Raw genomic sequence first — 57671 nt, 5'->3', positions numbered from 1 at the left:
GTCAACTGTTGTGCGAAAACTCCTCTCGGGAGAGGATGTTCCAAGGACGTCATCGAAGCGATCTGCAAGATTCCCGGCGTCAATTGCAGAGACAAGCCGGCCACGGAGATCACATGCCCGCCCGGCTTCAAACCTGGCGCGACCAAGGAACACAAAGGGCAGTGCTGCAAGACAGGAACACCCGATGAGAACGCGCGGGTGTGTTGCGCGCCGGAGCGGATAGTCATCAACGCGCTCAACCCGAGATGCTGCCCGGAAGACACCACTCCCGACGCGGCGCAAGAGAATTGCACGGCGCTCCCGCCGCCACCGCCACCAGATCTGTGCCTTCCAGGACAACAAACATCCAAGGGAGAATGTTGTGTACTCCCCCTGATTCCTAAGGGGGACTCCTGCGTCCTCCCACCTCCGCCTCCACCGCCCCCAAGACCTTTGCCCTCCCCTCTGCAGATCTTCTTTCAAAGAGATAAGCCGTCGCCGCAAGCGGCAGGAAAAAGGGCTCTCAGCGACAGTCTCACCGCTGAGGGGAGCGCAAACTTCAAAGAGCTGGTCACGCAGTTGCGGGACAATCCGGCCCTGAAGGTGCAACTCGTCGGCAGGGCGTCCCCCGAAGGCTCCGACGAGTACAACATAGCTTTAGGCCAACGACGCGCCGAGATGATTGCAGACGCGCTCGAGGGAGAAGGCATCGATCCAACCCGAATTGCCAATCCTCCAGAGGCCGAACTGCGATCTGAGTGTCAGGAAGTTCGGCCTGGTGTATTTACGTGCGGCGAGGCGGGAGCCACTGGCCCGAAGGATCGTCAGGTGCTGACGCGGGTCTTTCTCCCGAATCCTTAGTCATAGCTCCGCTAACATTGGGCCGGCGTGGGCCCGGCCGCTGCGGCGCGGCCCCTCTCCTTCCGCCGCGCCCTGGCCCACGACCATCGAGTGAATGGCTGCAAATGATCTAGAATTAGGGAGCGGAGAGAGGGGCTGCTTCCGCCCCGACCTGTCTGCAGGCCCCCCACACGCAACACTGGCGATAGCGACACTACTACAACGGATGAGCCGCAAGACCGGATCTCGGAGCTCCGGACGCACGTCTGCCGTCCGGTCTCCGCAGTTACGTCGAACCGAACCGGGCGCTCAGGTCCAGCACCTTCAGCGAACGGTCGGCAACAGGGCTACTGCGCGATGGCTTCACTCGCAGCTCATCCAGCCCACGCTCACCGTTGGCCGCGCCGGTGACAAGTACGAGCGCGAGGCCGACCGTGTGGCCGATGAGGTCATGCGCATGCCGGACCTGCAAGAGCCGACATCCATCCAGCGCGCGCCGTTGACAATCCAGCGAGTCTGCCAAGAGTGCGAAGAGGAACGCCAACGGCGGTCGGCGCCTGATGAAGAGGAGGAAGGAGTGCTCCAGGCCAAGTCAGCGGGTGCATCGGAGCCGCCCGGCCCCACGCCCGGCCTCGAGTCTTATTTTATCTCACGACGTCGCGCGGCGCTGGTGAACCGCTGCCCATGTCGGCCCGTAATATGTTCCTTGTTCCAGGTCAGTAACCATCTTCCGATGGTCAAAATATACTGCTTGCAATCTAATAAGAAGAAGCTGAGAAACTCGTCATAGGAGGCATGACAATGAAAGTTGAGTTGCAGATCAACAACAGCGTAGACCCCAGAGCGCGATTCGTCTCGTGGGTTCCGTCTCCATGCCGGATCCGCGTGACCGATCCGTCCGGCGCTACCTCGCCCGTAGTCAATTTGCAAATTGCGGGGAGATCGACGGCTAGTGGTGGCGCGGTCGTGTTCCGGAGGACAACGGGAGCGTTCTCCAACAGTCTGACAGTCCCGGTCCCAATCAGTGGTGCCTCCGTTCCGTTTTTCGTCGCCGGCAGGTTCGGGCGACCCAGCGTCAACAATGGAGATGTGACAATCGAAGCCCGCACCGCAGCCACACTGGTTGGCTCGATGCAGGTGATGGTGCGCATCCGAAAGAACGCTAACACGCTGACGCCGGGAGAACGCGACCGCCTCGTGTCGGCATTCGCGCAGCTCAATAACCAGGGCGCGGGGCGTTTCACGGACTTTCGCGACATGCACACCAACGTGAGCTCGCCGCAGGCCCATGGCGCACCGGGTTTTCTTCCCTGGCACCGCGCTTACCTCCTCGATCTCGAACGCGAGCTTCAAGCTATCGACCCGAGCGTCTCATTGCCCTACTGGCGCTTCGACCAGCCCGCGCCAAACATCTTTACACGCGAGTTCCTCGGTGTCTCCAATGCAATTGGCACCGTCCAGTTCAGCCCAACCAACCCGCTACAATTCTGGAGAACCGACGGCGTTCAGGGAATTAATCGCCGACCCTTCTTCAACACCGCCGCGGCGCCGCCTGGCCTCCGCACCGAGGCGCAGACGCTGGCCCTTGGTAATCAGTACCCACGGTTCCGGACACTGGAGGGCAACCCGCACGGATCAGCGCATACCAGCTTCGGCGGTTCCGTCTCCAGCATCCATACCGCCGCGCGAGATCCGCTGTTCTTCCTGCTTCACTGCAACGTCGATCGACTGTGGGCAAAATGGCAGCAACAGCTTGGCCGCTTCGATCCGGCGCAGGCGGCCTCGTATGACAGCAATCCCGGGAATCCGATCGGCCATAACCTGCCTGACACAATGTGGCCGTGGAACGGGATCACCGGGGGCGCGCGTCCTCCGACGGCTCCCGGTGGCGCGATGGCCGCGTCGCTGTGTGTCAGTGCGCCGGGGCCACAACCGCGAGTGCGGAGCAGCCTGGATTACCAGGGCTCCGTCAACGCCCTTTCACGCATGGGATTCGATTACGACGATGTGCGATTTGCCTAACGTGCCTTGCACGAGGAGATAGGAACCATGACCACGAAACGTAAAGCTGCAAAAAGCTCAAAGGCGGCGAAGAAGCCGAAGAGTGCGGCGACCAGGTCGGCCCGAACTGCGTTGTCAATCGGGACAAGTGCGCGAAGGACCGTCAAGGAGCGAGTTGCGGCCCTGGCGGAAGCGCCTCTGGCCGTATGTGGCAGCGACGAGAGCCTGCAGGCGCTGTTGAACGTCCTTCGCGATCAGAACGAGCCCGTGGCGGTGCGGCTTGCGGCGTTGCAGTCGCTCGCGGCGGCGAGCTTCAGCGTCGTCGCATTCGAATCGTGTCGCGGGGACTACATTGCCACCTTACGCGAGGTCGCGGTAGACCCGGACCCGGAGCTACGTCAGCGTGTGCTCGGCCTGCTCGCACGCGAGAAAGACGGCTTCGCGCAGAAGAAACTCCTCGAAGGGTTGCAGAACCCTGAAAAAGCATTGGTCCCACCTGAGAAGGCGCTGCAACTCCTCAGTTATGACGTGCACGCGGAAGCCTATTCGGTAGCGCGTGACATCGTCAGGAAGCCGCCAAACGACGACGCAAAGCGAGAGGCCCTGCGACTGCTCGCGGCGGACGCCACCGCCGCACCGGTGTTCGAGAAGATCCTGCGCGACAAAGACGAATCGGCTGAGACTCGGCAAATCTCGGCCTCCGCGCTGCATGCGCTCAAGCCAGAGAAACTGCGGGCGCACGCGCGCGAGATGCTGCTCGACACCTCGGAATATGACGAGATCCAAGCCACAAGCCTGACCGCGCTCACACAATTTGGCGACGACGCAGCCGTTGCTAATGACGAGGCGCTGCTGAAGAGCGTCGATCGCCTGAGTGCCAAGGCGTCAACGAAGGTCAAACAGAGTGCTCGCCGGTTCCTCAGCAAGTACCGTCGGTAAAGGTGGCGATCGATGCAGAACATCGCAACGGCGAGCGCGCAGTCAGAGCCGCAGTTTGCGGCGCTGGTCGACGCGCTCGCCGCTGATCCGGATCGACGCGAGCAGTTGACGGATCTGCTGCGCGAAGATCACCCGCTCTACGACCAGCGCGGCACCGCGGCGACCGTCCGGATGCGCGGCTGGGTCCTGCTCGCCCTCGCGCACGCCGAGGTGTCGGACGCCGCGCTCCTCTTCGTCCTCGAAGAGCTCGACACTGGAGTTGATGCCTATCTCGTCGCGGCAGCCGCGCGCGCACTACGGTCTTACCCACGCCCTACGGCGGCCCTCGCTCCATTCGTGATGCGCGCGCTCACCAACATCCGCTATCGCGACGAGCCTGTGTCCTTCGAGAACTATGGTGAATACGCGATCTCGTCCACAGGCACGACTCCTGTTGGTGAATTGCTCACGACGTTGGCATGGCTCGGTCCCCATGCGCGAGGAGCTCTGCGTGAGCTCGAGTCGCTGCGCGCGCAACCTGGAGGGCTCTCCAAGAAGCGGCTGATCGATGTAGACCGAGCCGTGGAGGCAATCCGCGGCGTCGATCAAGTCGATGAGCTCGGCACCGACACGTGCTGTACGCTGTCGAGCGGTCTGCGTAACACTTTTTCATGGGCGCTCAGTTCCCGTCGCGGCTGTGAGCCGATCGAGTCAACCGTTTTCGAGGATCACGAGGGCGCATCGATCACCTTCAAGGAATTCTTCCGAGGGCACCCTTGCATCGTCGTCTTTTTCTACACGCGCTGCGACAACCCGCTGAAATGCTCGCTCACGGTCACGAAGCTCGCCCGAATTCAGATGTTGTTAGAGGCACGGGGACTCGCCGATCAAATACACACCGCGGCGATTACGTACGATCCCGCGTTCGATCTCCCCGAACGTCTTCGCGGCTATGGGCAGAACCGTGGCCTGCGCTTGGACGCCCGCCATCGAATGCTGAGAGCGACTGACGGTGGCAACGCACTTCGCAGGCACTTCAAGCTCGGGGTCAACTTCATCGAGTCGCTGGTGAATCGGCACCGCATCGAGGCTTACATCCTCGATGCCGAGGGGCGGATTGCCGCATCCTTCGAGCGCATCCACTGGGATGAGCAGCAGGTTGTGAATCGCACAATCGAGGTGCTGAAAGAGAAAAGTCACGAGACGACATCTCAGGTCTCTCCGGAGCCAGCAGACCGTCCGGCACGCCATAAGATAGTATCACCGATGTTTGGCACACTGGCGTCCCTCGGGGTGGCGTTTTTCCCGAAGTGTCCGATCTGTTGGGCCGGGTATCTGAGTGTGTTCAGCGTTGCGGGTTTGAATCAAATTCCGTATTCTCCGTGGCTGCAACCAGTGTTCGTCGCAGTGATGCTGATTAACCTTGCCAGCGTGTGGCTCCGCGGACGCTTAACGGGTCGAATGAGTGGGTTTTATCTGGTCAGCGCCGGTGCTCTTGCGATCGTCGTCTCGAATATGACGCTCGGTTGGGAGAACGCCGCCGACTGGGGCGTCGCGTTGACGTTGGCGGGTTCGCTCTTGAGTGCGCTGAGCGCCACGAACGGCCGCAGCCCTTTAACGAGCTGCTAAGTCAAATATCCCGCACGCAATTTTCCGACGCGCCGCCGGGGCGGATCTTCCCGCAGTCATTACGCGGTAAAGCCAGAAGACCACCCGGCGCTTCTTAATTCTTGATCCCCAACAGCAGGAACAAGAACATACGCACCGGAGCACACGCCTGCTATACACACGGGGTCCTGTGTAACTATTACCGCACACAAACCTCCAAATACATCCCGCAGCCTATAGGAATAAGGATTGTTGGACTCTGCCAAACATACACATCCCCTATGTTTCATCACTCGCTTTAACTTCTACGCCATCTCGTGCTTGCAATAGCTTTTCCAGTTCGGGGCTGACGATTCTCGCTTCAAAGTCGGCCCAAATCCGCTGGTCCGCGCGGCAGTCATAACCACGACAGGGGACGGGCCGATGCGAATGGATCCCACAGCCCAAGCTATCGCGTTTCAGGTGGATGCAGTAGCCGTCCTCACCCCGTGCAATGAGGTAGGGACGGGCAAAGTTCCACTTGACGATCCCCTCCTCTACATCCTGCTTCGAGAGTGCAAAGCGTAGTTTGCAACAGGCCGCCTTGCACAGTGGCAGCCGCGCTTCACAGTCGATGTGCACCGCTTCGAACGTATATTTGTCCTGCTCCCGCTCTTGATAACTGAGGCCCATGCCTTCATTGATGAATTTCTGGACCAGGCGGCCTGCAATGGCCTTCTTTCGCTCATCCAATTCGGTGGTTTCCAGTAAACCCTTTTCTGCCAGGAGCTCAATGGCCGCATAGGCAAACGAGGCTATCTCCAGCAGCTTTCTGGTGTTGGCGTTAGCACGAGTGTGTGCGTACCGTAGTCCACCCGCCACTTCGCCGCGCAGCTTGTCTAGGCTAGGATCGTCGTCGTTGGGAAGATTGTCTTGATCTGGCATGGGATTTTCCACAAACAGTAAAGGCCTTATTTCACTGGTTCATCTTGAAGATTTCTGTGATCAAGCGTTTTTGAGTTACCAACTCATGGGTTATCAGCATGTATAGTTGGCCTGAATCAATGGTTCACCACTGCCCTGTTCAGGTCGGTCTGTCCCCTGTGGCCCTATTGGCCTTATTTCCTATTATTTCAGCCGGAGAGCTCATTGAGCCGCCGCGCTGATGCGGGCAGCGAGCTCCGTCGTCAGGCTAACGATGTCCTCCGCCGAGATCGGGAAGCGCGCGGCATCGATGCCGTAGCCGAGCTGCGCCAGGCTCTCCTGGATGAACTGGGTGTCGACGTCCTCCGGGACCGCCGCGATAAACCGGGTGCTCTGTGGGCCGGCCGTCACCGCGACCGTCTTCTCCGCGCCGTCGACGCGGATCCCGCCCTGGAAGGAGCGCTCGATGTCCCGCGTCACCTGTCCGCCTTGCCCCGAGGTCAGGATACGCCCCGCCTCGCCGCGCCGGAAGCGCGGGTGCGTGGCCACGTCGATGATGAGGTCTTCCGGCAGGGCGCTGAACGGCAGCTCCTCGAACTTGTCCGCCCTGGAGGTGAGGTTCGGGGGCGCTAGGGAGGTGCGGGCCTTGTAGGCGGCGATTGCTTCCGGATAGTTCGTGCGGATGTAGTCCTCCAAAGCGTTGCGATATTCCTCCCTGATTTCGCGGAAGAGCTCCAGGCGCTGCGCCCGGGCCATCTTCCGAACCGTCTCGACATCGCGCGCGAGGCCCTCAGCCGTGCGGGCGCCGGATTTCGCCTCGAGCACCAGCTTGACCTCGAGTCGCCCGCCGCGTTCTATGGCGATGATGCCGTCGGTGAACGGCTGACCGGCGGCGTCGGTGATCCGCCAGCCTTCGATGAAGACGAGCTTGCCTTCCCCCTCGCCGAGGCCGAGGGCGGCGCGGCCGGCCCGCGACCGTAGCGACTTGCGGATCCATACAGCCAGGAGCTCCTCCAGCAGCTGGCCCTTCATGTGATCCACCAGCGGACCCTTGGCCAGGACGCGCTGGATCGCGGCGAGGTTCAGTGGGAACTCGCGCAGGATCGGGAAATCGGCCTGCAGCGCGGCGAGGACCTTGCGGGCCTGGGCGGCGGACACGCGCCCGCCCTCCACGACGAGGGCGCGCATCCTCGGCGGGACGTAGGCCGGGATGAGGCAGAGATCGCCGTTGGAGAAGCGGCACCAGACGCCGTCGCGGCGCAAGCGCCACTTGTGCGTGGAGCTGGGCACCGCGACCTCCATCAGGTACTCGCCTCCGGGGGCAAGCTGCTCGGGCTCGGAGCGGGCCACGACCCGCAGCTCGGCGTCCAGTTCGTCGGGGCTGAGATCGCGCCCGACCTTGCCGGCCGCTCCAGCCACGAGATCGGCATCGCTCGCCACTTCGCGGCCCGTGCGCTCGAGGAGCTGACCGCGGGCACTCTTGACCAGCCGGTCGGCGACCTCGGGCGCCAGCCGCTCCACATCGCTGGCGAAGGTGGCGATGTCGCCGGTGGCCATAACCGCCCGGGCGGCCGGCCGGAGGAGCTTGATGACGTCGCCCACATCCAGCCCCAGGCCGACGACATCGAGGACGACCCAGAGGAGCTCGGGCTCGTTGACCGAGATGTCCGCGATGACCGGGTCCAGCGACACGTTTTCCGCCGCGGACTCCGCCCCGTAGCGGCTCGCCGACCGGTAGAGGCTGGCGCCACCGGCCCCGACCGCGATGATCCCCGCAGCCAGCGCGAGGCCGCCAGTGGCGAAGACGGCGATGAGGCCCGCCACCAGCCCGACCGCGGCTAACGCGATGTCGATCCAGGACTCGTCGGACTTCTTGTCCTCGATGTAGCTCCGGACCGCATCACCCAGGACGGAGTCCTCGGCCACCCCGAGCTCGTGGAAGGCCAGTGCCGGGACGTCGTGCAGGTCCCACACCCGGATCGTGTCATCCTCGATGTTGTCCCGGGTGTCCTCGATGTTCTCGAGGATCTCGTCGATGGGTTCCCCTACGAGCTTGGCGAGGTCCTCCTCGGGCACGTCGGAGAAAGCCCCCGGGACGTACCCCTTGGCGCCAAGGATCGGGAATTCGGGAATCAGGTTGGCCCGCTCGGCCTCATACTTCGCCTTCCGCCGCTCCAGGGACTCTTGGTACTCGTCGAAGTTGTAGATATACACGATGAGCGATGATTCACTTTCCGGAATCCCGAGTTCTTCGGGAGTACGCGGTTCCGGCCCGGCCACGATCATGGACCGGTACGCGGCCGCGCGGTTGAGGGCCTCCTCGTCGGCCGCGATGCTTGCGGAGAGCTCGACCAAGCGACGGTCTGCCTCCAGCAGCCCCACGGTATCGGGGGAGCAAACCTGCTGGGAGTAGCGCTCGCATTCGTACTTGGCGACCTCCTCGTTCTCGTCGAGCATGGTATAGGTGATCTCCTTCGCCCGCCGCTCCCAAATTTTCGGGAAGCGCTCGTTCACGAGCTCGACCAGGCCGGCCTCATCCGTCCCGAACCTGGCGAGCTCCAACTCGATCTGGTTGTCAAGCCGCTCGACCTTCTGTGTCAGCTGCGCCGCCGTGGCGTCCAGGCCCTCCATGACGTGCTGGTACTCCATGGGAATATCGGGGTCGTAGGGGTGATCGGTCTCTAAGGACGTGATGGTCTCCAGGGTAGTGTTCAGCTGCTCGCGCAACGCGTCACGCTGCTTGATGCGCTTGTAGATCTCCGTCCCCGGGATGATCTCATCGAGGCTCACGCGGTCCTCCTCCGGAAGCGGCGTGATCCGCCGCAGGACGGTCGCAGCGTAGATGATGCGCCGCGCTACGTCCGGCGGAAGGCCTGCCTCACGGGCGGCTTCGGGCTCGCCGCCGGCGGGCAGCGGCTCCGGACGCTCGGTAGGAGGTTCGGTGAGCGTCCCCGCGCCCGGCTCCGGCTGGCGCTGAACGTGGGATCCGGAGGTGGACTGTTGGCGCACGTGGGTCAGCTCGTGCCCGTGGGGACCAATGGGGTCTGACCCCGTTTTACTCTGGATTGCTCGTGCCGACTTTGCCGCCTTGCTATCGGTATGCACACGCACACGACTTAAATCCTGACCAAAATCCTTCTGCACTGCTCCCACAGGCGTAGACGAGACAATTTGCTCCGCTACGGGATCTGCGTTCTGCTCCAGCGAATCGTCGGGATCAATGATCCGATTGCTGATGGACGCGCTCTTGCGGGCGAACGACATCGTCGTGCGGCCCACAGCGTTACCCTGTTGAAGCACATGCGTCAGCTCGTGGCCCAGTAGGCGGTCGCCCTGCGGAGTGCCAGGCTGGAACCGACCGGAGCCGAAATGAATGTCGGAACCCGTCGCGAACGCGTAGGAGTTGATCTCTGCCGCGGCGTCCGCGGAGCGGCTTTCGGTGTGGACGCGGACGCCGCTGAAGTCGTGACCGAATCGCGCCTCGAAGTGTTCGCGAGTCGAACGCGGCAGCGGCTGCCCGCCACCTCGGCTCGAGGCGACGTAGGATTCCAGCTCGCAGGAAGGCTCGGGAGGATCACCCGCCTTGCTTTTCGCCTGAACGATGCCCTCCTCTTCCTCGTCCTTTTCGTCGGTGGGGTCGGGCTTGCGCTGGACCGCGTCACCTTCTTGCGTCTGACGACGAGCCTTCTCATCGCACTTGGGGCACTTGCGGCTGATCTGCTCGGGTCCGCTGAGCGTTGTTGCCGAAGACTTCGGTTGCAGTTCCTCGCATTCCTGACAGGCACGCTGGATGGGAAGCGGCGATCGTTGAGCCTCCTCGTCACATTCCGGACAGACACGCTGGATCGCAAGCGGCGCTCGTTGGGGCTCTTCTTCGCACTCGGGACACACCCGCTGGACTCGCAGCGTCGAGCGCTGGGCCGTGACCGTGGATGTCGGATCCGGCATGCGCATGACGTCGTCGGCCACACGGTCCGCTTCGCGCTCGTACTCATCGTCGGCGGGGCCGACCGCGAGCTTCGCCTGTATCGCGCCCGAGCGCAGGAGACGAGCCATCCCGCGGTTGCCGAGCGCCCGCTGCAGGCGGTCGATGCCCGCGCGCGCGGGCATGGCGCCCTGCCGTTCAGGATGGCCGGCGGAACGCTGGGGATCGGCGCGCTGCGCCTGCGCGGGTTGACGGGCGGCTACAACCTCAGCCATCGACGCACCCTTGGACAATCGGCCGACCAGGGTTCTTCACGGGCATGCGCCACCTGCCGCACAACTGGAGCTCGGGGTCAGCGTGATGCCACCAGGCTGCATGACGATCGTGTTGTGCAGGAGCGGGTCGCGCGAGCGGGTATGACCTTCGCAGACGCGGAGAAAGCTCACCATGCGCCCCGAGTGCCGTGGCAGGGGCCAGCATACCGGATCGTCGTTCCTACCGCCGGGCAATCCATCCGGGTCGTCGTGACACCAATCCACGCCGGGAAGGGATGTGCTGGAACAATTGCTGTACGCGTCCACGTGGTCATGGAAGATGGTATGTATCAACCCCCGATCGAGCAACTCCTGGTCGTACTCGGCTTTGCTCATGTATTCCAATTGGTTATAGCGTGACCAGAAATTCGTCGATTGCGCGTGGCCCTGAGTCGATCCTGCAAGAACTTTCGTACGCAATTGGCGGTCGTGGACTTGGGAGTCTCTTGACAAGCGCAAGTCGCATTCTGGACGTAGGCACCCGGCAGCCAGAATTCATTGGCCGCGTAAAGAGAGCAATCGGTTGGCGGAATCCCGCTCGCCGGTCTGCAATCTGCCGGCGCACCGACAGGGACATGGCGCGCCGGCGGCGCTGACCGCGATGTAGATAAACCTGCCCCCAGATACACGGCCACCGCTCGGTTCGCCGCGCGTCCCGTCGCCGTCTCGTTCGTATCGAGATACTCCGCATCGGCAGCGAACTCGAGCAACACCCGCCCGCGATCGATGCCTGCTACGGTGACGAAGTAGTCCTCCACGACAGAGGCCCGATTGGCCTGGCCAATCAATAGCCCACGCATCAGTGCACCTCTGAGCCTCAGAGGTGGTACGCGTCATATGCAAACCAGGCATAGGAGTCCGCATTGTCGATCGCATCCCAGCGATCCAGCGATTTCGGGCAACCGGACGACGGGCAGTATTCTTCGTCGTCGGTGAAATCGAACATGTGGCTGCACTCGTGCACGATCGTCTTTGCCATCTCCGGAGCAGGGCGGCCGAACATGTGCTCGCAGAGGTGAACGCGGAATCCCACATAGCCCCTCACGTATGCGTAGGCTGAATCACAGAAGTGGTCGTAAAACCACTCGCCCTTATGCTCGCACTCGAATTTGAAACTGGTGGTGATGCCTCGCCTGAGCCGCTGGAAGCCCGCCCTGACCCGCCAAACCGTAGACACGCTGGAATCATTGCACCATTTCTCGAGCAGGTCTTTTCGCTCCGTTGTGTCGCTCGCCATCACCTCGAGCGCCTTGTCCACCATATCTATAGCAATTGGGTACGCTACGGCGATCTCGTTCTGTTCGGATTGGTGGCAGTCGACCGTACGCGCCGTCGGCCGCGGCTTCGGCTTCGGCCGCTTGCCTGTCACGGTGTCGCCCTCGATCGACAGCGCCGTGATCCGGATGAATGCGGAGCGATTCATCGCGCGTCCGATCTCGGCGGTGTTCGACACGATGCAGTCGTGAAGCGGCGCCGCCTCCACGGTGTCGATTCGCAGCTGCACTGATGCGGGCAGTTCATCGAACACCGACTGCGCGCGCGCCTTCCTGAGACTCTTGTTCGTCGTTTCCGAACCTCGGCAGTCACTGAACCCCAGGATCTCCCAGTGCGTGTCTGCCGCATTCGTCATGTATTGCAGGAACGCTGACCAGCGTTGATTGCTCGGGAGATTGGGCTTAATGTCGCTGTGCCCGATCGCAAAGCTCTCGATCAGCCACCCGCTGGGATTGGTCATATCCCACACAAACATGGGGGTGCTGCGCGAGCGTCCAATCTCGCCGGCCGCTCTTTTCGGGCATCGCTCCTCATCGGGGCCGAGCTGCATCGTCACCGGCAGACATTCGACGAAACGACGGACGCGCCGGGGATCGGGCGACTGCTGAAACGTGTGAGCCAGTTCGTGAGCGATGAGGGCTCTGCCGGACTTCGTGTCCGGCGAATACTGGCCCGCGGCGAAGACGATGTCGTTGCCAAGGGTAAACGCGCGTGCCTGGACACTCCGCGCGGTCAGCACCGCGGAGGCGCCGGTGTGAATCCGCACGTGGCCGAGATCGCTGTCGAATCGCGGCTCGAAGAAGGATCGGGCCGAATTCGACAGTGGTTGTCCCCCACCGCGAAGAGCGTTGATCCCGGACTCTGTCTCACCATCAACGTCTCCGGCGTGCACAACGCCGCCCGAAACGGCACGGCGGAGATCTTCTTCGCACGGCCCGCACTTGCGACTAATCGCGTTTACACCCTGGCCTGATATGAACGCCGGCTGACGGCGCAGCTCGGCCTCGGATTCGGGACAGATCCGCTGAATCTTCATCGCGGCGGACTGTCTGATACTAGCCGTGGGATCCGACATTCGCATGACTGTGTCAGCTACGCGATCCGCTTCGCGCTCGTACTCGTCGTCGGCTGGGCCGACCGCGAGCTTCGCCTGAATCGCGCCCGAACGCAGGAGCTGATACATCCCGCGGTTGCCGAGCGCCCGCTGCAGATGGTCGATGCCCGCGCGCGCGGGCATGGCTCCCGGCCGTGCCGGACGGGCAGCGCGACGCTGCGGATCGGCGCGTTGCCACTGTGCAGTCTGTCGGGCGGCCACTGCCTCCGCCATCGACGTCTACCTCATTGGTCCTTCGACTTGCCCTTCGGCGCCTGCGCCTTCTCGACGGCGGCCACTCGCGCGTTGAGGTTGTGGAGCTCCTGCTGCAGATGCATGATTCTGCGGGCGCTCAGCGCTACGGTACCGATATCCCAGGCCGCCTGCATTGGGTTGGCGTAGATGGCGTCCGCCGGCGGGAAGCTCTCGTAGAGCCCCGTCGTATCGGTCGTCAGCTTGTCGATGTCGCCGAAGAGACCACAGATCAGCCAGCGCAGCAGGCGCGGGCTCCAGATGTATTGGCGGCACTCGCACTTCACCTCGACGGTGTTATTTTCGCAATCGATCTCCAGCTTGGCAAGACCCACAGCGCCGTCGTCGCAATGGCAGTCCGGGCACGGGGGAGACTCCATGCAATCAGGTTTCAGTGCGTGCATCTGGTCGGTGACGTACTTGTCGCCTTGGTTCTTGGATAGCCTCCACATGGTAGCCACCAGGCCCTCGGCGCGTTCCTTCTCCTCATCCGGGCAAGGGGGGCAGGGGGGGCAGTCGGGGCATTTGTCCCGGAGCTCCAGACAGAAGCCTTCGCGGTATTTCGAAGCCTCGCACTTTGTTCCCTCGCCGGGAGGGGTGCAATCGTCGCTCGCGGTCAGCACGGGTTCAGGGTCGGCTGGGATCTCCACGTAGCGAAGAACAAGGTACTTACAGATCGGCTTGGCGTACGCGGGAACACAGGCTCCCGGATACGCCTTTTTGCACTCTTCCGAGAGATCAAGCGTGATGCATTTGCATACCTCGATCACATTGCCGTAGCAGTCCAGCGCCAGTCCGGGATGCACTTTGATGCAGAGCCCGCTCGTGCACTTGACCTCAAGGCCGCAGACAATGCCCGAACCCCAAAGGTAGCGATTGACTCGCTTGAGCGCTTCACGATGATACGTCTGCTCGGCACGCAGATGGTCATCCGTCAAGAGCATGCCATGGAAGAACCTCGTCCTGGTCAAAGATTCGTAATAGCACAGGCCCTTGGTCGTGCAATCGTTCGTCGTCTTCGTCATCATAACCTGCCCCTTAATCCTCAGTTGCTGCGCCGGCGATCGGATGATCCAGAGGTCACGGCCCCACACTGAAATAGGCGATGAATTCACCTCCCTCGACGCCGTTGCCCGTCGGGAAGTCTGCGATCAGCTCTGCATCCAGAGCGTGGCCGCTCTTGTTGTGGATCATGCTGCCGTGTAGGACGAGTTCGACATCGGCCGCCTTCTTGAGCTTCTTGCACGAGGTTCGCAACTCGCGCTCGATGCAGTCGTCGTCGAAGCAATAGATGGCAGTGCAGTCATCATACTCGATCCGCTCGACCGGTATGAGGACCGGCACCGGACAGCTCTCTCCATCCGGCGAGATGAAGATGGACAAGCGGCAGCTTCGGACGTTTGTCACGGTGCGTTGATTCATCGGCTGGTCAAACGTGACCTTCAAATGTTCCTTGCCGAGCAGATCGAAAAAGTCATCGATGTCGTAGTGACAGCCCGGCTCCCAGTTGATTTCTTTGATATGCGCCAGTCCTCCGTGGAAACAGCGGAGGAGACTTGCCAGAGCGGAGTTGGTGTAGACGATTTTGCGGTACTTCCAGTCGTCCGCATCCAGGCTGATTTGCGGATACTGCCCTGTCGTCAGCGTCCCCGTGGCCAGGAGGACGCACTCGCAGTCCTTGCATTTGGGACACTTCTGCGATCTCGCAACGAGGGCTTTGTGAATCGGCGTCTCACGGCCGAGGCTTTCGTAAGGACAGCACTCCTCGCTATGGTCCTCAGGACAAGCGTCTTTCCAACGGCGAATGCTGAGCCGGTAGTCATCTCGAATGCGGTTGTACTCGCGCCCGCGCTCCTTTTGATCGCAGGAAGGGGGCAGCTTGACGGGCTCGGTTCGGCACTCGCGGTATTCCAGACACAGCGCCCACGGGATCGGCTCGTATTTGCCGCAGGGATCGACCCCCAGCTCTTCGGCGATCTTGCCCGCGTGCACCATCGCCGGCTCGCAGACGAGCAGCTCGCGGCCGCAACAGTCCAGCGCCAGTCCGGGCCGCACGACAAGGCAGCCGTTCTCCAGGCACACGTCGAGGCCGCATACGACGCCCCAGCCGAGAATCATCCGATTGATCAGCCAGCGTTTCTCGTTCAAGTATTCCTGCTCGGCAGCGAGGTCGCGCGCGCTCAGCATCTTGCCGTGGAAATAGTTGTTCCGTTCGAAGCGAGGAACCTTGCAGACGTCACACTGAGTTGATTCGTTTTCGTACATCATCGTTCTCCGTAGGGACCAACGGACGCGCTTTTCAATCCCTGAGCCGGCCCCGCCAGGATGCTATCAGTGCCTAACTCGGGCCCGTACCGGACTCGCCTCACACAGATCGAGTGCCCGAGGGCCGAGTATCCGAGGTGGAAAGGCTGCGGATCTTCCACTCTGACGTTGACTCCGAGAACGGCGTCGGGTCCCAGGCCGGCGCCGGACAAAAGTCGGATGTCGTAGCCGACATGGGCCGGCGAACTTTCTCGAATGATTCGGTGCAGGCCGCGCTGGTATCGCTGAAACTGCTTCCGCGAGAGATCGAGCAGCAACGTGAAGCGGTGTGCCGCGCTTCGAAATGGATCCACGGCGACCTGTGTGTTCGCCCAGATCTGCGACGTCCCCAGGATCGACGAGCATCCCAGAACGGTGCGCTGATCGCGCCGCAGGTCTGCCGCCGGGCGGCGAAAGACACGCGAATCAAGTCCGAGATACGCGCCATCGCCCAGGATGAACGGACGCTCGGTCTCGAACGACTCCCGAATGATAGGACGCGTTTCCGTCACGACCTCGATGAATTCCGCCAGGCCGCCCGGCGTACCTTTCCGTTGATAGAGGCGGGCGGCGCTCTGGATGAGCCGCCGCTTCACGCGCGGTGGCCAGTCTTCCTCGATTCCCAGGTCGAGCCACTGCGCGAGCCACTCCAGGAACTCGTCGGGCGTGAGGTCCGGATCGAACACTTCGGGGATCCGCTCGATGGTCGCTTCGAGCCCGCTGAAGATGGTCTCGAACATCGAGAGAAATCGCTCCAGGAGCTCATGGCTGACGGGATCCTGCTGGTAGACCGCGGGAAGGTAGCGGAGGTACGACAGCCGCGGGTAGTACACGCGCATCTCGCGCACGGACGCCTTGGCCCTGGGAGCGAGCCCGGACAGCTCCAGCTTGAGCCACAGATACCGCTTGGTGCCCGTGCGGAAGAGCACGCTGTGCGACATGTTCCGCGCGAAGCCGCTTTGTGCGGCCGTCGCGGCACCGGCCGGCACGACCGCACGCAGCTCCTCTCCTTTCCGCAGTCCAACCATTTGAGCGAGATCGGCTGCCTGCGGGCCCTTCCACAGATCGCCGAGGACCGTTTCGAGCGCCGTGACCTTGTCGGCCGTCGACACATTTCGCTCGAAGATGCCATTCACCGCACCGGCCAGGCCGGCGTCGCTGGCGGAAGCGTAGTAGACGTCGAGGGCGCCTGCAGCGTCGAGCTCCGCTGAGAGATCGACGCGGTGCCACCCTTCGTCGTGCTCGGTGCCGTTGTCCAGCGTGCGCGTGTAGAACTGTCCTTTGTTCCCGGCAACGCCGGACTCGCGGCTGAAGCGTGCGATGCCCTCAGGAGATCCCACATGCAGGTCGCCGTGCGCATCCACCGCCAGACCCAGAATCTCGGACAACGGGCTGACGTCTCCGGTATCTCCGATGTACCCTCCATCCGGTGCGAACTCGTGCGCCACTGGTGACCCATCCGACACGAAGAGATTCCCATCGGGATGGACGAGGAGCAGCCGCGGTATGAAGCCGCGCGCGGCGTCATCGAACGTGCCGAGCTCCGAATCGAATGTGCCGTCAGCGGCCGAGTAGCGAAGAAAACCGCGCGCTCCCGCGTCGACCACGTAGATCCACTGGTTGCCCCGTGGATCCGCTCCCGCACCCAATGCGACCGGACTCGGCAGGCGCTCGCGGTAAGGCCCGCCGAGCACCCGGCCGTCGATGTCATACGCGCGGATGCCCTCCGCGTCGAGCGTGAAGAGGCGCCCGGCGCCGAGCGCCACGTCAACCGGTCTTTTCAGGGGGATCTCTCGGATGATCTGAAATGTGTCGGGCCGGATCGCGAGCAGCCTCGAGCCCGTGTGATCCAGAATCCACAACCGGCCCACGGAGGTAAGCATTCGGCCGAACACGTGGCGATGGTCATCGTCGCACTCGGCGAGCGCAATCATCGGCTCGACCAGCTCGTTGACGGGGTCGCGGCGATAGAGCTGACAATTCCGCTCGTGTATCCAGAACAGCCGGCCACAGTCGTCCACCGCAAGGCTGCCGGCGCCGAGCGCCGCATCGTCGCGGGTCGCCCAGCCGGTGAACGCGGGGCGCGAGAACAGTGCGACCCCGCCGCCATCGAGCTGCCGGAGCTTGTAGCTCAGGCCGTGCTCCCAGTGGGAGGAGTCGCGGAAGATCTGCCGATGGAGCTCGACCGGCTTCATCCGTTCCTCCTGACGTCGGATCCCACGCTCAGATCGTGCGGGCCGGGGAAGACGAGGCCGATGCGCGGGACTGGAATCGCGCCCGTGCCGTCGGGAGCGATTGACGTACTGCCCGTATTGGCGCTCAACGCCAAGCTGGAGATCGCGTCGACGCCGGCCACGCCATCCAGTACCGCGTAGATTTCGGAAGGAAACACCGAGCGGCCGAACGGCCAGCGCGTGGGACACGGCGACTGCAACGCGCCGGCCCCGAGCGCTTGTTCTGAAAGAGCGTCCAGATCCTCACCGGCGAGGAATCGATCGAGCGCCTGGCGCGCGCGCTCGATGACGGCCGCAGGTCCCGCACCCTTCGCGAGCCGGAGCCGTGCGGAGACACGGACCTCGAGGTATATCGGTCCGACGACGCGCAGGTTGTCGCACAGGAGGCGGCGCTGCTGCAGGTGCTGGCGGACCGTGCTCAGGAATGCCTCCGATGGCGGCGCCGGGGGTCCCTTGCGGCCCGGACGGATCTTTGGCACCGCCACCACCGTGATCCGCTCAGGGGTGGGACAATTGGGGATGGCAGCCGCGCGGGCGACATAAACGTTCGGCGTGCCCAGTGCGAGGCGCTCGATGTCGCTGAGCGTGACGGCCCGGTGCGGACGATTCAAGAGCGCGCGTGCGCGCAGCTCCAGATCGTTGAGCGACTCGGGATCCGACCCGCCGGTCGCGGGCTCGGGATTCGTCAGCGTCACGCCGGGAGCGATAGCGGTTCGGAACCTCCAGGGCAGGTCTTTCGCAACGTTGCCCGATCTTCCGACGGATGTCTGATACCAGCGGGCCCGGATGTCCTGCCCGGGCATCGGGACCTGCCCGTTCAGCCCATTGCCGAAGAGCACGCGCCGGCTGTCGACGTCGAAGACGTACTGCTTGCTCACCGGGCCGGCATCGTCGAACGACGTTACAGGGTCCCACAGCTCGTTCTCGACCTCGATTTGAGCGGGCGATCCCGATTCGGGAACGAGGATCGGACCCTTTGCCAGCTCGAAGGATTGATCCGGCCGGCCGTTGCCGCGGCCGAGCAGCTCGTTCCGCACCGTTTCCCTTTGTGCGCAGGGGAGCCCGTTGACGCCGATGTGTCGAAGGCGCGGCTCGATGTCGTAGTAGCCGCGAAGGATCCGAGAGCGGATCCAGACGCGCTCGCGCTGCGTCTCCGCATCGGCAGGAAGCGACAGCGTCGCCGCGCCACTGCGCGACAATGCGTAAGTCTCGTCCCCGACGAGTGTGAGAGGAAGCCATTGCGCGCCAGGGCCGAGGTACTCCCAGGCCAGATCCACCGGCTGCACGCCCGCGCCATTCTCCCCGCCGTTTGCCGGGACCGGAAGATCGGACCCGCAGCGCGCGCCGAGATCGCCGGTGAACACGTCGACAGCGAGGCGGATCGTCTGCTCTTCATCGGGATAGAAACTGTCGAACCCGAGCCAGAGCTCCGCGCCTGCGCGCGCCTCCTCGCCGAACGCCAGAAACGCGATCCCAAATTTCTCGTTCGCCTCCGTTTGATCGACCGGCTCCGAGCCATCGTCGACGACAACCCGCAGGAGCCGGCTGCGCGTGAGGACCACTGCGTCCGTCGTCTCGAACACGATCTCGTCGCCTTCGAGCAGCGTGAGCTGCGTCTCGGCGGGCAGTGGCACGCGGAGACTCAGATCGCCGATGGCGAGCACGTCCACTCGCGCGGGGGTGCGCAGCCGCCGGCGCGCGCCCGCGAGGCGGCCGAACACTTCGCGGTGCTTCTCGCCGACTCGATTGACCTGGTAGATCTGCATCTCGGCGAGCCAGGCAAATAGCTCGATGAACGGGATTCCCGGGTCGTGGACGTTGTGGTCGGTCCACCGCGGCGCCAGGCGCGGGATCAGCGCTTGGGCTTCTTCGACGAGATCCGCCCATCGCCGGTCGTCGAGATTCGGGACTTCGAGAGGCATAGCCTACGCCGTCTTGATCTTCAGGAGATGCCCGCCGCTGGCCAAGAGCTCGTTCGGTCCGATGACGACGCGCTCGGGATCCGTTCCCCCGCGGAAGTGAAACCGGAGGTTTTCGACCCGGTCGATCTCGTCGATGCGCTCCAGCGCGGAGAACACATCGGACTTCCAGATCGGGCGCCCGAACTCCCATCCCGTTCCGTCGGCTCCGCCACGGAGCGGATGGAGGAGTGTCTCGAGCGTGGTTCTGGCCTGGGTTTCCGCCGCGGCCGCCTGCTCCAGGGACGTGACGAAGATTTCGGCTTCGACACCGACCTCCACGTAGTCTGGCGGTCGGATGACGATTCGTTCCCCCGCGGCCAATACGCTCGGGGCGCGCAGGCGGAGAAAGTCCTTCACCGTGCGGCGGAGCTCGAGCGATGGACACGGACGGGGATCCGGCGAGTCGGGCACCAGGATGAGGCTGACCCATCCCGATGCCGGAAGCGCTTCGTGACGCTGGGCCTGATCGCAGGGATCCGGCTTGCCGGCACCCCGGCGTGCGAGGTTCGTGGTGGTGAGGCAGCGGACCTTCGCGACCTGTCGCGAGGCTTCCTGCGCCAGCTCCTCGAAGTCCTCGGCGGATACCGCGCGATCGCGATGGCTGATGCGGCGAGGTCCGATCGTGAGCATCGTTTCGGTCGTGGCCTTGTCGGAGCCCCCGCCTGCCGTTGTCGGGTTGAACACCGATTCGATCCCTTCGACGGCCGTCGCGAGGGTCTCGATCTTGCCCGCCTCGACGTTGCCGATCGCACCGCCGCCGGTCTGATAGATGAAGGCGCGGATGTTGTCGACGCCGGCAGGTGGAATCCTTCCGTGGACGCCGTCGCCGAACTGCACGAGACCCGTCGCGCGGTCGATCAGGTAGCAACGGTCCTCTGGGCCCGCATCGAAGAGGGCGAGGGTTTCTCGCCAGCGGACCCAGGTGCCGCCGAGATCCTCGCGATCCACGACGCTGTCCTTGCCGCTCTCACGTTCGATCAGCTCTCGTTCCTCGGCCGAGAGGGCCTCGCGCACGCGGATGTCCTCTCCCTCCAGCACGTCGGCGTGCTGGAATTTGAGGGTCTGATTCGGTTCGCCGTCGCTCGAGCCGATGATCTCGCCGGTGATCGTTTCTCCCTGGAGGGCCCACACGGTGTTGAGAAAGATCCCGCGCAACAAGGGAAGCGGGTAGTCGGCTCCCGACACGCCTCGATCGGTTCGCAAAGAGCCGGCGATCCAGAACAGGGACTTGCCGAAACGGGTCTCCCGCGTAAGCTCCTCCGACGCCGAGAGCGTGAGGATGCCGTGCCGTGTCAGCGCCACGCTGCCGTCCTCGGCATCGAGCTCCTTCCACCGGCGATCCTTCCGAAAACGCCAGTCGAGCTCGGGCGGCCGGCTCTCGTCGAACTCGCGCTCCGCCGCGTCGATCAGCAGCCGCACCGGTCCCGCCTTGAACGACTTGTCGAACCCGAAGAAGACGGTGAGTGAGCGGTTCTCGAACCGTTCGAGCCGCTCGAACGGCCGGAAATGCGCGCCGCCAATCTGGCTTGCGGCCGTCTGGTCGAGATAGTCCAGATTATTGAAGGTGAGACACACGCCGGGAGGCACTGGTTGCCCTACGTAGAAAAGGCGCAGTTTGCTCACCTTCGGCGGACGCAGCGTGCTCTTCTCGGACACCACGGTCTCGTCGACGATCTTGAACGTCTCCCGTCCATAGTCGCCACCGACGAGTCGCACCCGGATCCAGAAGTTCTCCTGGCCGGCGACCTCCGTCGGTTCGATCGACTCCGGGACCCTGAAGACCACCTCGCCGTTGTTCAGGAGGTTGCGTGTGCCGTCGTCCACGGTCAGCGACAGCCACCCGCGGCCATTCCAGTACTCCCACGAGAGCTCCGGAACGGTGCTCGTCTCCTCGAGCGATCGGTACTCTGTCTGGAAGCCCGTGAGCCCGACATAGATGACAAACGGATCCCCTTGCGATGCCTCGGTGGGATCGAGTGAGATCATTCCGGTCCGCCGGCTATAGAAGTCGAAGTCGACCGGGTCGTCGCCGACCCTGAGGTCGAGCAATTGTGCGGTCCGGGTGTCGGCAATGGGCACGGGGTCGTGGAACGCCACCACGTCCTTGGCCCCGTCCCTCGCGTTGCCCAGATTGACGCCGTTCATTTCGCAGCGAGACGAGGAGTTCGGCGGAGTCCGCAGCGGGGCGCTGAGCCGCGCAAGCTTGAGGCGGCCGTCGTACGCTAGAACAGTCTCAGACTCGTCGCCCGGGCTGATCTTAATTAAGTGTTTGACGCTGGTAATCGTTGTCCACACTCGACGCCAGAGCTTCGTTGAGCAGCGCGGCTCGTCTTTCGGGGTCCTCCGGAATATCGCCGCGGGTGATCTCGAACTCCCAGACGACCACCGAATTACGGCCGCTAGCCGACAGTACGCGAAGCGTCGTTATAGGACCGCTTACCGCGATGTCGACGGTAGGAGAATCGCGGAGCTCCGGATCGCCGGGCCGCGTGCGGTCTTCCCATCGTGGGTCGCCTCCCGCCGTGTCGTCCATTCGCTCGTAGAGCCGGTTGTCGGCCCCGCGCAGAAAGATGTGCTTGCCTTCTATGTCGTTCGATCGCCCCGTATTTTCGATGTAGCCGCTTGGTGCGTGAGCATCAGGACGCGCAGCGATGCCGTCGTTGGTGGCTGGCCGGCCCAGGTCGTCCCACTCGAACTCGCCGTTGATCACCGTCGTGGTATCGCACTCGAACAACTTCAAGATATCGGTGCCCTCCTCCAGAGCGAAGACGAACACCTTTGCATCGGTGGTCAAGGCAATCGGCTGGGCAAAAGGTCTTGAAACGGCCTTGAACGACTGGTTGTTTGGCGTGAGCGTGAACCATTCGACGCCCCCCGCGGCGTCGAGCGTCAGCTGGTTCACGAAGCCGTCAACGTCCGTGAGGAAGACGAGGAGGCTGGACCCGGCAACCGTGACAAATGGGGAAGACGCCCACACTTGTCCGCCCGGCGGGTCGTACCGCTGCCAGTCGCCCTGCGTGGCAGACGCAGCGGTGATGTCCCTCGAGTACAGCTTACCGTCCCCGCCGACCACAAACACCCGGCCGAAGGCGGGGAATCCTGGTGGCAGGCGAACCGCGGCGGGATTCAACCGCACCGGGCCGGCGCCCGGGGGACTGTCGAGGTCTTGCCAGTTCCCGGTCTCCTGGCCGCTTTGATGGGAATGGAGCCAGATCTTAGAGGGGGGTTCTCGGCCGTCTGCGAGTCTTCCGTCGTGACGAACACGTAGATCTGGTTTCCCAGGCCATTCGCGATCGCCGAAGGCACGGAGTCTTCTAGCGGGACGTAGCTGGATCCCGTATCCGACGGACTCCCGAGACTCCGCCACGCGCCGCCGGTCTTCACCGACAGCTCGAACAACTTGCGGCGCAGCCCGATGGCGTAGGCGAGGAGACCTGCGTTAGACCCAACGACGGCGGGCGTCGCCAGCGTCTGCAGATCCAGCTCGAACTTCAACTTGACCTGGGCGTCCCGCTTCGAGAATGCTTCCTTGCTGGCGATGTAGAACTGATCGAACTGCCGCGGCTCGGTTCCAAACGGGAAGAACCCGACGGCTGGTTCGACCTGCAGGTCCAGCGGGGTGGCGTTGTGAAAGCCTTGGTCCGCGGGGATCCCGTCCTGCGAGGCCGACTTCACCGCGATCTTGATCGTGTCGATTTCGGGGAGCGCTCTGCCGTCCGCCGGCAGCTTGTCCCGAAGCTCGGCCCGGATCCAGCGGCTCGTGATGCCGTTGACCGGCACTTCCTTGATCTCGAGCTCGTCCGGCTTGAGCAGCACGACACGGCCGCTCGCGCTGAAACCCGCCGTGCCATCGGACCGGACCTCGAGGTCGTACCAATCCGCCTTGGCGTCCGGGGAATCCTCCTCGACCATCGTCCAGAACTGCCACACGACGTTGAAAGGCGTGAGCCCGCCAGCCGCATCCTCGACGAGCTCCACGTCGAGGGTGATCTCTGCCTCCTCTTTGACAGTGAAGAGATCGGCGTGGCCCAGGTACAGCACGTGCTCCTGCAGATCGATGCCGTCGAAGACCTCGAAGTCTCGGATTGGCGTGATAGTCGTATCCGCGGCGATGTCGCGGCCAATCGGATCTTCGAGCGTGATGATGTTTCCCTCTGGGACGACCGTCTCGAGGACAGCCTTCTCCATGCCGCCGATCCGTATAAACGAGCCTAGCGTCACCTCGGAGCCTTGCGTCAGCTCGGTGACGTGGTCGAGTTGCAGACGCTTGGCCCCCGCAGCTACGAAGGCTTGGACCTCGTAGACGAGCTCGGTCGGCGTTCGAATCTCCTGCGTCAAGAACCCCGGTGGGGGAGCATAGATGACGTCTTTGAATGGATCGACACCGTACGCGGCGCTCAGCACGCCGGGTATGGCCATCAACTCACTGGTGGTTTCGAAGGGGATTTCGTCGTCTTTACCCGCCGCCGTCACGCGTGTGCCGACCGGTACGCGAACGATCTCGTTCAAGCCTGACGCGAGTCGAAACGTGACCCCTGCCCTCGCCGGCCGCGCGGGCAGGAGGCCGATGCCGAGCCGATCGAGAAATGCGACGAAGTGCTTGTGCGGGGTCCGACCCAGGCGCACCAGGACCGTCTCGGCGAGATGCGCGAAGATCCGCATCAGCGCCGGGGCGACACTCTGTTCGTCCGTCAGATTCAGGTCGGGCGTGTAGTGCGGCGCATAGCGGCGAAGCTCCCGCACCAGGCTCTCCACGCGCCGGCCATCGAGCACGGGTTCCGGGATCATCCTAGCCACGCTCCTTGATGTAGAACGGGTACACGAAGTTCAACTGGTTGTTCGTCCCCCGTACCTCGTAGTCGATCGAGATGCGCAACTGACCGTCCAGACCGCCGTTGGACAGCGCCTTCACCTGCTTGACCTCGATACGCGACTCGAAGAGGGCCAGCGCCTCCCGGACGCCTTCTTCGATCTCCGTGAGCGTCGTCGTGTTGATCACCTCGAAGACCAGATCGTGGATCCCACAGCCGAACTCCGGGCGCATCAGGCGCTCTCCCTTGGAGGTCGACAGGATGATCCAGATCGACTGCTGGATGTCCTGTTCGTACTCGGAGAGGCGAATCGTCCCGTCCTTGTCGTGCACGCGCACCGGAAAGCTCCAGCCGCGTCCCAGAAAGGCCCTTGCATCCGGCATCCGATCCTCGCCTCTATCAACCGATCAGCACGGTGAGATCGCCGAGCACAATCGCGTTCGGCGGGGCCTCCGCGACGAGATCCCCCTGGCGAACCGCAGGCAGTCCGCCGATGAGCACCGTGGGGCTGCCCACCGCCACGACGCCGCCGACATGGGGAACAAAGGGTCCGTTGAACAGCGGGCAGGCATGAAAGTCCGTGCCCGCCCGCCACGCCGGCCGTCCGCCGATCAGCACATTCACGCTGCCCGGTCCGGGTCCGAGCGGGGTGCCGTGGCTCGTCTGATCCCCGATGCGCGCTGCTGGTTGGCCCATCGCTCTCTCCTAGTTGATCATCACCACGGCGCCCTTGATCGTCAGCGTCCCGCTGGCCTGAAGCGTCATCGACGCTTTGGCTTTGATGTCGATCGCCGTCGACTCAATCGAGATGCTGACGTTGCTCTTGATGGCGATGTTGCCGGGCGTCGACGTGATCGCGATGCTGTTGCCGCTGTCGTCGCTGATCTCGATGCCGTTCTGGACGAGGCGTACTCTCCGCTTGTCGTCCTTCAGGTGAATGTCGATGCGTCCTTGCGCCCCGTCGTCAAAGACGATCTCGTGCCCGCTGCGCGAGCGAATCATGCGGAGGTCGTTGCGGCCGTCGGCGTTGGTTTGCGGCGGCTTATCTTGCCCGTTCCAGAGACAGCCCACGATATAGGGATGCTCGACACGCTCGGCGTCGCAGGCGACGAGCACTTCGTCGCCCACCTCGGGAAGGAACCATGTGCCCCGTCCGCCGCCCGCCATCGGCACCGCAATGCGCGCCCAGTGGCTCTCGTCGGGGTTCTCGCGCCACGGAAATCGGATCTTCACGCGTCCCAGACCGTCCGGGTCGCGGTTTTGCGAGACCACGGCAACCGAGACGCCGCGCACCATGCCCGGCTCCCGGACGTCGCCGGTCTCGCCGTCAAGAAACAATTCGTTCATATGGTCACGTCCCCGACTTGGAAGGTCGTGCGGTAGCCAGACGAATTCACCGTGTGGGTCGTCTCGCGGACATAGAACGTCGTGTTGAAGAAGTCGCCGAGGCCCTGCAACGTGACGTTCGTATCCGCCCGGAGCTCGGGGATGCCGATGCTCTCGCCGCTGCCGCCGACGAATCCCTCGGCGCGCCGTTTCAGAATCGCCTTGGCGCGCTGGTCGGCCTGCTGCTGGCTGAAGACGGGCTCGCGAACCCGCAGCGTGGTTTCCTTATCGCGGCAGAACTTCTGGAGATACTCGGCGCCGCTCTGCCGTCTCTTGCCGCTCGCGCGCGTTGGATCGCGCCCCGGCTCGTCGCCCTTGCGGGCCTTGCCCACGATCTTCTGCTTCGTCTGGACGTTCCATCCGTACACTTCGACCTGCGAGACCTGCTCGCTCAGCTTGATCTCGGGCGAGAAGCTGACCAGCCCTTCCCCCCACTTCAGCTCGATGACGCCGCGTTCGTCGTTCGCCGGCGTCCGGAAGACTAAATCCTTGTTGACTACGAACCACTCGAAGCCGTTGCGGTCCGCGAGCCTCTTCAGGAACTTCGCCGGGCTCTCCTGGCTCATCACGATATTCGCGTGGTCGACATTCGTTTCCTCGACTTTCGGATTCAGCCCGTAGAGGTTCGCGAGCCGACGCACGGCATCGCTGTCCTTCTTGTTCTCCCCAAAGCTCTCGGACCTGGATCCCTTCGTGAGACAGTACGAGTGGTCGTAGCCGCTCACCGTGAGCTGAGGCGCGCCGGAGGAAAAGCTGGTGCTCAGCTCCGTGACGAGGCCTGCGAGCATCAGGTCGAGCTTCTTGCGATCGCCGTAACCCATGTAGATCTCGACGGGCGAGCCGAACTCGAAGAAGTCCGGCAGCGTCTTGCCGTCGATCACGACGAACTCCTGCGTGCTGAAGTTGTAGGCGTTATTGATGACGAACGAGAACCGATCCGCGGCGTTGAGGATGTTGTTGACCTGCACGCTGGTCACCTCCAGGTGCAGATCCACAACGAGACTCTTCTTGGGCGCGACCACCACGTTGAACGCGGGTGCGTAGAAGTTCTTGCGCGCCTTATCGATCTGCAGGATGTTCAGCGCCATGGCATTCACGCGAGCGGCGGCAGCAGGATCTCCTGGCCAGGCTGCAGCAACCTCGGGTTCTCGATGTCATTCGCATCCGCGATGACACGCCACACCGCGGGGTCTTCGTACTCGATGGCCGCGATCAAGCAGAGCCGATCGTTCTCTGCGACGATGCGGCGCTTGCTCCAGTCCGAAGACTCCTTTGGCCCCGGCGGCGGGGCGAGCTGTTCCGCGATCGTCTTGTATTCCTTGAACGTGACGTTGAGCGTCGCTCGAACCGGCACGCCGTCTTCCCGAAACATCGTGAAGCGCTGCGTGAGGCGCTCGATCACCGCATTGAACCGCAGCTCTCCCCAGACGAACCTCACGGGAGGCGGCGCGTGCAACTCGGGATCGATGTCCAGGAGCACCGAGATCTTGTCCGTTTCCTTGCGGACATCGGACGACCCCATGTCCGTGTAGGTGTCGAAGAACAGGTCCATGGTCAGGACCTCGGCGTCGCCGTTCACGAACGAGACGATGGGATTCGACAATCCCGGCAGCGGCGTACTCGAGAACTGGTTGCCTTGCTGGATCGAGTACTCCGCGGGGTTGAAGATCACCTGCGCGCGTTCGCCTTCGCGCTTGCGCTTGCCGAGCAGAGCCTCGATGTAGGCTATCGCTCGCTGTGCCATGACGTCCTCTACAGGCCCCGGCGCTCACGTTCGATGCGGATCTTGCGCTGGATGTGTTGATAGACATCCTCGCTGAGCCGCCCGAGATCGATCTGCGGCTGAAGCGCCTGCACGTGCGCCGGTGGGGACGGCGCAGATCGCTGCTCCGGTGCCGGCGCTTGTTGCGCGGTGGTGACGGCCGGGTGATTGGCGAAGCTGCGCGCGGCAGGCTGCGCGTAGAGAGGGGAGCGCATACCCTCCACGACACTGGGGCGGCCCTCCCCGCGCCGCTCGACCGGTCGCCGCGACGATCCTGGTGCCGTCATGAGGACGGGATGGAACGGTCCGGAAACCGCCGGATGGGCCCAGGTTCGTCCATTCCGCTCCGCAACGGTGATGGCTTTAGGCCGTCTGATTACCTCGGGGGCGAGGCGCACCGCCTCGTGCGGCGCGTTGAATGTCTTGGCGACGTGCTGCGGGTGCCTTTGCACCAAGGTTTCCGCCGGATGGGCCCACGTTCGTCCATTCCGCTCCCCAACGGTTATGGCTTTAGGCCGTCTGATCACCTCGGGGACGATGACCTCGGGGACGAGACGCACCGCCTCGTGCGACAGGTTGAATGTGTTGGCGACGTGCTGCGGGTGCCTTTGCACCAAGGTCTTCGCCAACACCGGGCGTATCAACGCGTGGCGCGTCACACGATCGGCGATCGCTTTGGAAGCTCCGCCGCCTCCGGCCCTACCCGATCGCGCGTACCAGAGAGACGGCGACCAAATCCGCTGCAGGGATACGTGTCGCGGTTCCGACACCAGCGCCGACGTGCCATTCGATGCCGTGCGCGTCGCGTTCGATGACGGCGTGGTCGATGGCATCGCGCGCGCGGACAGTATGGGCGCCGACTTTGTGCGTGCGGACAATGTGTGCGAGGACGGTATGTGCGAGGACAGCGGGCGGACCGACGGATCGTGCGACGAAGACGTCTTCGACCAGGATCGCATGACGTCGTGACCCCGGGGTGCCGAACCACTCGTGCGCATCGGACGGCCGGCAGCCCGTCCGGCATGTTCCAACAGGGTCCGCAGGACGGTGTGATGTCTCGCCGGCTCTTGCGGGGCGAGGTATCGGGTGGCTCCTGGCGGCCACCAGAGTGATGACAGGTGCAGGTGGAGGTGGAGGGGGAACTGATAGTGCGAGACGGTGGGCCGCACGTTGCCTCCCATCACCCCAGCCCTTGCCGGAACGCCGTGCCGGCGAAGCACCAGAGGGACACGGGGACGGAACAGGCCGCGCCTGCATCGGTACCGCTCCAGGATGCGACTCCAGAGGTAGTTGTTCGGCGTGCGCCGTTGCCGCTCGTGTTTCATTCTCGTTTGATCCCGTTGTGCACCAGCTCGACGCTCTCCACGAGGATCGCGTTCGTCGACGCGTTGAACGACGCGCCGGACCACTTCACCGGATACGCTTTCTCGACGACCCACCGCCACGTGTCTTGGCCCGAGATGTCCATCAGCACGACAGTCACCTGCCGGCGCTCGATCTCGCCGTTCACCACGTCCTGGTGCCATTGCCACAGCTCCGTGGCATCGGCGAGGCCCCGCTTCAACGTCAGGTTCTGATACTTCGTCATCGTCGCGAGCTTGTGGGTGTAGTCATTCACCCCGCCCTCGCGAAAGTCCTCGATCTGAACCTCGCGCTCGAGGCCGGACACCTCCGTGAAGCCGCCCACCTGAAGCCCGAGGATCTCGACGCGAAACCGAAAGCCACCATAGGGATCCGTGTCTCTCATCGATATCTCTGCCGGCTAGACGTCAAAGATGTTCTTCCGATCGCCATTGAGATCACGGTTGATCCTCGAGATCTCCTCGCACCAGCGCCGGCGCTCGGCGTGAGGGAGCTGCATGATCTCGACCCACGGCCAGTGGAAGTAGTACGCGACGAAGGCCATCTCCTCGTACAGCTCTTTCAGGGGATAGCCCTTCATGCTTCCCCCAGGTCGTCGAACCTCACGTCGAAGTGATGCTCGCACTTCGGACACACCGCCGACGCGGTAAACGCGCCATCGCCGTTCAGATTCTGATAGAGCGCCTGGAGGTACGACAGGTCGGAGGCATAGAGCCCCTCGATCACGCCGGGGTGTACGTTAGCGAGGCTGCCAAGCTTCGTCACGACCCGTGACAGCAGGATGACGGTCAGGTACGCGGGGTTCTGCTGGACCCGCGGATCCTTCAAGGGCAGGATCTCGTCCGCGGCCGTTGCCAGCCGCATCATCCCCTCCTTGTGGAGCGCCCCCTCGGCGCCCAGGTACCCCTTGGGCAGCGTGAACTGAATCTCCGTCTGGAATGCCATAGCTTGGGTCCCTTATTCGGTCCGAACCACGCCTTCGTTGGAGAGCTCGAGCGTTTCAATGGAGACATCATTGCCTTTCGCGTTCAAGTCCATAGGGTCGTATTTGGAGGGCCACGCCTCGGCGATGTTGAATCGCGCCTTGTCGGCCCCCAACTCATCGAGGACGACGATGGCCACCGTTTCGCGATGGATGTTTCCCGCGACGATGTCCTTGTGCCATTTGTAGAGATCCATCGAGTCGGTGATGCCGCGCTTGAGCGTCACGTTGCCGTACTTGGTCAAGCCCGGAAACTTGCGCACGTGGGTCGGCTCGTCACCTTCGCGGTAATCGATGACGTCCGACGTGATGTCGAACCCGGTGACCTCGCTGAAGTGGGCTTCGCTGATCCCGCCGATCTCGAGGCGGAACCGAAAGTTCCTCAAGGGATCGTTTCTCATGTCTCTCCTACCTCCGTTCTGTTTCGGCGATCAGGTTAGAGCTGGACCGACGTGGCGCTGCTCGTGAGCTGTGCGATCCGGAAGATCACGAACTCCGCGGGCCGGACCGGCGCGATGCCGATCACCACGATCAGACGGCCGTTGTTGATGTCGTCGTCGGTCATCGTGCTGCGATCGACGCGGACGAAGAACGCCTCCTCTTCCGTCGCGCCGAACAGCGCGCCGAGACGCCACTGCGTGCGCAGGAACTCTGTGATGGTCTGCTTGACGCGCCCCCACAGGCGCTGGTCGTTCGGCTCGAAGACCACCCACTGCGTGCCGCGAAAGATCGACGCCTCGATGAAGATGAAGAGGCGCCGCACGTTGACGTACTTCCACAGCGTGTTGTCCGAGAGCGTCCGGGCACCCCAAACGCGCCGGCCACGACCGGGGAAGGCGCGGATCGCGTTGACGCCACGGGGATTGAGGATGCCCTGGCCGCCGTCCGTTACCTCGAACTCCAGTTCCAGGGCGCCCCGCACGACCTCGTTGGCCGGCGCCTTGAAGACGCCGCGTTCGATGTCGGTACGGGCGTAGATCCCCGCCACGTGACCGCCCGGCGGCACGAACTTGCGCGCCCCGCTGTCGGCGTCGAACACCTTGATCCAGGGGTAGTAGAAGGCGGCGTACTGGCTGGACCGTGCCCCGGGGGGCGTCCCGCTGCGAGGATCGATCGTGCCGATCTGCCCCTGACCTGAAAGCGAGTCCAGGATGAGGAAGCGGTACTTGTTGTTTTCGCAGTGCGTCATCAGCGCTTCGGCGAGGTCGGGCTCTTCGAACGCGCTCGGTGCGTAGATGATGGCGACGTCTTCGAACGGGGGTTCGTCCAGGGCGGCAAGCCCACTCCGCTTCTGGCCAGTGAGGGGATTAGGGTCCACGCGCCCCTTGTAGTCGTCCAGATCGACGTCGTCACCATTGGCGCCGCCGGCCAGAAACGTGAGCGCCCCGGGGCCGGGAACATCGTCGTTGCCCACGACACGCCTCAGCTCGATGAGCATCGACAGCCCGTTTGCCACGCGCTTCTCGACGTACTCCGGCGAGGGCGCGTCGAGTTTGAGGTTTTCGAAGCTCTCGAAGTGTTGTGGCGACGGCTGTTGTCGCAGTTGCGCCCGCGTCGCCTCGATCTCCGCCGGGTCGGTGGGCGCCGGATCGACCGGTGGACCTTGAAGGGCTCCAGCCGGCCAGTAGTAGACGTTCAGCGTGAAGCTCTTTGGCTCCGTCGCCGGCTTGACCCGGAACGCCACCCGATTGCCCCATTCGCCCTCGCCAACCGCCGTGATTATCACAGACCCGAGGTCGAACGTGGCGGCAAAGGCAGCCTCCTTGTCCACGATGCGCGCGATGAACGCACGCTTGCCGCCGTTGCCGAAGAACCCGTCGACGGCGTAAGGGAGATACTTCGTGTCCCCGAAGAACCCACCGAAGAGCCGCTTGTATTCGGGGAAGCTGGTGACCAGCTGTGGATAGGTTGGGCCCCGCTCGGTCTCGCCAAGGAAGCCCGCGGTGCTCGTCGAGACGCCCTCGATCGGCTTGGCGCCGATCTCGAACTCTTCGACGTATACTCCAGGAGTCAAGTACTCAGGCATGGTCGTCTCTCTCCTTACCTACTGCTGGCCGCGGTTGCGCAATTGACCTTCTCTATCTCACCTTTGATACGGTCTTCGAGAGTCTTTAGGTCGTCTTCGGTCTTTTTCTTAATGAATTCCAGGTTGCGCTTCGCCACTTCGACCGCATCGCTCTTTTCCTGGAATTTTTCCTTCTTGTCGCGAACGTAGTCCCAAGCGCAGCAAATCAGCGCATTGAGCTTCTCCACCGTGAGCGCGGAAGGGTGCCAGTCGCCGGGCTTGCACCCGATGTAGACCGCCGCTTGCTCGCTGGAGGTACGGGACTGTTCGGTTTTTTTCTTCACCTCGCAACAGATCGCAAACCTCTTGCAGAGTTTGGGAACGAACTTCCAATAGAAGAGGTAGAACGCCCACTTGTGTTTCTCCGGGTCTTTGTCGTTGAGCGACTGGGCAATTTGATCTTTGAGGGTCTCCAGCTCCGTGAACTGATCTCCCATCCATTTCGGGAAATCCTTGATGGCTTTGAAGGCCTCCTCCGCCTGCTTCAACTGCTTCTCGGCCTCCTTTTGTTCCCAGATGAGTTTGGTGAATTTCTCCAGTTTTCCTTCGAGGTTCTTCTGGCAGCACTGCGCCTTCGCGAGACTGCACAGCTCCTGGTTGATGGCCTTCTCCAAACCCTCCAGGCACGTGTCTGGGAACTTCTGCTTGTCCTGGAAGACCTTTGTGATGTCGCGATGAAAACCCTTCAGGCAATCCTCGCGGCAGATAAGCTTGTGACGCTCAGCTTTGTACTTGTCGCCAATGGCCTCGAAAGTGGCGATGAGTGCCGTTAGTTCCTTCTCGCGCTCCAGCCTTGCCTTGATGTCGGCGTCAAGCTTCGCTTTCTCGCCCTGCTGCGAGGAGATGCATTTCTTGAGTGCATTCAGTTGACGGCTGAGCGCCTCCGAGGTGCAGGCCTCGCTCTCCGGGTCGTCACACTCCCCGGTCCCCGGATCGTCCCCTTCGGGGATCAGACCCTCGCAGGGCTTGCAAGGCACGCATACGCCGTCGGGATAACCACCGCACTCCCATTCGTCACACGTGCATTCCTCATTCGAGGACTCGCACTTGCACTTGAGCTTGGCCCAGGGGAGTTTGCAGTCGGCAGAAGCGGCCCGCACGCAAGGGTCTTCGACCTCGTCCCAAGTACAACTGTGCTTGTCTTCGTGCTTGTCTTCCGGACAGCACTCGCGATTACCCGGACAGCAGTCCGATTTGATCTCTGGCGGCCCCCACGGCCGGCCCTGATCGCATGGATCCGGACAGACCGGTGGCTGGTGCTCCTTGCCGTACTGCCCTGGCGGCTGGCCGGGCGGGTACTCTCCTGGCGGCTGGCCGGGCGGGTACTGCCCTGGCGGTTGGCCGGGCGGGTATTGTCCTGGCGGCTGGCCTGGCGGGTATTGTCCTGGCGGTTGGCCGGGCGGGTACTGCCCTGGCGGTTGGTCGGGCGGGTACTGCCCTGGCGATTGGCCGGGCGGGTACTGCCCGGGCGGTTGGCCGGGCGGGTATTTTCCTGGCGGCTGGTCAGGCGGGTATTTTCCTGGCGGTTGGTCGGGCGGGTACTGCCCTTGCAGCTGGCCGGGCGGGTGCTGCCCTGGCGGCTGGCCGGACCCGTATTGGCCTGTCGGCTGCTGCGGTTCTTGCGGCGTTTGTTCAATCATCGCGATCTCCTGTGGCTCTATCACTCACGTTCACGGTCAGCCACGTGGCCGGTTCTAGATGCCGGGGAACTGAATCTCTTTAAGAGAAATCGTGGTGCCCTCCCGGACGGTCTGCTCCGCGATCAGCAGCGGAGGCTGGCCGTCGATCTCGAAACGCAGGCGGAATTTGAGGTCTTTGAGCCCGGCGGAGGCGTTGTCCTCCGGAGCCGCAGGTGGGAAGAACACGACGAACTCGCCGCGCTCATCCGTCCGCCCTCGACGGCCCCGGTCCACACCCTCGAGAATCAGGAAAATGCGCGCGCGCTCAACCCCGGTTCCGTCGCTGGCCCTGACGAGGCGTCCGCGAGCGAGGGTGGCGTTGTCAGTGAAGGGGTACGCGGGCCTCGGCAGCAACTCCACCACCACCGGAGTTCGCTTCAACGGTTGTCCCGGCACCGGAACCACGGCGAGCGCGAACTCGGTCTCGCCGTCGAAATACAGCGCGCGATCGGCGACGCGAGGCTGTACTTGTGCCGTGTAGTTTCCAGCCGGCAGACCCAGATCGGTGAAGCAGTAGACGCCTGAGAGCCCTGCAATCGGTTCGGCGCTCACGTCTTTCAACCGTGCCTGCACCGGCACAGTCATCCGCTGACTCGTGACGAAATCGCGCGGATCGACGACCACCCAGACGGATCGTTCCAATCTGTCCGGTCCGAAAAACACGAGTCCAGTTGCGGGAACAGCCATCGCGTGCTACGTCCTGACTGCGCTGAGCTCCGCGCCCCGATGCCCATGTTCGTGGATCTGGTCGACCACCGGCGCTCCCGCGTCCTCCCGTGCCGAATCAATCGCGACGGGCGTCACGAGGTACGTGACCGAAATCTCATAAGGCGTGTCGGGGAATACGCTCCAGATGCGCGTCATGTCCTCCATCGTGATCGGGTTGAGCGTGATGCGCAGGACCGAATCTGCCGTCAGCCCCGTGCTGGGATCGTCAGCGCGGAGCAGCGACCCTTGCAGAATGCCGTTGTCGTAGAACACGCGCATGGCCCGGCTGAGGGCCCGATGCGTTTCGAGCGGATCCGGGGGTTCGCCTGCGTGCGCCGTCAGCAGGTAGTACGCGTCGAGCGACAGCGGCGCCCGACGCTCGATGAGGCTGCCATCGGGTTGCGACACCACCACGTGCTCCGCGTTCTTCAGGTCGGGGTTTTCGGTCACCTTGTAGAGAAACAGCGTCAACAGGTTCGTGCCCGCACTCTTCGGCGACGCGAGAGCGATCCGCCCGGCCACATCGGTCAGGTTGGTCTTCAGCAGGTCCACCAGAGTTCTGCTCACGTCCCGAAGCGTTTCGACATGAGTGCCGTTCATTCGCCAGTCCTGGCCCGCGCCGCGACCGCGCCGGCAACTTCCGGCGTCGCGAAATCGCTCTCGTTGTACTGGTGCCCCAGCTTCTGCAGCTCTCGCTTCGCCGCGTGCGCGAAATGCGCCATGGCGATGGCCCCTCCGGGTTCGTAGGCAAGCGACGCCGCGCTCACGCACACGTTCATGATCGAGCCGCCCGATACGCGCAGTCGCCTCGCGAGCACCGGCAGGTCGACGTCGTCGGTGAGGCGGATCTCTTTCGGCAGCGAGCTGCGCCAGATCTCCAGCCGCTGTAGATACTCCGGCATCGGAAACTCGATGCCGAAACGGATGCGCCGGAGAAAGGCATCGTCCATGTTGGTCTTCAGGTTGGTGGCGAGGATCGTGACGCCCAGCCGCTCCTCCATCTTTTGTAGCAAATAGGCGATTTCGATGTTTGCGTAACGGTCGTGTGCGTCTTTGATGGCAGAGCGTTTACCGAACAGCGCGTCCGCTTCGTCGAAGAAGAGCATCGCGTTGGCATCTTCGGCCTGCTGGAAGATCCGATCCAGGTTCTTCTCCGTTTCCCCGATGTACTTGCTCACCACGCGCGAGAGGTCGATTTTGTAGAGGTCCAGCCCGAGCTCGCGCGCGAGGATGCCGGCGGCCATCGTCTTGCCGGTGCCGCTTGGTCCGGAGAACAGCGCGGTGATTCCCCGGCCGTACGGCAGTCACGACTGGAAGTTCCAGTCCTGGAGCACGCCGCTCGCGTTGCGAATGGCCGTCTCGAGCTCGCTCAGTTGACTGCGCTGCTTCACTGGCAGAATCAAGTCGTCCCATCCGAACCCCGTCGTGACTTGACGCGCGAGGCTTCCCAGGCGATGGCTGCACTGCTCGCGACAACCCCAGTACAGATCGGGTAGCGTCAGCCATGGATGCTCCGATTTCTCCCATAGCGCTCGCGTCTGCGCCGCGGCGACCGCGTCGTGGATCTGGCCCGGTGAAAGACGGAACCTGCCTGCCAGCTCAGCAGCGGCCCGTTCAGGACCACCCACCTCCGGGGCCAGCACCGCGTCGCTCAGCTCCTCGATCCAGGTACGCCGCGCCTCGGCGGCCTCCGGCAGATCGAGAGGGAGGCTCTGGAATACCCCGTCCCCAAACAGGCTCTCCGGCGACCACGGACGCTGCCCGACCACGAAAGTCACCGGCAAGAACATCCGCAACATCTGTACGATCGCCCGCAATCCATGCGCCGAGGGCGCGTCATCCTCCAGTAGCGGATCGAGGTTTTCGAGGCACAGGGCCGTCGGCTGCAACGTGGATTCACGGGCAAGCACAAGCAGGATTCTTCGAACGCTGCCGCCGGCAACGTGGCGAGGCGACCAGCATCCACCCGCAGGAGACGCAGCCCGCGCCGCTGGCAGATGGCCGCAACCAGCGATCTCCGCCCTGTGCCATGGCGTCCGTGAACATGGAGGACGAGGCGCGGCGGCGCGCCAGGTGCCCGACGCTGGACTTCGGCGACGAGCTGGACGAGGCGGTCCACCGTCCGGCTGGCAGGCGGCACGCGCAGAGCCTCTGGCTCCCATGGGCCGATGACGGCGAACTCCTCCAGCTGCGATCCGAGGTCGTCGAGACCTAGCAGGAATCGCGAGATTCTGTCGTCCAGCTCGATTCGCCGACCGAACGGCGTTGCCGGTTCGCCCGCGTCTCGCGGCCCGAACCGAAGCAGATTCCAGCGCCGCAGGGGTCGAGAGGTGTCGAACACGCGAGCGGCGCCCCACCGCTCGGCCTCGCCAAGGTCCTCGAACAGTCGGAGGAAGAGCTCCAACGACGGCTGCTTTCTCGTCACGTCGTCCTGGAGAAGCGCGTAGGCCTTCCCATACTTGTTGCGGTCAATCTCGAGAGCCAGAGTGGCGGCGATGCAGAATTGTTCGAACGGTCCAAGATTGAACCGCTCAATCAAGCGGACTAATGGTGGCGCGTCCGGCCTTCCCAATGTGGCGGCCATTCGTTTCGCGGTCCATTCCTGCAGCCGCAGGCGCCTTCGCCGGAGATCCCCACTCTGCCGCTGGCTCGCGGCAGGACGGCTCCCTTGCAACAGTGCTCGCACCTCGTCCGGTGATATTGCCAGCCCCTGTAAGCGTTGCGCGCTGTCGTCCCAGATCGTGGACAAGGCGTCGACCTCGGCGAGCAGCGCGAGATCCAGACAACGGAGCTGGTCGTCCAGGCAGTCGGCGTTGGATGTATACGGATTGGTGGCTGCTGCGCCGCGCTCTGCGTCAGCCGGCCGAACGAGCTCGACGACCTTGCTTTCTTTCGTGGCATCGAGAATTGCGGTGCGAATCACCGACATGAGTTGAGCCGCTCCGGCGTTTGCGATACATACCGCCGCTTCGCGTCCCTCCCGAGCCAGACCGACGACGACGGGCGGATCCGGATCGGAGAACAGTTCCCGGCACACCTCGGGCAGTTCCTCCGGCCGCACGTCACAGATCAGAACATCGGGCCTCTGGTCGGCAACCGCATCCTTGAAGCTGGCATCCTTGAAGCTGGCATCCTTGAAGTTGGCATCCTTGAAGTTGGCATCCTTGAAGTTGGGCTGCCGCACCTGGCCGACAAGCTCCATGTCGGGCTGCTGATCGGTGATCTGCGCGAGGATGTCGCGCAGCATGGCCGATTGCACTTCGCCGACCGCTACTCGGATCCGGGTCATAACCTGCTTGCGTGCGCCGCGTCGGTGCAGCGTGGTCTCCGACGAGAACTACATTCGGCGTGATTGTCGCGAAGACAGGGCAGCGGAGGAATCCACCGATGGACTCAATTCCGATCTAGCAACGGTTCCTAGGCCCGAATGAACCCGAACTAGTTCGTATGGTGGTATGAGGGACTAGTCCTCCGGAGGGGCAGAGGCCCCTGGCGGGTGGACTCGCGCGAGGGAAAGCAATGCTTGGAACCATGCCTATCCGGTTCGCGCGCAACCGCACTACCCATAGTGGTTACGGCTTGGCCGGGGCCCACCGGATGAAACCCAGTGGCCACCGTACAGGCATCGTAGGTGGCCCCGCGATGCGAGTGCTTCGGGCTGGCCGCCCAGCAGGTAAATTTCGTCCTTCACCAGGACGGCTTACCACTCGGGACCGTGCAACTGGTGGCGCTCACCCTGCCCTTCCTGGCGGGTTGCGCGTCATCGTGGAGCAGCCGGACAATGTGTCTTTCCACCGGGGGGTCACGAAATGCCCTGCTCGACCATTATCACGGGATCTTTTTGCTCATAGCGACATCGCTCCCGCTGGGCGGTTGCGCGACGTTTCGGACCTTATCGACGTTCGATCCGGAGCGCCCCAAGATCTACAGCGGAACGAGACTGGATTTGAACGTCACGGTGGGCGACGAGAGCTGGCCTCGGAAATTCGGGCTAGAGCCGCCCCGGTATCCGGTCATCGACCTCCCTTTCAGCTTTGTCTTGGATACGGTCATGCTTCCCGCCACGATAAACGCCGAAATCTTCCATTAGCATTAGCATTTGTTTCATCGCGAGCCCCCCGAATCGGCCCGGTAAAGCGCGGTTGAGCGGGCGCCCACCCGGGAAACCGGGGTCAACTGCCGGGTTTCGTTCCTCCGTGACGCCTGTTCAGACGACGGCCGTCGCTGACTTCGCGTCTGTGGCCGCGGTGCCGCGCTGCGAAAAACCGCGGCGTGGCGCAGACCTGGCGCCGACGAACGGCGCCGGAAACGCGTCGGGACAACGATCGGCCAGTCCCATGGTGGTCAGGCGGGGTGAGCGCTCAACGCCAGTTCATGGTCCACCCGAGTGGACTCGGCACCGTCGTCGCTCCTCGCACCCGATCGGCGCCCGGGCGCTTTCACGGCTTCGGGCAGCGACCCGGCGCGGGCGCTACGCTGGACGCACAGCGCACATGCTCGGCGGCGGCCCTGGCGTCGCGAAGCGGCGGAGGGACGTCGGTTGGAGCGCCTTGTTGGGTGCTATTTCTGACCTGCGGTTGTCGCTTCGTAGGCGACCACGAGCATGCCGCCGATGAAGATGACCACCGCAATCACTACGGCCCAAACCATTAGAGGTCCTCCAACTGTGCAATGCGGCGAAAAGCTGCGTGCCAATTTAATAATGAAAGGCACCCACGATGCCGGCGGTAATGCACGCAACGGCGATGACAGCCAACACTACCAACACAGCGTCAGCGGAACGGAAGTTTTGCGCCAACCAAGCGATTAGCGATACGTCAACGGCAACCAGTGCAGCAAATACGATCTTGAGCCAGCCAAGAAGTTCTTTGATGCGTTCTGCCTGCGACATGGGCCGATTGTAGCCTGTTGCTGCGTGTAGGCCCAACGCCCCATCCAGCCCCGCCACCACACGCTGCGCTTGGCAGAAGCGGTTGAGCTCGGCCTGGGCGGCCCCGGGGTAGAGCCCGGGATGCCGAAGAAGTGGAGGGACATGGTCAGGGCTGTCGAACCGGACGCAGCCACTCGTGCAGCTTGCGCTTGACGCGCTCCAGCCCCGCCTGGTTCCGAGGCGGGTCGAGACACCCGCGCGCCTCCGGGCGGACCCCCGTCGGCTTCTACCAGGCGGGCTTCCCACTCGATACTACGCAAACCGGTGACGCTCACCCTGCCCTTCCTGGCGGGGTTGCGCGTCACCGTGGAGCAGCCGGACAATGTGTGTTTCCACCGGGGGTCGCGAGATGCGCTGCTCGACCGTTGTCACGGTGATCTACTTGCTCATAGCCACATTGCTCCCGCTGGGCGGTTGCGCGACGTTTCGGACCTTATCGACGTTCGATCCGGAGCGCCCCATGATCTACAGCGGAACGAGACTGGATTGGAACGTCACGGTGGGGGACGAGAGCTGGCCACGGAAATTCGGGCTAGAGCCACCCCGGTATCCGGTCATCGACCTCCCTTTCAGCTTTGTCTTGGATACCGTCATGCTTCCCGCCACGATAAACGCCGAAATCTTCCATTAGTTTTTATCGCGAGCACCGGGATCGGCCCGGCAAGCGCGTAGGAACCGGAGCGCAGCCCCGGGAAACCCAGGTCGCATGCCGGGGTTCGTTCCTCGACCCCGCCTACATCGATCCCGCCCCATCTGCGCCGCCCGCGGCGACCGGCCCGAAAAGCGCGCGGAAGAGCCGCCGGGTACGGGGCCGGGCGAAGCGCTCCCAGCACGCGTCGAACGTTGCCCGGTGGGCCTGCTCCTCCTCCCACAGCACGGCTTCGAGCATCTTGATGGCCACGCCGGTCTCGTCGGGGGCCTGGTCTTCTAGTGCAAGCGCATCGCCGAAATGCCGCAAGAGCCGGCGCTGGACATCCCGGTCCACGATCGCCCCGAGACAGTCTTGCAGGTGTTTCAGCTCCCCGACCACCTGCCGCACCGTAGCGGGCCGGTACAGCGCCTGAAAGGCCTCGAGGAGATAACGGAGCTTCTTGCCGGTCTTGCGGACCTCGTGCAGGGCCTCGACGGGCGTGTCCTCCAGGACCGCGAAGCCTTGGCTCAGGAGGGCGTGGTAGGCGCGCCAGATCGTCCGGCTCGCGAGCTCCACGGCTCGGCCGGCCCCGGGCCCATTCTGTACCCGGCGCCTGGCGGCCCGTGCCAGCCAGGCCGGGTAATCGCGCTTGAAGCCCCGGTAGCGTTCCGAGGTGAGTCCCTCGACCAGCCGCCCGTGCTCGACCCGCCGTTGTCGGCCCAGATAGGCGCGCAAGGGATCGAGACGCGGGCGCCACAGCGACGGCAGTCGTGCCGTGTGCTCGTCCAGATCGCCGAGAAACACGTCGAGATCGCGCTTGGGACCGGTGATCTTGCCGAGCCAGGCGAGGTCCGAGCGCGCCTTTTCGTGCTCGCGCTCGGGAAACACCTCGCGCAGGCGATTCAGGACCGACCGCGAGGAGCGCGTCGCGACGCGAAAATCGTGCAGGAACTCGATATCGAGATCGGCGACGACGCCGCTCTCGTTAGCGTCCAGGGTACGGAAATAGGCCCCGAGGACCCGGGCCACCGCTGCGGTCCCGACCATCGTCGGCTCGAGCGCCACCTTGGGCCTCGAGAGATCCGCCGGTGCCGGGTCGGCGCTTGCCGCGAGCGCGGCCTCGAACGGGTCGCGGGTGGGGTCCTCGACTCCCTCATGGCCCTCGATGAGCGCCTCGACCCGCTCGCGCAGCTTGCGCGGCCCATCGCCCTCGTCATCGAGTCGCACCCAGCACCCCAGCGCCTGGTCTTCGACGCGGGCGCCGTTTCGCAGCCGCGCCTCGTCGAGCTCGATCACGAACCCCACCTGGCCTTGTTTATCGAGCACCGAGAGCGGCGTGACGCGGGAGCGCACGCGCGCCACCGGGAGCAGCACGCGCGGGCTCGCGAGCGCCGCCAGCGTTTCCCGCAGGGTCCCTTCGGGTAGGTTCCTGGCGAAGCGCGGAGGCGCCGCGATGGCCTGGGTCGCGAGCGCCCGGCCGTTGCCCAGCGCTCGCAGGACCAGGCTGCGCTCGCCGCCCCGCTCGATCAGCTCCAGCACCCGTCCGGCGCGGTACAAGCGCCGATCGGGGGTGTCGTAATAGGTGCGGGACAGGGCATGGAGCCGCGCCGGGCGCACGCCGACCGCGGCCCGGAGCGCCGCGCGCAGCGCCGCCAGGGCGCCCTTGTCCGCGACGCTGTAACAGGAGAGCTCTCTGGCCATATCGGGGGGATCGTGCGTGCGGCGCACGGTACCGGATAAGCGCTTGAAAGTATAACGCGTCGTCGAAGCCGCGGCGCGCGGCGCCCCGATCAGGGGGCGCCATGCCAGAACAACCCGTAGAGACTCAGGAAGATCTCGGCGACGATCAAGATCACGATGTACCACTCGACGCGTAGCGAGCGCCGCGACTGCAGGAGATCGAGCACGGTCTCGACGGTCTGGCCGATGACCTCCAGCTTGCGGTGCAGCGCCAGCTGGCGTTCCTTCAGCTCGAACTCGTCCTCGAGCCGGAGGTAGAGGCGCTCGAGATCGGGCCGTTCCCACAAGGCATCGGGCTTCTCCCCGACCTCGACCCGCCCGACCATGCGATGCATGACCAGGAGGTTGCGACCGGTATGCCGGATCAGCTCCCCGGCGCGGAACCCGACTCCGCCGCTGCGCTCCAGGCGCGCGGCCAGGGGCTCGATGCGGTCGAAGGTGCCGGCCACGCGACGCTCGTACTCGGCCAGCACCACGCTCTTGGCGAGCACATCGGCGATGATCTGCAGGCGTTGCAGGCCCACGTCCTGGATGTAGAGCTGATCGCGCTCGAAGCCCTCTTTTGGCGTCGGGCGAGATGTGGAGGTCCAGGGTCTCGATCTCGGGCTCGGGCAGGGGATCGGCAAGGAGCGACTTCACGTGCTCGAGGAACGCAACCTCCTGCAGCGGCGGGACATCGAAGAGCACGGCGGCGCCGTAGCGAAACAAGACCACGCACCCGTGGTCCGCGATGGGCAGGGTAAGCGGCTGGGCGGCGAGCTGCTCGGCGTTCCGAAGCGGCTTCAGGTCCAAGCGCTCGCCTAACAGGAGGGCGCGGGCGCGGATCGCGGTCTTGTTATCGAAGAGCGGCATGTGCCCGTGCAGAGGGAGACCCGGCGATGGTGGCGTCCGAACCGCCGGCACCGCCTGCGCGATGAGCCGCGCAAACGACGACCGACGGGAGTGGCGAAACGATGGACTAGTCTACCCGAAGGCGCGGACATGGCCGAGAGTCCCGCCGGCCCGCGGGGCTTTGCGGAGCGCGCCACGAGTAACGGCGGAATGGGCGATGCACCCCTCGCCGCCGAAATCGAGGCCTCCAGGGTCGCCCTCTGCAGCTCCTCGTGCAAGACGCCGGTACGGTTCTGGATGACCACATCGCTCGGCCCGGGGACCGGGTACGCCGCCACCGGGACGCCCGCGGCCATTGGGCCGGCCTTGAGACAATAACGCCGCACGACGTGCCCGATCGGTCCCTCGGTGGGATATGGACCGCCCGGGGCGCAAACTCGGGCAAGCGCTCCGCGACCACCCGCCGGGGGCGATGGCGAGCGGATGGGCACGGGACCGTACGGAACAGCCCCGTGATGCCGCCCTGGGCTCGCGGGTTGGCTTTCGAAGTCGGGTTATTGTGTTACCTATCCTTCTATGGTATGGATTGGCGGGCCCCGTAGAATCGCAACTAACGAAAGCCCAAAATGTTAGCTCAAACCATGATAAGCCGCTACGGCAGGAAATAATGAGGCACGGAATGGTAGACAAAAATAACCGCGGCACCCTAGCATTGGCCGTCAGCGGTGGGGGGGCTAGGGGCGCGTATCAGGTGGGGTTTCTGCAGTGGCTCGCCGAGCATTACCCCGATCTCGAAATCCCGATCTTGACGGGGGTCTCGGCCGGGGCGATCAACACGGCCTACCTGGCCAATCACCAAGGGACGTTTCGCGAGAAGGTCAAAGGCCTAGCGGCGGTCTGGGAAACGCTTACCCTAGATCGGGTTTTTCGAGTCGACGCCGGCTCTATTGCAGGTCACGTCGCCCGTTGGAGCGTGCGCCTGCTCATGGGGAGGGCTTCGCATGTCATGGAGACCCGTAGCCTGGTCGACGCCTCTCCGTTGCAGGCTTTATTGGAGCAAGTATTGAAACCGGTATCGGGTGCGCTGGCCGGTATTCACGAGAATCTGTTAGAGCGCCGCCTACGTGCGGTCGCCATTACGACATCGAATTATTCTACGGGCCAGTCGGTAACCTGGGTCCAGGGGATAAATCTGGTGCCCTGGACACGCGCCCACCGTAAAGCCATCCCCTGTACGCTGTGCTTAGATCACATATTAGCCTCTGCCTCTCTACCGCTTTTCTTCCCGGCGGTGAATATCGGCGGATGCTGGTATGGTGATGGCGGGATCAGAATGACCGCACCGCTGTCGCCGGCTGTGCACCTGGGCGCCGATCGCATCTTGGCGATCTCGACCAAATATGCACCGTCCAGCGAGGAAGCCGATTGCCCGAATATCAACGGCTATCCACCTCCCGTGCAAGTGCTGGGCGCCCTGTATAATGCGCTCTTCCTCGATGTTTTTGATTACGATGCCTTGCGTATCGAACGCATCAACTTTCTGGTGAAGCAGGTACCGCTCGACAAGCGGGGTGGTTTGCGTTGTGTGGACCTATTGCTGCTGAGGCCCTCACGCGATCTGGGCAAGCTCGCGAACGCATATGAGCTCGAGCTTCCGAGCCCCTTCCGTTTCATGACCCGAGGTTTGGGCACGCAAGAGACCCGATCGAACGACATCTTGAGCGTATTGATGTTTCAGCCAGACTACCTGCGAAGGTTGCTGGACTTAGGCTACGCGGATGCAGGAGCGCGGCGCGAGGAAATCGCCGCGTTCTTTGCGAAAGGCCCGCTGTGCCCGGATCCGGAAGACGGTGCGATGTAGTCGCTCCTGGCGTATCGTTATTCGATGGGAAGGTGGCAAGCAAGCGTTTCGACTTGGGTTCTGACGCTGGACAGGGCTTGCCATAAAAGATCTGCTTTTCATTTCTCGAACATGAGCGCCAGATAGGCGAGAAACAGGAGTAGATGCACCGCCCCGAGTAAGACGTTGGTTCGTTCAAGGGCGAAGGTCAGCATGTTCACCGCCAAGGTCAATAACAACAAGGTCGTATCGACGGCATCGAGGATGATCGTTCTGTCGTAAGGAAGCCGATGGTGAGGACCGCCGGGATCGTCAGGCTGATGCTCGACAGCGCGGTGCCCAGCGAGAGATTAATGGAGCGCTGAAGCTGATTAGCCAGCGCGGCCCGGATGGCGGCCAGGGATTCGGGAGACAGTATGAGCACCGCCACGAGCAGACCCCCGAGCGCGGCAGGCGCACCCAAAACGCGGATGCCGTAGTCAATCGGCACCGCGATCCGTTTAGCCAGGACAACAATTGGGACGACATACGCCAGCAGCAGCAGGCTATGATAGCCGACCGACTGAACCTCGAGCCTGCCATGCATGCCCGCACCTTGGCGATCCATCGTAGCTGCCGCGGCGCTGGGCGAAACAAAATAGTCGCGATGGCGCATGGTCTGGATCGCGAGGAAAACGCCGTACAGAGCCACCGACATAAAGATGAGAAACACGGACTGGAGTGGCGAGAGGGTGGGTCCCGGAGACGACACGGTGAACCTCGGCAACACCAGTCCGAGCACCGACAAGGGCAGGATCACGGCCAGAAAAGCGTTCGCCCCGGTAGAGGTTGTACGTCTGCTCGTGGTAGCGCAACCCGCCGAACAGCAGGCTGGTGCCCACCAGCCCGTTCAGTACGATCATCACGATTGCGAGCATGGTGTCGCGCGCCAGCGAAGATCCCCCTTCGCCCGCGTACATCACCGCCGCGATCATCATCATCTCCATGCCGCTCATGGAGAGCGTCAGCACGAGCGTACCGAAAGGCTCACCGAGCCGCACGGCGCACCACGGCGAACGCCGAAACCAGAATCGCAGCGAAGAGCCATCCCAGCAGGAAGGCGAACCAGACAGGATTGGAGAGATCGGCCAGCCACCCGTTCCCGAACACGAGAAAGAGCGCCGTAGTGGCGATGCTCACCGGAAGCTGCCATTCGGTCCGCAACCTAGAAATTAGCATGTCGGGGGATGGGAGGTCCTGAACGGACCAAGGAAAACAAGGAGTTAGGTCGGTATAGGGAGGTCAGAGGGGATGATAATAACGGCATAATAACGGCGGGGCGTGAAGGTCAGGGGGGTGTGGGCCGTGTCGGGTGCTGTCGGGAGGGGATCAACCGGGGCGTGCTGGCGGGCAAAAACATGGGGCCGGGTTCCACCAGCCCCATCTTCGGACGGGGTCAACCCCCGTCCCCATACCATACCCTGCCCGAGTCGCCGGCGCCTAGTCAGGTGAATAGCCAGAGGTAGGCGACGCCGCCCACGAGAAAGCCCACCGTCTTTAGGAGCAGCCCGATGTGTTCCTCTACCCGCTTCAATCGTTCTTCGACGCGCCGCAAGCGGTCCTCTGTATTTTCTAAATTCACCATCTCCTCCTCCCATTTTTTCGTTTCTTAAAAAAAAGCAAAAGCCGCGCGGCCGCACCGCTACGCGGTATCCCCGCAAACCCTCCCCCACCTAAACCGACCTCACCCCGCCCGACCATTCTACCGCGCAAAGCCCCGACTATCACCCCCCATTTTGGGAGGGCTCGGCCGGCTCATGCCCGATCATCTCCGGGCTGGGCTGGGCCTTGTTCAACAAGCGGGTAAGCAGGGCAAGCTCGGCGTCAGTCAGTCGCGTTAGGCCCGGCGGACTTCTCATTCCACCACCGAAAATGAGCTTGAGTCGAGTCTCGCGCTAATAACGCGAACGGTTGGCACCCAGTCCTTCACTATTTCCTCAATTTGAGTTCGTTCAACGCTGCACCGAACTCCAAGCACGACGTCCGTGAGAGCGAGATCCTCGGAAAACGGAACAAAAGCCAATCCCGACTCTTGGTCCTTTTCCACAATTGAAGCGTAAATACGAACTTCGTCCTCGTACCGCCAGTGTTCAAACTTGGTTGCGAGCAGCGTTAGCATGTCTTGGGGCTTCCAGCCTTGCACATCACTGACACTGTGAACCAATCGGCTGCTGACGTACTTGACTGGTATGCCCTGTGGCTCACCAGCAACTTCCTGAACCTCAAAGCCCAAGGCAATACCTTTGTGTTTGTCGGCGTAGTGGCTCCAGAGAACCGGATTCGCCCAACTTCGACTGAAGCACAAAACGCCATTTTGTTGTCCCAGACTCTTCCGAGTCCTGATCAACGTTTCTTGCAACATCGGATCGGTAGTATCGAGACTAAGGAACTCAAAAGGGTCATTGAGGTCCTCCAGGAAAGATATTTTGAGGCGCTTTCTAACAAAATCATCGAGAGCCCATTTGGCAGGTAGCAAATGAAACAGACGCATGTTGTCCGCTTAACTAGAAGTAGACCCCCAGTGTGCCGGACTGAGACCAGCGCACTACCCCCCTCCTTGTACGACTGTCCTGGGATCGGCCAAGGGGTACACACGGCGGACCTCCCGCGCCGGATCGTCGAATTCGTCATCGCTCAGTCTACTGAGGTGGGGCTTGCCGTCCGTCGCGATGCGGATCTTGCGCAGCACCGCCATGGGCCCGTCCGGCGGGAGCCCCCCCCCAAGAGGGTGGCGCCCGAACCGCCGGCACCGCCTGCGCGATGAGCCGCGCAAACGACGAGCGACGGGGACTGGCGAAACGAAGGGCTAGTCTACCCGAAGGGCCCCGACGTGGCCGAGGGTCCCGCCGGCTCGATCAGGGTCGCGAACGCCTCCGCGGAGCGCCGCCACGAGTAACGGCGGGCGTGGGCGATGCACCCCTCGCCACCGAGCCTGAGGGCCTCCAGGGTCGCCCTCTGCAGGTCCTCGTGCAAGACGCCGGTGCGGTTCTGGATGACCACATCGCTCGGCCCGGGGACCGGGTAGGCCGCTACCGGGACGCCCGAAGCCATGGCCTCCAGCAACACTAGGCCGAAGGTATCGGTGCGGCTCGGGAACACGAACACATCGGCGGCGGCCAGGTAGGCAGCGAGGTCCTCGCCATGCCGGTACCCGACGAAGCGCGCCTCGGGATAACGATGGGCGAGCGCTTCTCGGGCCGGCCCGTCTCCAACCACGAACTTGCTGCCCGGCAGATCCAGGGACAGGAACGCCTCCAGGTTCTTTTCGATGGCGATCCTTCCGACGTACATGGCGATGGGGCGAGGGGCGTCCAGAAAGCCTTTCTCGCGCGGATGGAACAGTCCGGTGTCGACGCCCCGCACCCATACCACCACGTTGCGGAACCCGTGCGCCACCAGCCGTTCCCGGAACGATACGGTCGGCACCAGGGTCGAGCACGCGCTCCCGTGGAAATGCCGCAGGTACGCATAGGTCCAATCGACCGGCACCGGCCAGCGCAGCCGCAGGTATTCCGGGAACTGGGTATGGTAGGAGCTGGTGAAGCGCAGGCCGGCCTTGAGACAATAACGGCGCACGGCGTGCCCGATCGGCCCCTCGGTGGCGATATGGACCGCGTGGGGCGCGAAGCCGCGCAAGTGCTCGGCGACCACCCGCCGGGGGGCGATGGCGAGCCGGATGGAGGGGTAGCTCGGACAGGGAACGGTACGGCAGAGCCCCGGGTTCAGGACCAGGACCTCGAAGCCAAGCGCCCCGAGCTCGGCCGCCGTGCGTTCGAGGGTGGTGACGACCCCGTTGACCTGGGGGTGCCAGGCATCGGTCGCGATGGCGATGCGTGTCGGGGTCAAACCCTTGGGATCAGGCCGCGGCCTGCACCTGTTTGAGCGAGTGACACGCGTCGGACCAGTGGATGAGCTCGAGCGTCCCGTCATGAAGCTCGACGAGCGCCGTGCAGCTCTCCACCCAGTCCCCGCTGTTGCAATACAGAATCCCGTTCAGGTGGGTGATCTCGACGAGATAGCGCGCAGCGCGTCGAGAGCAGGAAGTCGAGGAGGAACTCCGCCGGCAGCCGGAGAAGCCGAGGTGGACGTCCGAGATCCAAACGGTGCGGTAATAGGCCGGCCGATCCGTCGCGTGCAGCGTCTTCATGCCCGTAGCCCTGTCCCAATGGAGGGGCAGGCTAGCGCCGCTTCGTGTCAGGATGATGAAACGACGTGATGCCGCCTGGGCCAGCCACGGCTTGGCTTGCGAAGTCGGGTTGTGTTCCCTATCCTTCGTCGAGGGCGCGCAGCTTCACGGCGGCAGGCTAGCTCGCGTTTTTCACCACTCCCCGTCGCAAGGCCGCCGAGGCATCGTTTGGGGTGTCTCACGCACCGGCAACCCGCTATTGGAAAACCACGGGATACCCTCGGCGGCGATGCTGGAAGTGGTCTTCGGCGCAGTCGTGCTCCCAGGACCCGTATGCTTGACAGCTCACGAGCCCAGCACTACTCTATCTCTTGAGGGCGTTTAAAATTCCTATTCTCCGGGGGAAGGCCAGCAACCCATCTCCACAAACCGTTTGCTCGCACACGTCGCTGGCGAGAAAACAGATGCCAAAATAGAAGGGGAGGTACCTATGCACGGTCTGTTTCGTCTGGTCCTGTCCCTGGCTGTGTTCATCCTTCTAGGAGCCAACAGCCCAGTGCACGCAGCCGACCGGCCGGTTGCAGGCGGTCCAGGCGGCGGTTCTTTCAGGGACGAGTGTCCCCCCGACTCATTTCTTGTCGGCTTCGCTCTAAGGACCGGTGCATTCGTGGATGCGATAGCCCCGCTGTGTGCTCCCTACCTCCCAAAAGGCGTGATGGGGGATCGGCAGCAGTCCAAGCAAGGCCTTCACGGCGGTGGAGGCGGTGGCGGCTCGCAACAGGGCTTCTGCCCGAACAATCATTAAGTCGCGGGAATTAGATTTGGCTGGACACGAAAGGGAAACGATCCTGAATACGTCGAGTACATCGAGTTGTTCTGCTCGTTAATCGCAAATCCGCAACACTGGCGAGACATGACAAGGGTGTGCATGCAAACCGGAGACGGCTGCTGGGACTCGCACCCCAATCCCCCTCCAGCAGAATTCAACAGATTTGGCCCTTGGCCTCCATTGGCGAGTTTTTGCGACGACGGCGAAGCAGCGGTCGGCATTCACGGCCGCTCCGGCGCGTTCGTCGATGCGCTTGGTTTGATCTGTGGCCCGAAGCCTAAACCAATAAAGGTGATTGGCCAGAAGCCTAAACCAATAAAGGTGATTGGACGCGCTTTCGCGACCGCGCAAAACGACGTTGATGTCTACAACAGCCCAGTCGAGCCGCGTAAAGTTATCGGCATGATGAGGGCTAAAACCAAGGCTACGATCGTAGGCCGACATCAAGATGGCTGGTGCCAGCTCCGGGGGGTGGCTAACGACGGCGGGGACGGCTGGGTCCCTCAGGATCATCTTGGCATTAATTGTCGCCCCTAAACTCTCGGCGCCAGCGGCAGATTGGGACCGCCGAGAATGGCAGGACAAGTATCGCTACGGGACAAAGTATCCGGACTCGGACGATGCTGGGATTACGCTCGCGTTGCCGCCGAAGATACATGACCGCCCGGCGAGCGATGCAAGATTTTGAATGATGCGATCAACATCGGTTTTGCGCGCGCTGCACAAGTCGATTATGGCGCGATCCTCGTCAGTTCCGCCTTGGGAGAATATTGTACTGAGGGCACTTTTGATCTAGGACAAACGGCTCATGAAGCGCGATCAGCGATGCGCTAGGGTGTTTGTCTTCATGTCTTGGATCGAAAGGGGAGCAACATGGACCTCGATCATTGGCTATTGTCGGTATGGCTTCTCCAGCGCACGGCGCAGATCAAAGTGGGAATGACAAAGCAGGAAGTCGTTTCCGTTCTCGGTAATCCCAATCGCTTCCAGTGCAGCGGGGGGTACGAGACGTTGCGCTACACTAGTCGTCGCAGCGGACGGGCACGGGAGAAAACAGGCTTCTCCGTGATTCTCAAAGATGGGCGCGTCGTGAAATACGGGGCTCATTACAGTAAAGGCGTCGCGGTCCTGACGTAAATAGGCTCGTGCTATTCAAGTTCGCGGCTTCACTTTCCCGCCACAGGTAGAGAGTCGGTGCCTCGTTCGTTCCCAATGCCGCGCGTTTCCCTCGTCCATCGCTCTTAGCAAACGCTGTAGCAGGTCGGCTCGATCGCTCGGCACTAGATGACTGATAGGCGCAGTGTCCGCGCCCGCATGGTATGCCTCCAGGGCTTCGCAGTCCTCGGGAAGCTCCGCGATGACGGTCTTTACTTCCGCTTCCTCGATTTCGTCTCTATGTGGTTTGCGCGATTGCGGCGGTTGTTCCCACCAAGGCTTTTTCTTCTGACGGCGCGGCGTACTGTATACATGTACAGTACTACCGACGTGAAAAGATTGAGTGCGATCTGACGCCAGGACTTGAGAGTCGCTCGAGCTGCCCGGAGGCGATCTGGCAAGCCGCGAAGTGGTGGCACAAGTACTATGAAAAGCAGAATCGGGAGTGTCTCACCGGCGCGTATTCCATCGGACACAAACTGGATTAGGTGGCATGAGAGAAAAGTTTGGAACAACCATTCATCGACTCGACGGCGTTTCGTCCACCAATGAGGTTTGCTCGAGAGCCGGCAGCAGCGGGCGCGAGCGAGGGGACATGCGTGCTGCGCGAGCAGAGGCCGGGGCCCAGGCACCAGGGCCGGTCGTGGCCTTCGCCACCCGGCAAAAGACTTTTGGGTGCCAGGATCGGTCGCGATGGCGACGCGTGTCGGGGTCAAACCCTTGGGATCAGGCCGCGGCCTGCACCTGCTTGAGCGAGTGACAGGCGTCGGACCAGTGGATCAGCTCGAGCGTCCCGTCATGAAGCTCGACGAGCGCCGTGCAGCTCTCCACCCAATCCCCGCTGTTGCAATACAGAACCCCGTTCACGTGAGTGATCTCGGCGCGATGGATGTGGCCGCAGATGAGCCCATCGACCCGCTGGCGGGCCGCCTCATAGGCCACCGCCGACTCGAAGCTCGACATGTACTGCACGGCAGTCTTGACCTTGTGTTTCATGAAGGCCGCGAGCGACCAGTACCCGAACCCGAAGCGCCTGCGCACCTGGTTCACCACCCCGTTCAGGCGCAGGAGCCAGTCGTAGGCCTTGGTCCCGAGCAGCGCCACGGCCTTCGAGCACTGCACCACGGTGTCGAACTCATCGCCGTGCGTCACCAGGAAACGCCGGCCGTCGGCCGTGGTGTGGATCACGCGGTTCTGGATCGAGAGGTTGCCGAAGGACAGACCCACGTGGTCCCGGAACACCTCGTCGTGGTTGCCGGGTACATACACGACGCGCGTGCCGTGCTTGGCCTTGCCGAGCAGCGTGCGCACCACGTTGTTGTGCTCCTGGGGCCAATAGAGCCGCTTTTTCATGCACCAGACATCGATGATGTCGCCGACCAGATAGAGCTGATCGCAGCGCGTCGAGTGCAGGAAGTCGAGGAGGAAGTCCGCCTTGCAGCCCGAGAAGCCGAGGTGGACGTCCGAGATCCAGACCGTGCGGTAATAGGCCAGCCGACTCGTCGCGTGTAGCGTCTTCATGCTCGTAGCCCCCTGTCCCAATGGAGGGGTAGGCTAGCGCCCGTTCGTGTCAGGATGATGAAACGACATGATGCCGCCCTGGGCAGTCGCGGGTTGGGCTTGCGAAGACGGGTTGTGTTACCTACCCTTCGTCGAGGGGCCGTTCTCGGTTGACAACTCCCGTTGAAATTCCTACCCTTATCCTAAGGATCCCAGCGCACCCGATGGGGACCGAATGACCGACTTCCGCCTGCTGACCGATCCGTCGCCTGAAGCCACCCTGCCACGCCCCGTCACGCGCCGGCAGTTCATCAAGCAAAGTACGCTGCTCGCCATAAGCGCGGGGATCGGCGCCCACATTCCGTTCGGGCGATTCTTGCCGGAGGGACTGATCCCGGTGGCGCTCGCCCAGACGCCGGATCTCCAGCTTTATGGGAAGCATGCCGGGCTCATGGTGCTTGGGGACTCGCCCTTCGTCGCTGAGACACCGGCGCATCTGCTCGATGACGATGTCACGCCGGTGGAGTATACGCAACAACGGGCTGCCGCCGGCCCAGGACACGATTGACCCCGCAAAATGGACGCTCCTGATCGACGGGGAGTCGGTGAAGAACCCGACGCAGCTCGCCCTAGACGCTCTGAAGGGCAAGTTCAGGGCGGTGACCCAGCACCTCGCGCTGGAATGCGCGGGCAATGGCCGCAGCGAGTTCTTCCCGCCCGCGAAGGGCAGCCCTTGGACCACCGGCGGCGTAGGCTTTCCGGAGTGGACTGGCGTTCGATTGGGCGATGTGCTCCGGGCCGCCGGCATCAGGGACGATGCCAAGTACATCGGCTACTATGGGAAGGACACCCACTTGAGCGGCGACTTGACGAAGCCGGTCATCTCCCGGGGTGTGCCGATTTCCCGGGCGCTCGAGGACGGGGCGCTCATTGCCTGGGCCATGAACGGGAAGGATCTCCCCTGGGTGCACGGTTATCCCCTGCGGCTCGTCGTAGGCGGTGCGCCCGGCTCGGCCTCTGGCAAGTGGCTGAGGCGCATTGCGATCCGCAATCAGGTGCACGATGGCCCAAAGATGGGAAGACACGATTACCGGCTGCCGTGCGAACCGCTGGCTCCGGGCGAGCCCTCGGACAATTACTGCGTGCTGGAGCAGATGCCGGTCAAGTCGCTCGTGACCTTCCCGCAATCCGGAGCCAAGCACCAGTTGGGCAAGGCTCTGACCGTGCGCGGTCAGGCGTGGACCAGTACCAAGAACGTGTCCGCGGTCCACCTGTCCATCGATTTCGGCCAGACTTGGATGCCCACCAAGCTCGCCCGTGCGCGAAACCGATACGGCCCGCAGCGCTTCGCCACCGCGATCGGCTTCCCCAAGAAGGGCTACTACGAGATCTGGGCGCGGGCGACCGATGATGAGGGCCGGGCGCAACCCATGGTGGTGCCGGGCTGGAATGCAGGTGGCTACGGCAGCAACGCCTGTCACCGCATCGCGGTGCGCATCGTGTGAAGGGCCCCGCCATGGCCACAACACCGGCCTATGCCTGGGCGGCGGGGATGTTCCTCGCCGCAGCCGCGCTGGCGCAGGATACCAACACCGATGCGGACACCGGGCTTGTCATCGACGAGGGCTTTGCTCTCGTGAAGGGCCAGTGCACGGGCTGTCATTCGGCCAAACTGATTACGCACAGCGGGAAGATGCGCGAAGGCTGGATCGATAGCATCCGTTGGATGCAGAGAAACCAAGGGTTGGGAGCCCTGGGTCGACCGAGGAGCCGATCGTGAGCTATCTCGCCAAGCACTACTCAGTGCCCAAGACCGCTCCCTGGCGCCGCCCACCTTTGCCAGGGCACCTGATGCCCAAGTAAGTAGACAGTTCCGGGGATCCGGGCCCGAGTGGCGCGCTCATCAAAGGGGAGCGAAGATGAGGCCCGGGCGGCCATCAAGGAGATGATCGTGCTGTGTTAGTACGCATGGGGCTTCGCCCCCGCATCGAGGCCGGCGATGGACGGCGCGCATCTATCCAGACACAGGGACGTGACTTCCCGATCGGATCCGGCGCTCGCCCCGAATGATATGACAAGACAGGCAATAGTCGCAAACCGAACGACAATGCTAGAGACAGGTCGGATTGATTTGTCGAAGGCCAAAATTAAACCCAGTCCGGGCGAAGGCGCATGACGACAACGAGATGGATTGTCCTGGCGATTGTGGCGATGCTCGCTGCCGCTGCGGCCGTTTTTTATTACAAGCAAAGTCAGCAACCACCGCAGACCGCGACCCCTCCGCCACCCGAGCCGGCAGCGCCGGCGCCAGAAACCGCCCAACCGGAGGTCCAATACCCCGTTCCGACGATCGAAGCGCCGGAGGAGGCGCCGCCGCTGCCCGCGCTGCACGAGAGCGACGAGGCCGTGCGGGACGCTATGGAGAAAAGCTTCGGCAAGGCACCCGTTGAGGCCTTTCTTGTCCCGACAGAGATCATTCGACATTTGGTCGCGACGATTGACAGCTTGGATCGCGGCCCCGTGCCGCTACACTTCCGCCCCATGAAGCATGTCCCTGGGCTGCCGACGGTCAACGCCAAGGACGGCAAAATCATCTTGAGTCCGGATAACACGAAGCGCTATGAGCCTTATATCTCGGCACTGCGAGCCATAGATGCTAAACAGTTCGCGGATTTGTACCTGCGATACTACCCGCTCTTTCAGAATGCCTACGAAGACCTGGGCTATCCGGGCCGCTACTTCAACGACCGCCTGATCCAGATCATCGACCATTTGTTGGAAACGCCCGACATCAGCGAGCCCATCGAGCTCATCTGGCCAAAGGTGCTCTACCAGTTCGCCGATCCAGAATTGGAAAAACGTTCCTGGGGCCAGAAAACGCTGATCCGAATAGGACCCGCGAACGCAGCGGCGGTCAAGGCAAAGTTGCGCGAGATTCGGGCGTCGATTGCCATCAAGGCTGATAAGTCGTGAATGCTCAGCCTCCTGGGCCGGCCGAGCATCGCGAACAGCGCTGTCGATCTGGCCCCTTTTTGTCTTTGATCGCCTGGGGGTCTTTGAGATTGACACGCCGGTGGCCGCGCGCATGACGCAAGAGGCGCAGGAAAGGGCGCATCGCCTAGCTCCCCTTCCTGCAGCGGCTCGGCGACCCCGCGGAGCCGCATCCCGCTTCTCCACGTGTGTGAGAACCCCATGCTGAACGGGGCGGTCATCCGGCCGGATGGGAGGCTCCGGATGCCCGCGCCTAGTGAGCCCCGGCCCATGGCTTGGCCCGGGGCGGGGAGTGATGTCATACTCTGACCGAGCGGCTTGCGCGGCGCGGGTGCCGCTGAGCCCTGCCGGCTCCATAATCGAGGGGACACTACACCATGAACCATCGCCTGCTCGCCGCCCTTGCGGCGCTCCTCGTCACGGCGGCCTGTGGCAAGGAAGGGGTCGTCATCGAGATGCACCGGATCGACAAGGACGGGATCGGCGCGGTGATCGGCACGGTCACGGCCGCGGACAGCGCCGGGGGTCTGGAGCTGCGGCCCGCGCTCGGCGAGCTGCCGCCCGGTCCGCACGGCTTCCATGTGCACGAAAATCCGAGCTGCGAGCCCGGCGAGAAGGACGGGAACATCCAGGCCGGCCTCTCGGCGGGGGGACATCATGACCCCGCGGGCACAGGACGCCACGAGGGACCGCAGGGCAGCGGGCATCTGGGCGATCTGCCGTTGCTCACGGTGGACGAGGGCGGAAAGGCGACGGCCCCGGTCGTGGCTCCGAGGCTCAAGCTAGGCGATCTCACGGGCCGCGCGCTCATGATCCATGCCGGAGGCGACAACTATTCCGACCAGCCGGAGACGCTCGGCGGTGGCGGAGCGCGCATCGCTTGTGGGGTCATCCCGTAGGGGCAGATACCCGCCCGATCCGCCGTGGACCAGGCCCGCCGGGGCTCTACTGAGCGAAGGATAGGAGCTTCAATTGCTTGAGCTATCCACTCATACGGTTGGAGTTCCTATCCTTCCATGGACTCCATAGAGTTGTGCGTAAAACTTTACTCAAAAAAGGATGCGTTTCTTATGCAATGTCCAAAATGCGATAATCATATATCTCCATTTAAGGTGTGGCTCATAAGTCGCTGGGCGCCCCTAAAGTGCGACAAGTGCGGGACGTTTTTGAATAGGCAAATCGATCGCCAGTTCTTCATTATTGCTGTTTTGTTTTTTACTGGACTATTTCTCTTTGCCGGTTCGTTTATCTGGCTGCTGGTCTGGCTATTGGTAGTGATGCTTATTGATGCATATACGATTCGACTAGTTGCTGTAGACAGGCAAGGCAGGGCTTAGGCAGCGTCGCGCGTGCCGGACTCAGATAAATTCGAGCGCATATGGATAACACGAACAGAAAACCTGACGTTGGCGCGGTCATGAATGACCCGTGGGACTTCTTCGCGTCTCCGATGGACGTCGTTAACGACGTCCGCTTCACGCAAGAAGAGAAACAGAAGATTCTCGAGTCTTGGGCCCTCGATGCCCAGCTCCTGTCGCAAGCGGAGGCCGAGAACATGCCGGGCAAGGAGCGGCCGCGGCTGCAGGATGTCAAGCTGGCGCTGTTGGAGCTGCAGAAGTAGAGCCCTCACCCCCACCCTCTCCCGCAAGCGGGAGAGGCGGAAGACCAGTAAGGATTCGCATGCTTTCTCGCGTGTTGATTGCCCTCGTCCTCGCGAGCGTGGTGGTCGGAACTGGCACGGGGCAGCCGAGGCCCGTCAGGTCATCGAGCCGGGCAGGAAGATGGTGAAGACGTTGATTCGATATCGTTAGTTTAGAGGACGATAAGATGTATACATACACCATAAAAACTGACGCATTGGCCGTCGAGATCGAGGCACCAACCATCGACGCGGCGGCCGTTACGTTCGGCCGTTCGGCCGGCCTGAGCGGCAACAACTGCCGAGAAATCCTGGAGTCGGTTTCCGGGGTTGTCGGTGCGTGGATGTGGATAGAATCTGATGATGCCCCGGACGGCGACAGGCGCGGTGGCAGTAGCCCCGAGGTACTACAGGAATACCTCGCCGACGTCGCTGCGCGGGAGGCGGCTGAGAACCAGCCCCGTTTGGAAATCGTCTCCCGTGTCCAGGCGGACACGGATTACACCATCGCTTACATCGACGGCAAGCCCGTCGCCATCGTCGAGGAGCGCGACGGCGGTTACTACGGATTTGTCGAGGACGGTCATTATGTCGAGAACCCTCACGAGCAGCGCTGGTGGTACGTCGAGGACGGTAAGTGGCGCCACGCCTTAGCTCAGCGCGACGCCATCATCGATATCAAGGAGGGCTACACCCTCCGCGAGATCAACGACGGTAGTCAAGAGGTCTACGACGGTGACCTCGAAGAGGCGTTCGCCGAGCGCCAGGGTGCCGCTGCCCCCGGCAAACGCTAACGCGAGGAGGGGGAGCCCACCCGCCGGATCCGCATGACCACGCACCGGCCCATAGGCCGCCGCGCCGCCGGCCGCTTGCGGGGTCCTACCGTGGCTGGGCGGGGAACGGCGCGCGACTCGGCGCTCTTCCCTATCTCTTATGGGCACCTCTAAAAATTGTCTTTGTCACGGCGAATTGTGGTTTACAGCGAGTCATGGCTAAGGGATAATGTGCAGGTAGCGAGACACTGAAGAGCGGAGTCGATGACGATGCATGGCCAGCCT

At 63.1% G+C, this 57671-nt stretch carries 51 protein-coding genes and 4 pseudogenes (1 of these 55 running past the window's edge); 16 read left to right on the top strand and 39 right to left on the bottom strand.

What is annotated here, in order from left to right; genetic code table 11:
- A protein-coding gene (locus tag M3461_02505) for a DUF4157 domain-containing protein (GenBank protein ID MDQ3773315.1) crosses the window boundary here: on the top strand, nt 1–840 show its 3' portion. The gene continues 453 nt to the left of window position 1, outside the view; only the last 840 of its 1293 coding nucleotides appear in the window; the start codon falls outside the window, past its left edge; its stop codon occupies nt 838–840.
- A 265-nt stretch (nt 841–1105) separates the two neighbouring features.
- Here M3461_02505 and M3461_02500 read toward each other — a convergent pair whose 3' ends face one another.
- Nucleotides 1106–1363 carry a hypothetical protein gene (locus M3461_02500; protein ID MDQ3773314.1) on the bottom strand — a complete coding sequence of 86 codons (258 nt, stop codon included), beginning with the start codon at nt 1361–1363 and terminating at the stop codon, nt 1106–1108.
- A gap of 545 nt (nt 1364–1908) precedes the next feature.
- On the opposite strand from M3461_02500, the gene M3461_02495 reads away from it, so the two are divergent.
- Genes M3461_02495 through M3461_02485 form a run of 3 tightly spaced genes read left to right on the top strand, consistent with a single transcriptional unit; the run spans nt 1909 to nt 5367 of the window.
- Complete coding sequence (locus M3461_02495) at nt 1909–2841, top strand: tyrosinase family protein (GenBank protein MDQ3773313.1); 933 nt, start codon at nt 1909–1911, stop codon at nt 2839–2841.
- 27 nt (nt 2842–2868) lie between these two features.
- Entirely contained in the window at nt 2869–3759 is an 891-nt protein-coding gene (locus tag M3461_02490) for a hypothetical protein (GenBank protein MDQ3773312.1), read from the top strand.
- A gap of 12 nt (nt 3760–3771) precedes the next feature.
- Nucleotides 3772–5367: an SCO family protein gene (locus M3461_02485; GenBank protein ID MDQ3773311.1), complete on the top strand. Its 1596-nt coding sequence runs from the start codon at nt 3772–3774 to the stop codon at nt 5365–5367.
- Between the two features lie 258 nt (nt 5368–5625).
- On the opposite strand, the gene M3461_02480 is transcribed toward M3461_02485, so the two are convergent.
- From M3461_02480 to M3461_02400, 17 genes are all read right to left on the bottom strand, one after another.
- Nucleotides 5626–6270: a YkgJ family cysteine cluster protein gene (locus M3461_02480; GenBank protein MDQ3773310.1), complete on the bottom strand. Its 645-nt coding sequence runs from the start codon at nt 6268–6270 to the stop codon at nt 5626–5628.
- Between the two features lie 201 nt (nt 6271–6471).
- Nucleotides 6472–10449: a DUF4157 domain-containing protein gene (locus M3461_02475; protein ID MDQ3773309.1), complete on the bottom strand. Its 3978-nt coding sequence runs from the start codon at nt 10447–10449 to the stop codon at nt 6472–6474.
- A 36-nt stretch (nt 10450–10485) separates the two neighbouring features.
- Entirely contained in the window at nt 10486–10824 is a 339-nt protein-coding gene (locus M3461_02470) for a hypothetical protein (protein ID MDQ3773308.1), read from the bottom strand.
- Nucleotides 10825–11305: 481 nt separating this feature from the next.
- On the bottom strand, nt 11306–13090 hold the full coding sequence (locus M3461_02465; GenBank protein MDQ3773307.1) for a DUF4157 domain-containing protein: 1785 nt from the start codon (nt 13088–13090) through the stop codon (nt 11306–11308).
- An 11-nt stretch (nt 13091–13101) separates the two neighbouring features.
- Nucleotides 13102–14136, bottom strand: coding sequence for a hypothetical protein (locus M3461_02460; protein ID MDQ3773306.1), 1035 nt, complete (start codon nt 14134–14136; stop codon nt 13102–13104).
- Nucleotides 14137–14188: 52 nt separating this feature from the next.
- On the bottom strand, nt 14189–15376 hold the full coding sequence (locus tag M3461_02455; GenBank protein MDQ3773305.1) for a hypothetical protein: 1188 nt from the start codon (nt 15374–15376) through the stop codon (nt 14189–14191).
- Nucleotides 15373–17607 (bottom strand): phage tail protein, encoded by a 2235-nt coding sequence (locus M3461_02450; GenBank protein MDQ3773304.1) that lies wholly within the window; start codon nt 17605–17607, stop codon nt 15373–15375. Before M3461_02450 ends, M3461_02455 begins: the two co-directional genes overlap by 4 nt.
- Entirely contained in the window at nt 17604–19568 is a 1965-nt protein-coding gene (locus M3461_02445; protein MDQ3773303.1) for a putative baseplate assembly protein, read from the bottom strand. The genes M3461_02450 and M3461_02445 overlap by 4 nt, the downstream gene beginning before the upstream one ends.
- 3 nt (nt 19569–19571) lie before the next feature.
- A complete protein-coding gene (locus M3461_02440; GenBank protein MDQ3773302.1) occupies nt 19572–21752 on the bottom strand; it encodes a putative baseplate assembly protein in 2181 nt (726 codons plus the stop codon).
- Between the two features lie 112 nt (nt 21753–21864).
- Nucleotides 21865–22737, bottom strand: coding sequence for a hypothetical protein (locus M3461_02435; GenBank protein ID MDQ3773301.1), 873 nt, complete (start codon nt 22735–22737; stop codon nt 21865–21867).
- Nucleotides 22734–24395: a hypothetical protein gene (locus tag M3461_02430; GenBank protein MDQ3773300.1), complete on the bottom strand. Its 1662-nt coding sequence runs from the start codon at nt 24393–24395 to the stop codon at nt 22734–22736. Before M3461_02430 ends, M3461_02435 begins: the two co-directional genes overlap by 4 nt.
- 1 nt (nt 24396) lies before the next feature.
- The gene (locus tag M3461_02425; GenBank protein ID MDQ3773299.1) at nt 24397–24801 is read right to left on the bottom strand and encodes a GPW/gp25 family protein; all 405 of its coding nucleotides are present in this window, start codon (nt 24799–24801) and stop codon (nt 24397–24399) included.
- A gap of 16 nt (nt 24802–24817) precedes the next feature.
- A complete protein-coding gene (locus M3461_02420) occupies nt 24818–25114 on the bottom strand; it encodes a PAAR domain-containing protein (protein MDQ3773298.1) in 297 nt (98 codons plus the stop codon).
- A 9-nt stretch (nt 25115–25123) separates the two neighbouring features.
- The gene (locus M3461_02415; protein ID MDQ3773297.1) at nt 25124–25765 is read right to left on the bottom strand and encodes a phage baseplate assembly protein V; all 642 of its coding nucleotides are present in this window, start codon (nt 25763–25765) and stop codon (nt 25124–25126) included.
- Entirely contained in the window at nt 25762–26892 is a 1131-nt protein-coding gene (locus tag M3461_02410; GenBank protein MDQ3773296.1) for a contractile injection system protein, VgrG/Pvc8 family, read from the bottom strand. Before M3461_02410 ends, M3461_02415 begins: the two co-directional genes overlap by 4 nt.
- Before the next feature lie 5 nt (nt 26893–26897).
- Entirely contained in the window at nt 26898–27548 is a 651-nt protein-coding gene (locus M3461_02405) for a peptidoglycan-binding protein (protein ID MDQ3773295.1), read from the bottom strand.
- Nucleotides 27549–27556: 8 nt separating this feature from the next.
- On the bottom strand, nt 27557–28198 hold the full coding sequence (locus M3461_02400; protein MDQ3773294.1) for a hypothetical protein: 642 nt from the start codon (nt 28196–28198) through the stop codon (nt 27557–27559).
- A gap of 148 nt (nt 28199–28346) precedes the next feature.
- Here M3461_02400 and M3461_02395 point away from each other — a divergent pair, with 148 nt between their 5' ends.
- A complete protein-coding gene (locus M3461_02395) occupies nt 28347–28535 on the top strand; it encodes a hypothetical protein (GenBank protein ID MDQ3773293.1) in 189 nt (62 codons plus the stop codon).
- Nucleotides 28536–28887: 352 nt separating this feature from the next.
- On the opposite strand, the gene M3461_02390 is transcribed toward M3461_02395, so the two are convergent.
- The 11 genes from M3461_02390 to M3461_02340 all read right to left on the bottom strand — a co-directional run bounded on the left by M3461_02390 (nt 28888) and on the right by M3461_02340 (nt 37651).
- Nucleotides 28888–29313, bottom strand: coding sequence for a phage tail protein (locus M3461_02390; GenBank protein ID MDQ3773292.1), 426 nt, complete (start codon nt 29311–29313; stop codon nt 28888–28890).
- Nucleotides 29314–29328: 15 nt separating this feature from the next.
- On the bottom strand, nt 29329–29508 hold the full coding sequence (locus M3461_02385; GenBank protein MDQ3773291.1) for a hypothetical protein: 180 nt from the start codon (nt 29506–29508) through the stop codon (nt 29329–29331).
- Nucleotides 29505–29873, bottom strand: a complete 369-nt coding sequence (locus tag M3461_02380; GenBank protein MDQ3773290.1) for a phage tail assembly protein — start codon at nt 29871–29873, stop codon at nt 29505–29507. The genes M3461_02385 and M3461_02380 overlap by 4 nt, the downstream gene beginning before the upstream one ends.
- 12 nt (nt 29874–29885) lie before the next feature.
- Nucleotides 29886–30311, bottom strand: a complete 426-nt coding sequence (locus tag M3461_02375; GenBank protein ID MDQ3773289.1) for a phage tail protein — start codon at nt 30309–30311, stop codon at nt 29886–29888.
- Between the two features lie 35 nt (nt 30312–30346).
- Nucleotides 30347–31936 carry a phage tail sheath family protein gene (locus tag M3461_02370; protein ID MDQ3773288.1) on the bottom strand — a complete coding sequence of 530 codons (1590 nt, stop codon included), beginning with the start codon at nt 31934–31936 and terminating at the stop codon, nt 30347–30349.
- A gap of 14 nt (nt 31937–31950) precedes the next feature.
- Complete coding sequence (locus M3461_02365; protein MDQ3773287.1) at nt 31951–33615, bottom strand: hypothetical protein; 1665 nt, start codon at nt 33613–33615, stop codon at nt 31951–31953.
- Between the two features lie 54 nt (nt 33616–33669).
- Entirely contained in the window at nt 33670–34278 is a 609-nt protein-coding gene (locus M3461_02360) for a hypothetical protein (GenBank protein ID MDQ3773286.1), read from the bottom strand.
- Between the two features lie 69 nt (nt 34279–34347).
- Nucleotides 34348–34914: a DUF4255 domain-containing protein gene (locus M3461_02355; GenBank protein ID MDQ3773285.1), complete on the bottom strand. Its 567-nt coding sequence runs from the start codon at nt 34912–34914 to the stop codon at nt 34348–34350.
- A gap of 44 nt (nt 34915–34958) precedes the next feature.
- The gene (locus tag M3461_02350) at nt 34959–35606 is read right to left on the bottom strand and encodes an ATP-binding protein (protein ID MDQ3773284.1); all 648 of its coding nucleotides are present in this window, start codon (nt 35604–35606) and stop codon (nt 34959–34961) included.
- A 60-nt stretch (nt 35607–35666) separates the two neighbouring features.
- Nucleotides 35667–36161, bottom strand: coding sequence for a hypothetical protein (locus M3461_02345; GenBank protein MDQ3773283.1), 495 nt, complete (start codon nt 36159–36161; stop codon nt 35667–35669).
- Complete coding sequence (locus M3461_02340; GenBank protein MDQ3773282.1) at nt 36137–37651, bottom strand: pentapeptide repeat-containing protein; 1515 nt, start codon at nt 37649–37651, stop codon at nt 36137–36139. Before M3461_02340 ends, M3461_02345 begins: the two co-directional genes overlap by 25 nt.
- Nucleotides 37652–37993: 342 nt before the next feature.
- Here M3461_02340 and M3461_02335 point away from each other — a divergent pair, with 342 nt between their 5' ends.
- A complete protein-coding gene (locus M3461_02335; protein ID MDQ3773281.1) occupies nt 37994–38452 on the top strand; it encodes a YceK/YidQ family lipoprotein in 459 nt (152 codons plus the stop codon).
- A gap of 606 nt (nt 38453–39058) precedes the next feature.
- Here the strand turns inward: M3461_02335 and M3461_02330 are convergent.
- Entirely contained in the window at nt 39059–39253 is a 195-nt protein-coding gene (locus M3461_02330) for a hypothetical protein (protein ID MDQ3773280.1), read from the bottom strand.
- Nucleotides 39254–39641: 388 nt separating this feature from the next.
- On the opposite strand from M3461_02330, the gene M3461_02325 reads away from it, so the two are divergent.
- Entirely contained in the window at nt 39642–39923 is a 282-nt protein-coding gene (locus tag M3461_02325) for a YceK/YidQ family lipoprotein (GenBank protein ID MDQ3773279.1), read from the top strand.
- 102 nt (nt 39924–40025) lie between these two features.
- Here M3461_02325 and M3461_02320 read toward each other — a convergent pair whose 3' ends face one another.
- Both M3461_02320 and M3461_02315 read right to left on the bottom strand, forming a co-directional pair.
- Nucleotides 40026–41624 (bottom strand): CHAD domain-containing protein, encoded by a 1599-nt coding sequence (locus tag M3461_02320; protein MDQ3773278.1) that lies wholly within the window; start codon nt 41622–41624, stop codon nt 40026–40028.
- An 89-nt stretch (nt 41625–41713) separates the two neighbouring features.
- Nucleotides 41714–42187, bottom strand: coding sequence for an RMD1 family protein (locus tag M3461_02315; protein ID MDQ3773277.1), 474 nt, complete (start codon nt 42185–42187; stop codon nt 41714–41716).
- Between the two features lie 55 nt (nt 42188–42242).
- Between M3461_02315 and M3461_02310 the strand changes: the two genes are divergently transcribed.
- Nucleotides 42243–42467, top strand: a complete 225-nt coding sequence (locus M3461_02310; GenBank protein ID MDQ3773276.1) for a hypothetical protein — start codon at nt 42243–42245, stop codon at nt 42465–42467.
- Nucleotides 42468–42742: 275 nt separating this feature from the next.
- Here M3461_02310 and M3461_02305 read toward each other — a convergent pair.
- Nucleotides 42743–42865, bottom strand: a pseudogene (locus M3461_02305) (glycosyltransferase family 1 protein).
- Nucleotides 42866–43173: 308 nt separating this feature from the next.
- Between M3461_02305 and M3461_02300 the strand changes: the two are divergent.
- Complete coding sequence (locus M3461_02300) at nt 43174–44355, top strand: patatin-like phospholipase family protein (GenBank protein MDQ3773275.1); 1182 nt, start codon at nt 43174–43176, stop codon at nt 44353–44355.
- Nucleotides 44356–44453: 98 nt separating this feature from the next.
- On the opposite strand, the pseudogene M3461_02295 reads toward M3461_02300, so the two are convergent.
- From M3461_02295 to M3461_02275, 5 genes and pseudogenes are all read right to left on the bottom strand, one after another.
- Nucleotides 44454–45552: pseudogene (locus tag M3461_02295) on the bottom strand (calcium:proton antiporter).
- A 265-nt stretch (nt 45553–45817) separates the two neighbouring features.
- On the bottom strand, nt 45818–45958 hold the full coding sequence (locus tag M3461_02290) for a hypothetical protein (protein ID MDQ3773274.1): 141 nt from the start codon (nt 45956–45958) through the stop codon (nt 45818–45820).
- Nucleotides 45959–46228: 270 nt separating this feature from the next.
- The gene (locus tag M3461_02285) at nt 46229–46864 is read right to left on the bottom strand and encodes a DUF2971 domain-containing protein (protein ID MDQ3773273.1); all 636 of its coding nucleotides are present in this window, start codon (nt 46862–46864) and stop codon (nt 46229–46231) included.
- Nucleotides 46865–47184: 320 nt separating this feature from the next.
- Nucleotides 47185–48219, bottom strand: coding sequence for a glycosyltransferase family 1 protein (locus M3461_02280; GenBank protein ID MDQ3773272.1), 1035 nt, complete (start codon nt 48217–48219; stop codon nt 47185–47187).
- A gap of 10 nt (nt 48220–48229) precedes the next feature.
- A pseudogene (locus M3461_02275) lies at nt 48230–48382 on the bottom strand (UDP-2,3-diacylglucosamine diphosphatase).
- 1819 nt (nt 48383–50201) lie between these two features.
- Between M3461_02275 and M3461_02270 the strand changes: the two are divergent.
- Entirely contained in the window at nt 50202–50465 is a 264-nt protein-coding gene (locus tag M3461_02270) for an outer membrane protein assembly factor BamE (GenBank protein MDQ3773271.1), read from the top strand.
- 744 nt (nt 50466–51209) lie between these two features.
- On the opposite strand, the gene M3461_02265 is transcribed toward M3461_02270, so the two are convergent.
- Complete coding sequence (locus M3461_02265; GenBank protein ID MDQ3773270.1) at nt 51210–52004, bottom strand: UDP-2,3-diacylglucosamine diphosphatase; 795 nt, start codon at nt 52002–52004, stop codon at nt 51210–51212.
- 214 nt (nt 52005–52218) lie between these two features.
- Here M3461_02265 and M3461_02260 point away from each other — a divergent pair.
- The 6 genes and pseudogenes from M3461_02260 (at nt 52219) to M3461_02235 (ending at nt 57407) form a co-directional block, all read left to right on the top strand.
- Nucleotides 52219–53488 (top strand): annotated as a pseudogene (locus M3461_02260) (sulfite oxidase).
- Nucleotides 53489–53499: 11 nt separating this feature from the next.
- Nucleotides 53500–53763: a hypothetical protein gene (locus M3461_02255; protein ID MDQ3773269.1), complete on the top strand. Its 264-nt coding sequence runs from the start codon at nt 53500–53502 to the stop codon at nt 53761–53763.
- A 431-nt stretch (nt 53764–54194) separates the two neighbouring features.
- Nucleotides 54195–54956, top strand: a complete 762-nt coding sequence (locus M3461_02250) for a DUF3014 domain-containing protein (GenBank protein ID MDQ3773268.1) — start codon at nt 54195–54197, stop codon at nt 54954–54956.
- Nucleotides 54957–55351: 395 nt separating this feature from the next.
- Nucleotides 55352–55873, top strand: a complete 522-nt coding sequence (gene sodC, locus M3461_02245) for a superoxide dismutase [Cu-Zn] SodC (GenBank protein MDQ3773267.1) — start codon at nt 55352–55354, stop codon at nt 55871–55873.
- A 518-nt stretch (nt 55874–56391) separates the two neighbouring features.
- Nucleotides 56392–56595, top strand: a complete 204-nt coding sequence (locus M3461_02240; GenBank protein ID MDQ3773266.1) for a hypothetical protein — start codon at nt 56392–56394, stop codon at nt 56593–56595.
- A gap of 206 nt (nt 56596–56801) precedes the next feature.
- The gene (locus M3461_02235) at nt 56802–57407 is read left to right on the top strand and encodes a hypothetical protein (protein ID MDQ3773265.1); all 606 of its coding nucleotides are present in this window, start codon (nt 56802–56804) and stop codon (nt 57405–57407) included.
- Nucleotides 57408–57671 lie beyond the last annotated feature (264 nt).

This window comes from Pseudomonadota bacterium (genome assembly GCA_030860485.1).
Lineage (GTDB): Bacteria > Pseudomonadota > Gammaproteobacteria > JACCXJ01 > JACCXJ01 > JACCXJ01.
Note: the sequence above shows the minus strand (reverse complement) of the source record. Positions and strands in the feature narration are given on the sequence as shown.

Coding starts and splice junctions, on each gene's coding strand:
- M3461_02490 (MDQ3773312.1), top strand. CDS start 2,869: ATGACCACGAAACGTAAAGCTGCAAAAAGCTCAAAGGCGGCGAAGAAG.
- M3461_02485 (MDQ3773311.1), top strand. CDS start 3,772: ATGCAGAACATCGCAACGGCGAGCGCGCAGTCAGAGCCGCAGTTTGCG.
- M3461_02480 (MDQ3773310.1), bottom strand. CDS start 6,270: ATGCCAGATCAAGACAATCTTCCCAACGACGACGATCCTAGCCTAGAC.
- M3461_02475 (MDQ3773309.1), bottom strand. CDS start 10,449: ATGGCTGAGGTTGTAGCCGCCCGTCAACCCGCGCAGGCGCAGCGCGCC.
- M3461_02470 (MDQ3773308.1), bottom strand. CDS start 10,824: ATGAGCAAAGCCGAGTACGACCAGGAGTTGCTCGATCGGGGGTTGATA.
- M3461_02465 (MDQ3773307.1), bottom strand. CDS start 13,090: ATGGCGGAGGCAGTGGCCGCCCGACAGACTGCACAGTGGCAACGCGCC.
- M3461_02460 (MDQ3773306.1), bottom strand. CDS start 14,136: ATGATGACGAAGACGACGAACGATTGCACGACCAAGGGCCTGTGCTAT.
- M3461_02455 (MDQ3773305.1), bottom strand. CDS start 15,376: ATGATGTACGAAAACGAATCAACTCAGTGTGACGTCTGCAAGGTTCCT.
- M3461_02450 (MDQ3773304.1), bottom strand. CDS start 17,607: ATGAAGCCGGTCGAGCTCCATCGGCAGATCTTCCGCGACTCCTCCCAC.
- M3461_02445 (MDQ3773303.1), bottom strand. CDS start 19,568: ATGCCTCTCGAAGTCCCGAATCTCGACGACCGGCGATGGGCGGATCTC.
- M3461_02440 (MDQ3773302.1), bottom strand. CDS start 21,752: ATGAACGGCGTCAATCTGGGCAACGCGAGGGACGGGGCCAAGGACGTG.
- M3461_02430 (MDQ3773300.1), bottom strand. CDS start 24,395: ATGATCCCGGAACCCGTGCTCGATGGCCGGCGCGTGGAGAGCCTGGTG.
- M3461_02425 (MDQ3773299.1), bottom strand. CDS start 24,801: ATGCCGGATGCAAGGGCCTTTCTGGGACGCGGCTGGAGCTTTCCGGTG.
- M3461_02420 (MDQ3773298.1), bottom strand. CDS start 25,114: ATGGGCCAACCAGCAGCGCGCATCGGGGATCAGACGAGCCACGGCACC.
- M3461_02415 (MDQ3773297.1), bottom strand. CDS start 25,765: ATGAACGAATTGTTTCTTGACGGCGAGACCGGCGACGTCCGGGAGCCG.
- M3461_02410 (MDQ3773296.1), bottom strand. CDS start 26,892: ATGGCGCTGAACATCCTGCAGATCGATAAGGCGCGCAAGAACTTCTAC.
- M3461_02405 (MDQ3773295.1), bottom strand. CDS start 27,548: ATGGCACAGCGAGCGATAGCCTACATCGAGGCTCTGCTCGGCAAGCGC.
- M3461_02390 (MDQ3773292.1), bottom strand. CDS start 29,313: ATGAGAGACACGGATCCCTATGGTGGCTTTCGGTTTCGCGTCGAGATC.
- M3461_02385 (MDQ3773291.1), bottom strand. CDS start 29,508: ATGAAGGGCTATCCCCTGAAAGAGCTGTACGAGGAGATGGCCTTCGTC.
- M3461_02380 (MDQ3773290.1), bottom strand. CDS start 29,873: ATGGCATTCCAGACGGAGATTCAGTTCACGCTGCCCAAGGGGTACCTG.
- M3461_02375 (MDQ3773289.1), bottom strand. CDS start 30,311: ATGAGAAACGATCCCTTGAGGAACTTTCGGTTCCGCCTCGAGATCGGC.
- M3461_02370 (MDQ3773288.1), bottom strand. CDS start 31,936: ATGCCTGAGTACTTGACTCCTGGAGTATACGTCGAAGAGTTCGAGATC.
- M3461_02365 (MDQ3773287.1), bottom strand. CDS start 33,615: ATGATTGAACAAACGCCGCAAGAACCGCAGCAGCCGACAGGCCAATAC.
- M3461_02350 (MDQ3773284.1), bottom strand. CDS start 35,606: ATGGCCGCCGGCATCCTCGCGCGCGAGCTCGGGCTGGACCTCTACAAA.
- M3461_02345 (MDQ3773283.1), bottom strand. CDS start 36,161: ATGTTGCGGATGTTCTTGCCGGTGACTTTCGTGGTCGGGCAGCGTCCG.
- M3461_02340 (MDQ3773282.1), bottom strand. CDS start 37,651: ATGACCCGGATCCGAGTAGCGGTCGGCGAAGTGCAATCGGCCATGCTG.
- M3461_02330 (MDQ3773280.1), bottom strand. CDS start 39,253: ATGTCGCAGGCAGAACGCATCAAAGAACTTCTTGGCTGGCTCAAGATC.
- M3461_02325 (MDQ3773279.1), top strand. CDS start 39,642: ATGCGCTGCTCGACCGTTGTCACGGTGATCTACTTGCTCATAGCCACA.
- M3461_02320 (MDQ3773278.1), bottom strand. CDS start 41,624: ATGGCCAGAGAGCTCTCCTGTTACAGCGTCGCGGACAAGGGCGCCCTG.
- M3461_02300 (MDQ3773275.1), top strand. CDS start 43,174: ATGGTAGACAAAAATAACCGCGGCACCCTAGCATTGGCCGTCAGCGGT.
- M3461_02290 (MDQ3773274.1), bottom strand. CDS start 45,958: ATGGTGAATTTAGAAAATACAGAGGACCGCTTGCGGCGCGTCGAAGAA.
- M3461_02285 (MDQ3773273.1), bottom strand. CDS start 46,864: ATGCGTCTGTTTCATTTGCTACCTGCCAAATGGGCTCTCGATGATTTT.
- M3461_02270 (MDQ3773271.1), top strand. CDS start 50,202: ATGGACCTCGATCATTGGCTATTGTCGGTATGGCTTCTCCAGCGCACG.
- M3461_02265 (MDQ3773270.1), bottom strand. CDS start 52,004: ATGAAGACGCTACACGCGACGAGTCGGCTGGCCTATTACCGCACGGTC.
- M3461_02255 (MDQ3773269.1), top strand. CDS start 53,500: ATGGCCACAACACCGGCCTATGCCTGGGCGGCGGGGATGTTCCTCGCC.
- M3461_02250 (MDQ3773268.1), top strand. CDS start 54,195: ATGCTCGCTGCCGCTGCGGCCGTTTTTTATTACAAGCAAAGTCAGCAA.
- sodC (MDQ3773267.1), top strand. CDS start 55,352: ATGAACCATCGCCTGCTCGCCGCCCTTGCGGCGCTCCTCGTCACGGCG.
- M3461_02240 (MDQ3773266.1), top strand. CDS start 56,392: ATGAATGACCCGTGGGACTTCTTCGCGTCTCCGATGGACGTCGTTAAC.
- M3461_02235 (MDQ3773265.1), top strand. CDS start 56,802: ATGTATACATACACCATAAAAACTGACGCATTGGCCGTCGAGATCGAG.